The organism is Cellulomonas sp. P4_A2 (assembly GCF_056402515.1).
Genome location: NZ_JBFUHG010000002.1, coordinates 170826 through 228496, shown reverse-complemented (window position 1 = coordinate 228496; position 57671 = coordinate 170826). Strand labels below are relative to the sequence as shown.

Below are 57671 nucleotides of genomic sequence, written 5' to 3'. Positions count from 1 at the left end.
CCGTGCCGAACGCATCGAGCGCGACCTCGAGCCAGGGGCGTGCTGCGGATACCAGGTCCTGGTCGTCACGCAGCTCGGGGGGCATCCCTGACAGCTTGACGCTCACCTGGGGCAGGGCGGCGAGCGCGCGGAGGTCTCGCTCCCAGGTTCCGTCATCACCGGTTGCGACCGGCGGCTTGGCGAGGTGATCGAGCACGACGGGCAGCTCCGGAACCTTCGCAAGGAGCGCGGTCAGGGCAGCAAGCTGGTGATGTCGGATGCACGCATCGAACGGCAGTCCCGCCCGCGCGAGCGCGCGCAAGCCCTCGAGCAGGCCGGGATCCTCGAAGAACGACAGCGGCTCATCCTGGAGCAACCGGCGGATGCCGACTGTGCGGCCGGCTTCGCGCAGCGCTGCCAGATCAGTGACGACCCGGCTGCCCTGCTCTAGCGGCGCGTGGGCGACGACGCCCAGCAACTCCGGCCAGCCGAGAGACTCGGCCCAGGCCACCTCGTCCGCCTTGCCCGCTGCGCCCGCCTCGACGAATATGACGCCGGTTGCGGCCGGCGCCGCCGCCTGGAATTCGGCCGGAAGGTAGGGGCGATCGAGCTCACCGTCCAGCCAGGAGTACTCGAGAGCGGTCGGATCCCAGATGTGCACATGGCTGTCGATGAGGCGTGCGCCGTCGTTCTGGTCTGCGGCTCCGGCGGGCACGCGCACAGCACTGGTCGGCGTGTCGACGGCCGTACGCTCGCCCCGGTTCATCGGTCGACCGCACCCGCGGGCGCATCGGCGACGAGACGGAGACCGGTGCGGTGTGACCGCACATGCGGACCCTGTGGCGTTGGCCAGCTCCCCGGCCGTTGGATGGCGACGATCGCATCCTCGTCGATCGCGACGCCGTTGCCGGGAAGGTCGCCGAGCACGACCCCGCCGTCGAAGAACTGCTGGTCGATCGAGATGCCGAACGGAGACCCGAGGTCTTGCACCTCGGATGAGAGGTGATTCGGAACGGCGGCCGCTGCGTGCGCGACGGCAGGGTTCGCCGTCAGGCCGACCGGGCTGATGGGGAGGTCGCGGGAGTGCGCGGCATAGGCCACTCGCAGGAAGTGCGTCACACCCCACACGCATCCGACCTGCACGATGTCGACCGCGCCGCGATCGAAGAGCGGGGCGAACTGTTCGAGACCGGTGAGGTTCTCGCCCGTGGCGACTGCGGCGTGGACCGCGGTGCTGAGGCGCGCGTGACCAGCGGCGTCCCATCGCCGCAGCGGCTCCTCGATCCAGGTCAGGTCGCGATGCTCCTCGATGGCGGTGACATATCGCACGGCCTGCTTGAAGTTCCACGATTCGTTCACGTCGAGCATGACCGCCGGAGCGACCGCGTTGCCGCTCAGAGCCTCGGCAACGATCCCCAGGCGTCGGATGTCGGTCCCCAGATCACGACCGCCCTTGAGCTTTCCGCTGGAGAACCCTCGTTCGTTCATCGTGCCGTACCAGGTCGCGAGCTGGTCGTCGTCGAGGGCGATGTCGAGACCGGAGGCATAGCCGCTCACGAAGCGGTCGCGTGCGCCGAGCAGCCGCCACAACGGTTCGCCGGCGAGCTTGGCCTTCAGGTCCCAGAGCGCCATGTCGAGCGTGCCGATCCCCCCGAACGTCGCACCCGAGTGCCCGGCCTTGAACACCCGGGCGAGCATGCGGTCGTAGAGGGCGGTCACGGCTCGAGGGTCTTCGCCTTCGATAGCAGGGAAGAGTCGGTCGATGTCCTGGTGCGACCCCATGCCGACGCCTTCGATGCCCTCGTCCGTCTCGAGGACGACGATCGCCACCTCGCTGATGCCCGGATCGATGAACCCGTTCACGTCTCCGACGGGCCTGCCCCAGTCGTGGAACGTCCGCAGGCAGCGGTAGCCGGTGATCTTCATATGTCGCCCCTCGTAGATCGTCGTGGTGTGCGGGGAGCAGGGAACCGCGGCGTCCTGCCACTACCGGAATGCCAGAGGATGCTGTCGGCGGCGACCCTTGGCCGCGTCGTCGCCGGCCGTTCCGTAGGCTCTTCGTGATGCTTGCTCGTGGACGCGACGAGGGGCATCAGGACACCTGCGTCAAGTGGTCGGGTTTTTCGTAGGGTCGCGGTCAAGGAGTCCTCCTCCCAAGACGAAGAGTGCGGTAGCCCGCGGCAGGGAGCATCACGAAGCGCCGCCACGGTCAGGGGGATCCAGCCACGTCGAAGCGGCCGGGACAAGATGTTCCAACTCTTCCCACACAGCGTCAGGGATGTGCGCGCCGGCCGACGCGATGAGACTCAAAATTCTGCTCTGACTCGTGATTCCCACGACTGTTGCGTCGATCCGATCGTCGCGTAGTGAGAACTGGAGTGCCGCCGTGGCCAAGTCGATCCCGGACCTCGTGCAGACCGCGTCCATCGCGGCGATCGTCTCGAGAAGTTCGCGGCCGGCGGTCTTGTACGAGTACGTCGTCGATTCTCGGGGGCGCGCAAGGATTCCGCCGCCATAGACCGCCGCATTCAGAACTCCTACCCCTGATTCCGCGGCGCGAGTAAACAGCTCATCGGCGCTGCGATCGACGAGAGTGAACCGGTTGTGGCTCAGGATCACGTCGAACACACCCAGATCGAGATACTGGTGCAACAGCCTCGTGTCGCCGGTCGCTACGCCGATGGCATCGGCACGCCCTTCGTCACGGATCTGAACCAGTGCGTCGACGGCCCCCCCGGGGGAAGCCATGTACCCGAAGTCGAATGCGTCGGGATCATGCAGAAACAGCAAGGGGACTTTGTGAACCCCTAGCCGTTCCGTACTTTCTCGGAACGACTCGCGCACTCGGGCACCGGAGAAGTCTCCCCCTGCGGCGTCGACCTTCGTTATGACCGAGAAGTCGTCAGGAACTCCCCCGGCCAACGAGATCGCCTTTCCGATTCGACGCTCGCTGGTCCCGTCTCCGTAGTTGTTCGACGTATCGATAGCGCGTATGGGGCTCCGCAGGAGGGCGCGGACGAAATCCACGGCCGCGGATTCGCTGACGTCATAGCCGTAGAGATGGGGCATCGAGCCCAGAGGCGACGCGCCAGCGATGATGGTCGACGTGACGAGCGGGGTCTGACCCATCCGCCTGTGCCAACCCCTAGACATCCGACGCTGCCGCGTTCATCAGCGCACCTCTACGTGCACGGCCTGCGAGTGATGATCGATCGAGAAGCGGTATCGGCCGCGTTGCACGCGCTCCACCGTGCCGGCCGGATCTGTCGCTACGCCTGCGGACGCGAGGACGTCGTCGAGCAACGCGCCGGCGAGCGCCCCGTCGGGCAGGGTCGCGACATACCAGGAGTTCGCCCGCCGCGTGATGGCGGCACCGCCCGCGAGGTCGCCAGAACCGAACATCGAAAGCACGTCCGCATCCGAGACCCGCACGTGTTCGCTCCACAACGCTCCCGTGCCCGCGAGCTCACCCTCGAGCGTGATCGTCGGCGGTGTGCCACGACCGTCCAGTCGGGGGTCCGGTGGCGCGAGCGGCGCGAACTCCTCGACGCGAAGGCCAAGGGTCGCCTGCAGCGATCCGAGGTAGCCGCCAGAGGTGATGTGCATCCTCTCGTCGACGATGCCGGTCTGGAAGGTCACGACGAGATGGCCACCGCCTTCCGCGTAGGCAGCGAGGTTGTCGAGCGCTGCCGGAGTCGCGCAGAAAAGGCTCGGCACAATGACCGTGTCGTACCCCGACAGGTCGGCATCGGCACGCACGAAGTCGGTGGCCACGTTGCGCTCGAAGAGCAGCGCGTACCACGCGAACACGAGCTCGACGTAGCTCAGCCTCGTCGGCACCGCCTGTTGCTCGAGACTCCGCCAGCTGTCCCACTCGAAGACGATCGCAACCCGCGCATCGACTCGGCTGCCCTCGAGGTCCGCGAGGGCGGCGAGGTCGGCACCGAGCTCGGTGATCTCGCGCCACACCCTCGTGTCGGTGCCCGCGTGCGGCAGCATGCCCGAGTGGAACTTCTCAGCGCCGGCCACCGACTGTCGCCATTGGAAGAACAAGATGCCGTCGGCACCGCGCGCGACCGCTTGCTTCGACCACGCCGCCATCTGACCCGGCGCCTTCGGCGCATTCCTCGCCCGCCAGTTCACGGCGCTCGGCGCTTGCTCCATGAGGATCCACGGCTGGCCGTGGCGCAGCGACCGCATGAGGTCGCGGGTCATCGCCGCGTATGCGGGGCTGACCGGATCGGCGGGGTCGGGGTAGGAGTCGTCGGAGACGACATCCACTTCCTGGGCCCAAGCCCAGTAGTCGGCACCCTTGAAGAAGCCCATGAAGTTGGTCGTGACGGGGATGGATGGCGTCGCGTCCCGCAGGATCGCCGCTTCGGCCCGATACAGCTCAAGCAGCTGATCGGCGCTGAATCGGTCGAAGTCCAGCAACTGCCCGGGGTTGCCGAACGACGGCATCGCTCTCGGCGGCTGCACCTCGGCGAACTCCGAATAGCGCTGCGACCAGAACGCGGTGCCCCACGCCGCGTTGAGTGCGTCGACCGTGCCATGGCGATCCTCGAGCCATGCCCGGAACGCCTCGGCGCTCGTCTCGCAGTAGCAGTGGCTCACGTGGCAGCCGTACTCGTTGTTGATGTGCCACATCGCGAGCGCGGGATGGTCGGCGTAGCGCTGAGCGATCTTCGACGCGAGCCGCGCCGCGAGCCGGCGGTACACGGGCGAACTCGGGCAGTACTGCTGGCGGCTACCTGCCGACAGCCGCACGCCATCCTTGGTCACCGGCAGTACTTCGCCATAGCGATGCGTGAGCCACGGCGGCGGTGAGGCGGTCGCCGTGGCGAGGTCGACGCGGACGCCTGCCGCGTGCAGCCCATCCATGACGCGGTCCAGCCACCCGAACTCGAACTCCCCCTCGCGCGGCTCGAGCATCGCCCACGAAAAGATGCCCAGGCTCACCATGGTGACGCCCGCCTCCTGCATGAGTCGCGCGTCCTCGGCCCAGACCTCTTCCGGCCACTGCTCGGGGTTGTAGTCCCCGCCATACCAGATCACGTCAGCCCTTCACGCCGCCGGTCGCGAGACCGGTCTGCCAGAAACGTTGCAGGTACAAGAACACGATGATCAGCGGGATGATCGACAGGAACGCGCCGGCGATCACGGTCGAGAACAGCGCTTGTGCGCCACCGCCAGCCGCCGAGGTCGCCTGCTGCTGCGCGAGTCCGACCGTCAGGGGCAATAGCTTTCCGCTGTTGAGCATGATGAGCGGCAAGAAGTAGTTGTTCCAGGTCGCCACGAATGTGAACAGCATCACGGTGACCATGCCAGGCGCGAGCAGGCGGAGGGAGACCGTCCAGAAGATCCGGTATTCGCCCGCGCCATCCACTCGTGCAGCCTGCATGAGCGAGTCGGGTACGGCGTCGGCCGCGTACACGCGCATGAGGAAAACGCCGAACGGACTCACGAGCGAGGGCAGGATGACGGCCCACGGAGTGTTGGTGAGGTGCGCGGACGAAAACAGCAGATAGGTGGGGATCGCCAGTGCGGTGAGCGGGATCATGATCGCGCCCAAAGTGATGGCGAACAGCAACTTGTCGCCCGGGAACCTGTACTTTGCGAACGCATAGCCCGCCATGGTCGCGAGCGCGGTCGCGCCGACCGCGGCCACGGTCGAGTAGATGGCCGTGTTCAGCGCCCAACGCGCGTAGATGCCGTCCTGGTACGCGAACACGTCCCTGAGGTTCGCGAACAGGTTGAAGTCATGGCCGAACCACAGCCCGAAGCTGGTGAACAGGTCGCTGTTGTCTTTTGTCGCGGACATGAAGAGCCAGATGAGCGGCACCACGAAGTAGAGCACACTGATCCACATCACCAGGGTGAGCAGATTGCTGCGGCGCTTTCCGCGATTGCCCGCCTTGCGGCGCTTGTCGCTCTTGGACGACTTGCCAGGTGGCGCTGCCACGGGAGTCAACTGGGCGGTCACGACCGGAGCTCCCTCTTCTGCATGCTCAGTTGCACGACGTACGAGACGATCATGATGACGAAGCCGAGCAGGAATGCGATCGCCGCAGCGTAATTGATGTCCTGGTTCACGAACGCGACGTTGAAGGCGTAGAAGTTGGGCGTGAACCCCTGCGTGATCGCGGTCGGAGCGATCTCCACCAGCAGTTTCGGTTCGTTGAAGATCTGGAAGCTTCCGATGACCGAGAAGATGACGGTCAGGAAGATGGCGGGCCGAATCATCGGGATCTTCACGCTCCGGGCCAGTCGCCATTGGCTCGCGCCGTCGATCTCGGCGGCCTCGTACAGCTCGGAGGGAATCGACTTGAGCGCCGCATACAGGATGATCATGTTGTAGCCGACGAACGCCCACGTCACGATGTTCATGATCGAGAACAAGACGAGCTGATCCGAGAGAAAGTCCGTGGGTGGCAACCCGAGTGCGCGCGTGACCTGGCCAGTGAGTCCGAAGTCCTGCCCGTAGATGTAGCCCCACATCAGCACGGCGACGACTCCGGGCACCGCGAAGGGCAAGAAGATGAGCAGCCGCACCGCCTTGCTGCCGCGCGCTCGACCGGAGTCGAGCGCGAGCGCGAAGAACAGCGCGAGCCCGAGCATGATGGGCACCTGTATCAGGAGAATGAGTGCGGTGCGCCCGAGTCCGTACAGGAAAGCGGGATCCTGGAACGCGCGCACATAGTTTCCGAAACCGACGAATTTCACGCCGCCGACGAGCTTGTGCGCGAAAAAGCTCAGGTAGCCCGAGTAGGCGAGCGGTGCGATGAACATCGTCGCGAACACGGCAAAGAAGGGCCGCCCGCTTTCTATCCGTTGACCGTGAAGCCCTGCTGCTTTGCATAGTCGACGAGCGCGTCCTGCCAGGCATCCAGGCCCGCAGCGAGGTCGCCCTTGGCCGCGACGGCGGCCCCGAACGTTTCGTTGAAGCTGGAGTAGGCGAACTCCATGAAGGGCAGCCACTGCCAATCAGTGTCTACCGTTGTGGAGATCTCCGCGAAGAGCTTGTTGACCTGCTGTCCACCGTAGAAGTCAGACTTCTGGTCGACGAAGACCGGGTCCTCGAGCACCGAGACCTCGGTCGGGAAGAAGTTCTGCTGGGTCGTGAACAGCAACGCTGGGTCGTGTGCGTTGTTGATCCACTTCGCCAGCTCGTAGGCCGCGATCGGGTTCTTCGTGGTCTTGAGCACCGCGTCGGCTGAACCGCCCTGGTTGCCCGAGGCCGGCTTGCTCGTGTCCCACTGCGGCAGCGGCGCGGCGCGCCACAGGCCCGACGTGTCCTTCGCGGCACCGGAGAGGAAGACCGGAGCCCACGCCGCCGTCAGCCAGCCGGCGTACTTGCCCTGGTTGAGACCCTGGTACCACTCGTCGTTGAAGTCAGGGTCGATAGAGACGAGATCGTTCTGGATCATGTCCTGCCAGTAGGCCATCACCTTCTTGGCCTCAGGGCTGTTCACGTCGATCGTGACATTCTGCCCGCCGTCATAGCCGAACGGCTTGACACCCGCCTGCCACAACAGCCCGAGCCAGCCTGCGCCCTGGCTCGGCGCCATGTTGGAGATGTAGGAGTCCGTGGTCGCGCGCACCTTCTCCGCGGCGGTCTTGTAGTCCGCCCACGTAGCGGGAGGCTCAGTGACACCCGCCGCCGTCATGATGTCCTCGCGGTACAGGTTGCCCATGGGCCCCGAGTCCTGCGGGATCGCGAGCACCTGGTCGTTGGAGACGACCTGCTTCCAGACCCACGGCACGTACTGGTCCGCGAGGTCTGCCGCGCCGTACGGCGTCAGATCGAGCAGCTCGCCGGTCTGCGCGAACGAGGAGATGAACTGGTACTCCAGCTGGACCACGTCGGGGCCGCCGGTACCGGCCTTCGAGGCTGTGCGCACCTTGGAATAGTGATCCAAGCCCTGGCCGACGTTCTCGACCGTCACGTGGATCTGCGGGTACTCCTTCTCGAACATGTCGACCTGGTCCTGAACGTCGGGTACCCAGGTCCAAAAGGTCAGGTCGGTCGGCGTGTTCAGCGCTTCCTCGCGTTGCGCATCCGTGATCGGACCGCTGGCGCCGCCCGTTCCATCCGAGCCTGGGCTGCTGTTGTCGTCCGAACCTGAGCTGGACGTGCAGCCGGTGAGCGTCAATGCCGCCACGGCGGCGATCGAGGTGATCGCGACCGCGGCCTTGCGTGCTCCTTGCCTCATGATTGCTCTACTCTCTCTGGCTCCGGGATGTAAACGGCCCCGGAATCGGGGTCGCGTTGCTCGACGAGGACGGTGACATCCCACGGTTCGAGAACGATGGGTTTCTCGCCGCTCCGCTGCGGCGGGTGAGCGGTGGCGGGCTCAGGTGACCAGTTGCTGATGAACCAGACGCGCTCGCCGCCACTGCTGCCGGAGGTGACCGTGACCGGGGCATCCCGCTGCCATTCGCTCGCGCTCGTGATCGGTACGGCCCAGCGAAGAAGGGATGTCGCAAGCGCAAGGTCGGGCAGCGTGCCCACGTAGGTGACGCGCCCTGCACCGTGCTCGCGCGAGGTCACCGCGGGTCGGCCCGCGTAGATGCCCGAGGAGTACACGGCCACAACATCGGCGCCGTCGGCGACGAGCGCATCGGCCCAACCCTCGGCTCGGCCGCCGCCGAAGGTGGCGCCGTCGATGCCGACCGGAGCGTCGAGCGAGGAGTACTCGTCGTACCAGACCCCCGCCGCGGCGGCGAGACGCCCGGGCGCTCGCTCGGGCCGTGCCCTGGCCAGCTGGTCCCCGTAGCCGGTTCGGATGCCGACCACGAGGTGCCCGCCTGCCTCCGCGTAACGCACGAGGGCGTCGAGCATGCCGTCATCGGCGACGTAGAGGGTCGGCACGACGAGGGTGGGGAACTGGGCCACGACGTCCTCCGCGGCGCGCTCCCGGAACTGGTCTGCGTGCACGATCCGACTCTGGATACCCGCCTCGAAAGCCGCGCGGTAGTAGCGATCGAAGATCCGCAGGTACGACATGCGATCCGGGCCGCCCTCGGCGTCGGCGAGCGGCGGGTAGAACTCGAAACTGTGCTTGGTGTCGATCGAGTAGAGCAGGGCGACATCGGCATCGGGCGTGAACCCCTCGAGCACTGGCCCGAGGTCGCGCAACCGGCGACCGAGCTCCGCGATCTCGCGGTAGATGCGACCGGGTCGGCCACTGTGCGGCAGCACCCCGCCCCAGTAGGTCTCGATGCCGTAGTGGGGTGTCTGCCACTGCCAGTACTCGATCATCCGAGCGCCGCGGGCCACGAGCGCGAGGCCCGCGAGCGCGATCTGGCCCGGGTACGGCGTGTGGTGTTGCCAGTGGGACTGCCCGATGGACTGCGCATTCGTCTCGGTGACCAGGAACGGAGCCTGGGCCGAGCTGAACATGCGGTCACCCTGCTCAAAGAGTGCCCACACTCCCGACGACCACCACTTCGCGGTTCGCGGCACCTCAACCCCGATGCGGAGAGCCTCCTGCATCAGGTAGTAGGGATTGCCGGCCGTGACATCGAGCTGCTGCACGAGCTGGCGGTCGTCGATCGCCGGGCGTTCGTACGAAATGCAGGTCGTCACGAACTGGCCGGGACCCGCGTACTCGCGCACGATGCGGGCCTGCCACGCGATGAACTCGGTGACGAGCTCGGCCTGGTAGCGGCGCCACTCGAGCTGGTACTGCGGCGAGTGGTTGCCATCGGGACGCCAGAGCTCGTCCCAGCTGCGGATGCGCTGCGACCAGAACGTGAGCCCCCATTCGCGGTTGAGCGTCTCGACATCCCCGTACCGGCCTTCGAGCCAGCCCAGGAAGCCATCGAACACGCGCTGGTTGTGCAGGAGGAACGGGCCAGGCTCGTTGTCGACCTGGTAGCCGATGATCGCGGGGTGGCTGGCATACCTCGCGGCGATCGCCCGGATGACGCCCTCCGCGTGCTGCCGGAACAGGGGATGCGTGATGTCGACCTCCTGGCGCCACCCCCAGGGATGGCGCACCCCCGTGGCCTCCTCGCCCGCGAGCTCCGGATCCATGGCGCGCAGCCACGGGGGAACGGCATAGGTTGGCGTACCGAGCACGACCGAGATGCCGCGGGCATGCGCACCGTCGAGCACGGGCTGCAGCCAGTCGAGGTGATACACCCCCGGCTCTGGCTCCCACGTCGCCCACACAGACTCGCCAACGCGAATGACCGAGAACGATGCCTCGGCCATCAGGTCAAGGTCGCGCTCGAGGTCACCGTTGACGCGGTACTCGTCGTAGAAGGCTGCCCCGAAGAGGATGCGGTCAGGTAGCAGGTGCGCGTCGGCCAAGAGCTCACTCCATTGTGGCTGGGCTGCGCCGATGTTATCGGCAACATTCTCTGGGGCACCATGATGTTGCCGGTAACATTGCGGTGTCAAGCCCCAGCGTCGTCCTTTCACGGCGGTGGCGTGCCGGCGACGTGAAAAGCGCTCCTGACCTGGGATGATGTGGCTCGTCGAAGGTCGCGCAGTCGCAGCTCGAGGAGCACGTTCCAGGCGAAAGAAGCGGAGCGGGTTGGATCCGCGGTCGACCGTGGACGCTGACGGCGGGTCGGGCGTCTCCCAGGCCGAGCGTTCTACCCGATGAAAGATCGAGGCCTGCCGGTAACGTTATGGTTACGAGTCCAAGTTGCGGCGGAGGAAAGATGATCGAGGCGCAACCAAGCGTCGAACGGCCAGCCACGATCTATGACGTGGCGCGAGTTGCCGGCGTGTCTCACGCGACCGTGACCAGGTTGCTGAAGGGCTACGTGGGCATCCGCCCCGACACGCGCGACCGCGTCGCCAAGGCCATCCGTGAACTCGACTACAGGCCCAACATGAACGCCCGCTCGCTGACTACGGGCCGCTCGCACAGGATCGCTGCGCTCACCCATGAGATCACGCAGGTCGGTCCGAGCAAGATCCTCGAGGGCGCCAACATGGCCGCCCGGGATGCCGGCTACTTGCTGGACGTCATCACGCTGGATGTGCACAACCCCGCAGCGATTCGCGAGTCCATCGACCTCGCATCGCAGTTCGACCTCGCCGGCGTGCTGGCGCTCTCGTCGACCGACGAGGTGACGAACGTGGTGGAGACGACGACGTTCCGGGTGCCGCTCCACCTGGCCACAGGCAAAGACAAGACGCCGACCGACTCCACGCCCGCCGGAAATGGCCTCTTCGCCGTGCTGCGTCACCTGGCCGATCTCGGTCACCGTGATGTCGTGCACATCGCCGGCCCGCAGGATTGGGTGGGGGCGCGCAACCGCATCCGCGAGTACGAGGCCGCGGTCGTCGAGCTAGGCCTGCGCTCTCGCGGCGTCATTCACGGCGACTGGTCCGCCCGCTCCGGCTATGAGGCAATCGCGTCCTGGCCGGGCGAACTGCCCGCGACGGCGTTCGTCGCAGCGAACGACCAGACTGCGCTCGGTGTCATCCTCGCCCTCAACGAGCGCGGCTACCGTGTACCGGACGACGTGAGCGTGACGGGAGTCGATGACACCCCGGAGGCAGCGTACTTCTCGCCGCCGCTCACGACCCTTCGGCTCGATTTCATTGCCCAGGGCAGGGATGCGGTGCAGCAGCTGCTCGCGCGCATCGACGGCGTAGCGCCCCCGCCACTTCCACCGCGACACTCCGAGCTGATCGTGCGTCGTTCGACCGGCCCGGTCCGGCGACGCGCTTGAACCCAGTGGGAGCAACCCTGTGGCGTCGTACGCCCCCAGGGCCTTGACCCCTGAGGGTGGACACGCTGATACCGGGCCCGGCGCGCGGTTGCCAGCCCGATGCCCGACGCTCGGCCGGTGACCGCGGCGACCAGCCCCGTGAGCTCCGCCATCTCGGACCCCGTCACGCCTGGGCGAACGTGTGCTGCGCGCGTCCGAGCTGATCGGGGCCGATGCACTCGATCTTGCCCTCGACGAAGCGACGAGGCGTCGATCAGTTCGGGCAGGCTGCCCGAGGCGATCGCTCGGCGGGTGCGTCGAACGCCGTCCGACGACACGAAGGACGCGTCCATATCGCGCGTCATCGGGCGCAGGTCGTCCGCGGCATCGTCCGGTGTCTCATGCCCGACGGGCGCTCACCCGCGCTGGGGTGGAACGGAGCCGGAGCACGCGGAACGGACGGATCTGGTCATCGTCCGAGCCATCCACCGTCGACGGGCAGGGTGACACCGTCGACGTAGTCCGACGCGGAGGACGCGAGGAACACGACAGCCCCGCCGAGGTCCGCGGCCGCGCCCCAACGTCCGGCGGGGATCCGTTCGAGGATGGCGCGCGAGCGCGCAGGGTCGTCCTGGAGGGCTTGGGTGTTGTCGGTCGCGATGTAGCCGGGTGCGATCGCGTTGACGTTGACCCCGCGTGGCGCCCACTCGTTGGCGAGCGCCTTCGTCAGTCCCGCAACGGCGGACTTGGAGGCCGTGTACCCGGGAACGTTGATCCCACCCTGAAAGCTCAACAGGCTTGCCGTGAAGATGATCTTGCCCGAGCCGCGCTCGAGCATCGGGCGCGCGATGAGCTGGGTCAGCACGAAGTGGCTGGTGAGGTTGACCTCGAGTACGTGGTCCCACCAGTCGAGGGGGTGGTGCGCGGCCGGCGTGCGTGCGATCGTGCCGGCGTTGTTCACGAGGATGTCGGGCTCGCGCTTCGCGAGGAGCTCCCCGAGCCTGGTGACGGCATCCCGATCGGCGAAGTCCGCGGCGTGGCTCTCGAAGGTGCGGCCGTGCGACTCGACCGCCCGCGCCACCGCGCTGCCTTCGCGCTCGAGGGTCGCACTGACGCCGATCACGTCGGCACCTGCGGCGGCGAGCGCCTCCGCGAAGGCGAAGCCGATGCCGCGCTTCGCGCCGGTGACGACGGCGAGCCGTCCCGTCAGGTCGAACGGGCTCACGTGGCATCCTCCACGCCCGCGACGTCCACGAGGATCTTCATGGCGCGCCCCTGTTCCAGGTCGTCGAACGCGGCCCGGACGTCGGTCAGTGGAACGACGCGCGAGATCAGCAGCTCGCTGGGCACGACGCCGTCGGCCAGCAGTGCGGTCGCGGCGTCGAAGTCGGTCCGCTCGTACACGCGGGCCCCGAGCAGTCGAAGCTCGCGCCAGAAGACCTGCTTGAGGTCGACCTCTCTGGGGACTCCGTGGATCGCGACCACCACGATCGTTCCCCTGACCTTTGCGAGGCCGGTGGACGCAGCGACGGCGGTCGCCGCACCGGAAACCTCGAAGACGACATCCGCACCTGCACCGTCGGTCCAGGTGGCGACCCATGCCGCCTGATCAGTCGTGCGGGGGTCGATCGCCACATGACCGAGCTGTTCTATCTGGGCGCGGCGGCCGGGGTCCGGTTCGACGATGGCGACCGTCGCCCCGGCATGCCGGGCGACCGTCGCGATGAGAACACCGATCGGGCCACCACCGAGCACGACGACGCGGTCGCCGGGGACGACCTCACCTCGGCGGACGTCGTGCACGGCGACGGCCGTCGGTTCGACGAGCGCGGCGACGTCCAGGGCCAAGCCCGAAGGCAGTGTGACGACCGTGTCGGCGGGCACGTTCCACAGCGTCTGCAGGGCGCCGGGGGAGTCGATCCCGATGAAGTCCAGGTTCTGGCAGACGTGCTGGTGACCGGCCAGGCACGCCGGGCAGGTCCCGTCCCAGGCGAGCGGCATCACCGTCACGCGGTCACCGGGCGCCCAGCCGTCCACACCCTCGCCGACCTGCTCGATCGTGCCGCTCATCTCGTGACCGAAGATCAACGGTGTGCTGACGCGTGCGTCCATGGCGCCGTGAAAGATGTGCAGGTCGGTACCGCACAGCCCGACGTAGGCGACGCGGATCTGGACCTCCCCGGCACCGGGCGCGCCAGGCGCGACGTCGAGGATCTCGATGGATGCGTTTCCCACGTAGGCGGCCCCCACTGACCGGGTCGGGCTACCGTGTCGATAAGTCATACCTGCGACAGTACTACGGTGCGACTTGAAGGGGAAAGTAGGCGCGTGCAACGCGCTGTGTGCCATGATTGATCTTACCAATCTGCTTGCCACGAGGAGGATGGAGGTTCGAGCGTGCCGACGAGCAGGCCATGGCACGGGGAGCCGCTGACTCGCCTGGGCATCGGGGCCGCCCAGTTCGGGAACCTCAACCGGATCACCACCGACGACGCCTCCCGAGAGGCGGTGGATGCTGCATGGGATGCGGGCGTCCGATACTTCGACACCGCACCTCACTACGGACTCGGCCTGTCCGAGCGGCGACTCGGCGCTGCACTCCGGGACCGCCCGCGCGACGAGTACGTGCTGTCCACGAAGGTCGGAAGGCTCCTGGTGCCGAGCCCCGAGGGGGCTGGAGATGTCGACGATGCCGGGTTCGTGGTCGCCGCGGCCCATCGACGCGTCTGGGACTTCTCGCGTGACGGCGTCCTACGATCGCTCGAACAGAGCCTGGAGCGTCTGGGTACCGACCGGATCGACGTCGTCTATCTCCACGACCCCGACGACCACTGGGCGCAGGCGAGCACCGCCGGTATCAACACGCTCATCGAGCTCCGCGACCAGGGCGTCGTGCACGCCGTGGGCGCCGGCATGAACCAGTCCGCACTGCTCGCCGACCTCGTTCGACGGTGCGACGTCGACGTCGTCATGGTGGCCGGGCGTTGGACCCTCATCGATCAGTCAGCAGCGAGCGACCTCCTCCCCGTTGCCCACGCGCGCGGCGTGCGGGTGGTCGCGGCCGGCGTCTACAACTCCGGGCTGCTGGCTGCGCCGACCGTTCCCGACGCAGCTCGGTACGACTACGGCGCCGCGCCCGTGACGCTCGTCGAGCGGGCCCGCCGGATCGCAGCCGTGTGCGAGGCGCACGGTGTGACGCTGCCCGATGTCGCCGTCCAGTTTCCCTTCCGACACCCCGCCGTCGCGTCGGTGGTCGTCGGAACCCGAACCGCAGCCCACGTCCGGAGCTTTGTCGCCCGAGCGGGCACCACCGTGCCGGAGGAGCTGTGGACCGCCCTCATCGCGGAGGGCCTCCTGCCGACAACCACCTTCGAGCGAGGACCGCACGCATGACGACGATCACCGGTGTTCGTGTCCACGACGTCCGCTTCCCGACGTCGCGGTCTCAGGACGGTTCGGACGCGATGAACAAGGACGGCGACTACTCCGCCGCTTACGTCGTCCTGGAGACCGACGACCCGACCCTGGCCGGCTACGGGTTCACGTTCACCATCGGGCGCGGGAACGATCTCGCGGTCGAGGCCGCTCGCCAGCGCGCGCAGCCCTTGATCGGCAGGGACGTCAGCGTGCTGGTCGGCGACCTCGGCGAGGTGTACCGAGAGCTGGGCTCGGATTCCCAGCTGAGGTGGCTGGGGCCCGAGAAGGGCGTCGTCCACCTGGCGATGGCCGCCGTCATGAACGCGCTGTGGGACCTCGCGGCCCGTCGCGCCGGCAAACCGCTCTGGCGACTCCTGGTCGAGATGACCCCGGAGGAGCTGGTCGACGCCGCAGACCTGCGCTACCTCTCTGACGTGCTCACCCGCGACGAGGCGATCGCTCTCTTCGCCGAGATGGAGCCCACGCGCCTCGAGCGGATCGCGGAGCTCGAGTCGCGCGGGGGCTACCCCTGCTACACGACGTCCGCGGGATGGCTGGGGTACTCCGACGACAAGCTCCGTCGACTGCTGCAGGAGGCCGTCGACGAGGGCTACCGGCACGTCAAGCTCAAGGTCGGGGCGGACGTCGACGATGACGTGCGCCGGCTGCGCATCGCTCGCGAGGTGATCGGGTGGGAGGCGAAGCTCATGATCGACGCCAACCAGGTCTGGGACGTCCCGGAGGCGATCGAGTGGGTGGGCCGACTCGCCGAGTTCGCGCCCCACTGGATCGAGGAGCCGACGAGCCCGGATGACGTCCTCGGCCACGCGGCCATCCGCAAGGCAGTCGCCCCCATCGGTGTGGCCACGGGCGAGCACGGGATGAACCGTGTGCTGTTCAAGCAGATGTTCCAGGCGGGAGCGATCGACTTCTGTCAGCTCGACGCCGCACGGCTTGCGAGCGTCAACGAGATCCTCTCGGTCTACCTGATGGCCAAGAAGTTCGACGTCCCGGTGTGCCCGCACGCCGGGGGTGTCGGACTGTGCGAGCTGGTGCAGCATCTGTCGATATTCGACTTCGTCGCCGTGTCGGGAACGCTGGAGAACCGGGTCACGGAGTTCGTCGACCACCTGCACGAGCACTTCACCGATCCGTGCGTGGTCAGGGGCGGCAACTATCTCCTGCCGTCGAGGCCGGGATACTCCGCGCAGATGCACGAGGCGTCGGTGGCGGCCCACTCCTACCCGGGCGGTGCCGTCTGGGCCGGCGGGGACGCCTCCTGATGCTCGATCGACTGCTCCACCGCGAGAAGATGAGCGGCCATCTGGATCCTGGCCGCGTCCGCGTCCCCTCGTCGCAGTGCCTCCAGGATGGCCCGGTGCTCAGCCTGCGTCTGTCGGTTGGCGCCCCGCTCGTGGATCGCCCTCCACAGGCGGTACCGAAATGTCCGTCCCACCAGGCTCTCCACCAGCGCGGCGAGGACCGGGTTGCCGCCGGCCCGCGCGATCGTCGAGTGAAACCGGCTGTCGGCGTCGATGGCCGCCTGGAGCACCTGGGCGTCGGCATCGTTGGCGAGGGCACGGTCGAACTCGTCCAAGATGGCGGCGAGTCTGTCCAGGTCCTCGTCGTCGAGCGCCCTGGCGGCATGTCCGACCGCCTCGACCTCCAGCACCCGCCGGACCGCCGACAGGTGTGCCGAGCTCGAGGGCTGGTAGAGATCTCCGAGGAACCCGACCGGGCTCAGCAGCCGAGCGGCGTCCAACGACGTGACGTAGGTGCCGCTGCCTCGGCGCGTTCCGAGCACGCCGAGCAGCACGAGTGCTCGAACTCCTTCTCGGAGGGGCCCCCGGGAGACCCCGAAGGCTGCCGCCAGGTCCTTCTCGACCGGGAGGCGATCGCCAGGTCCCAGTTCCCCACTGATGATCATATCTTTGATGCCCTGGATCACCACGTCGGTGTGCGAGAGCAGCCCTTCACGATCGTCGGTGTTCCATTCGTCATACATCGCGCCAGTGTAGGAGCCCCCGCGGGAGGCGTGAGGTGACCATCGATGCGCACGTCCACGTGTCGTTCTCGTGAAGCCGGTGGGCCAGGTCGCGCCCCAGAGCGGCAACCGCAGAGAGCTGAGTGACGAATGAGCGAGATCCTGCACCGTCTCGCGTGGCACGGAATCATTCCCGTGGTCGTCGTCGACGACGCGCGCGACGCCGACGCTCTCGCCGCTGCGCTGGTGGGCGGAGGCTTGCCGGTGGCCGAGGTGACCTTCAGGACCGACGCCGCTGCCGACGCCATCCGGGCCATCGCGGCGCGGGGCGACGTCCTCGTCGGCGCGGGCACGGTCCTCACGCCCGCTCAGGTGGACGTCGCCGTCGCGGCCGGGGCTTCCTACGTCGTCTCGCCGGGAACGAGTCGAGCGGTGGTCGAACGTTGCCACGAGCATGGCGTGCCCGTCCTGCCGGGCGCCGTCACCGCCACGGAGGTGCAGGCCGCCCTCGAGCTCGGCCTGGGCGCGGTGAAGTTCTTCCCGGCAGCGACCTCGGGCGGAGCGGCGGCAGTGGCAGCGCTCGCGGCACCCTTCCCGGGGGTCGAATTCGTGCCGACCGGCGGGATCGGCCCAGGAAGCGTGGTCGAGTACCTCGCGCTCCCAGCGGTCCTGGCCGTCGGAGGTTCCTGGATGGTGTCTCGTGACCTGGTGCGGAACGGTGACTTCGACGCCATCCGCGACATGACGGCGCGGGCCGTCAGTCTCATCGACGACCGACGACCGAGTGCGGAGGAGTGACGTGATGCCGGACCTGTCGATACGTGACGCAGGTGGAGCGCGGTACGACGCAATCTCGCTCGGTGAGGTCATGCTGCGGCTCGATCCGGGCGAGGGGCGCATCCGAACAGCACGCTCGTTCCGGGTGTGGGAGGGCGGCGGCGAGTACAACGTGGCGCGTGGTCTGAGTCGTGCGTTCGGCCTCCGCACGGCGATCGTGACCGCCCTCGCCGACAACGAGATCGGTCGGCTCGTCGAGGACTGCATCCTCACCGGTGGTGTCGACACCTCGTTCCTGCGATGGCTGCCCTTTGACGGGGTCGGCCGGACGGTGCGAAACGGACTGAACTTTACGGAACGAGGCTTCGGAGTGCGTGGTGCTCTCGGTGTCAGCGACCGTGGGCATACGGCGGCCGCGCAGCTCGCACCGGGGGACGTCGACTGGGAGCACCTGTTCGGGGATCTGGGCGTGCGATGGTTCCACACCGGCGGCATCTTCGCGGCGCTCTCCGACAGCGCCGCCGAGACGGTGATCGAAGCGGTGACGGTGGCGCGCAAGCACGGCACCGTCGTCAGCTATGACCTGAACTACCGCCCGAGCTTGTGGAAGGCCGTCGGCGGCAAGGAGCGTGCACGAGAAGTCAATCGTGCGATCGCCCCGCACATCGACGTCATGATCGGCAACGAGGAAGACTTCACCGCCTCGCTCGGCTTTGACGTCGACGGTGTCGACGAGGATCTCCACACGCTCGCCCTCGACTCGTTCGCCGCCATGATCGACCGCGTCGCCGCGCAGTACCCGTACTTTCGCGTCATCGCGACCACCCTGCGGACGGTGCACTCGGCCAGCGTGAACGACTGGGGCGCCATCGCCTGGTCGAGAGCCACCGGCGTCGTCAGCGCGACGCACCGCGAGCGCCTGGAGATCCTGGATCGTGTCGGTGGTGGCGACTCGTTCGCGTCGGGGCTCATCTACGGTCTGCTCGAAGGTGAGGAGCTGGAGACCGCCGTCGAGTACGGAGCGGCTCACGGCGCGCTCGCGATGACGACGCCCGGTGACACCACGATGGCCCACGCGGCCGAGGTGCTCAAGCTGGCCGCCGGCGGGGGTGCCCGCGTGGACCGCTAGCTCGAAGGCCGGCCGACCAAGGGCGCCAGGGGGTGGGCCTGTTGTGTCAGCCCTGACCCCCGTCAGGCGCGGTCTTGCGCATACGTCATACGTATGATTTTGTAGATCGAGGGCAAAGCGGCCCCGATCAACATCACGGAAGCGAACAGCCATGACATTGATGTCACGCACGCCAGAAGTTTCTGTTCGAAGGAAGGGCCGGTGGCGAGCGACTGCCGGAGCTGCCGGCGCGGCAACCCTGCTCCTGAGCGGTCTGGGCGCATCGGTCGCCCAGGCGGCACCACCGCAGAAGGACAGCGTCTACTACGCATCACCCGACGGTCGCGACCTCGGGCAGTGCCAGGAGCAGCACCCGTGCTCGCTGGAGCAGGTGCAGGGCGTCGTGCGACACGAGGCCGCCAAGGGGAAGGGCGACGTCACCGTCGTGCTCGCCGACGGCACCTATCGCATCGACCACCCGCTCGAGTTCCGTGCGCCGGACGGCGGCCGGAACGGGTACACCGTGCACTGGACGGCTGCTCCGGGCGCGCACCCCGAGATCTCGGGCTCGACCCAGCTCTCGGGCTGGCAGCAGTACGACGAGGCCAAGAACATCTACGTCACGAACACGCCGGCCGGTCTCGACACCCGGCAGCTCTACGTCAACGGCGTCAACGCTCCGCGGGCCTCGACCCCCGTGGCGCTGAGCGACCTGACGCTGACCCCGACGGGGATGACGATCAACAACCCTGCGCTCGCCTACCTGGCGAACCTGCCCACGCAGAACCGGATCGAGTTCGAGTCGCTCGGCGACTTCACCGACCGCTACTCCCCGGTGCAGAGCATCTCGGGCAACACGATCACCATGGCCCAGCCCGCCTGGGACAACAACACGTGGGGCTGGGACACGGCGCAGTACTCGCTGCTCGCCAAGCCGCACTGGTACCTGGACAACTCGCTCAGCTTCCTGGACCAGGCAGGGGAGTGGTACGTCGACCCCGACGCGGGGAAGCTCTACTACAAGCCCGCGGACGGCGTGAACCCACAGGACCTCGACATCGAGCTCCCGCGAGTGCAGGCCCTCATCAGCGTCGGCGGCACCTATGACGCCCCGGTCTCCCACCTGGAGTTCAGCGGTCTCACCTTCACCGGGACATCCTGGCTCGGCCCCTCCTCGCTCGACGGTTACGCCAGCCAGCAGAACGGGGGCTACCTCAAGGGCACGTACGACTACCGCCCCGCCGACGCCTTCACCAGCTGCAGCCGCGGCTGCGAGCAGTACGAGCGGACGCGCAACACCTGGTTCCAGGAGCCTTCCGCCGTGCAGGTTTCCGCCGCCGACCACATCACGTTCACGGGGAACACCTTCCGCAACCTCGGGTCGTCGGGTCTCGGCATCGGCAACGACGACGACGCGACGCTCACGGGTGTCGGGCTCGGCGCCAGCAACATCGACGTGACCGGCAACGTGTTCACCCAGGTCGGTGGCCACGCCCTGTTCGTGGGCGGGGTTCGGGCGGACGCGCATCATCCCAGCGACCCCCGGATGACGAACCAGGACATCCTCATCGACAACAACACCATCAGCCACGTCGCCGTGGAGTACAAGGACAACTCCGGCATCCTCAGCACCTACGTGACCAGGGCGCAGATCGTCCACAACGAGGTCGAGAACCTCGCCTACGCGATCGACACCGGCTACGGCTGGGGGATCAACGACGCCGGCGGCTCCCAGACCTACGTCAACCGCGGGTACTACAAGTACAACCCGCTCTACCAGACGCCGACGACGCTCAAGGACAACCTGGTCGCGGGCAACCTGGTGCACGACATCAAGGCCTCCTTCGCCGACTCCGGCAACATCTACAACCTCTCGGCGAGCCCGGGGACGGTGATCGAGAACAACTACATGTACAACGTCTCCGGCGTCGGCATCTATCTGGACGAGGGCAGCCGCTACACGGTCTCCCGGCACAACGTCCTGAGTGGCCTGAACACGTGGGTGTTCACCAACGCGTACGACGCAGGCAACGGCACGAACGACAACACGCTGCAGGAGAACTGGTACAACTCCGGCGGTGCCCAGATGCCGAACGCCGCGCAGCGCAACAACCAGCTGATCAACAACGTGAAGGTCAGCGGGAGCAACTGGCCCAGCGCTGCGTGGGACGTCATCTGCGCGGCGGGCGTCGCCCCCGAGTACCGCACGGAGCTCAACGCCAACCTCGGCGGTATCGACCCCCGGTGCCAGACCGTCGCCGCGACCGAGACCCCGTAGCGCAGCTGCTGGCCCTGCCTGGCAAGGCGCCCCCGCGACGTACCTGGCGCGGGGGCGCCTTGCCGCCGGCGGAGTCCCGATGCCAGGGCACGCGCCCGTAGCGTGTGTGGCATGTTCGAACCGCTTCGGCGATTCCCGGAGCGAAGAGTGACCACGATCGGCGACGTCGCCGGTCTCGCCTGCCCCTCCAGATGAGGACCTCGTTGCCTTGACAGACATGGACGACCGCGTGCTCTTCGGCGCCGCGTACTACCACGAGTACCAACCCTCCCCCCGGCTCGACCAGGACCTCGACCTCATGCAGGAAGCTGGCTTCACCGTGATCCGGGTGGGCGAGTCCACGTGGGCCACCTGGGAGCCAGAGGATGGAGTGTTCGACCTTGACTGGCTGCAGCCAGTCCTGGACGGCGCGCGTTCGCGAGGGATCGCCGTCGTGCTGGGTACGCCCACCTACGCCGTGCCCCCGTGGTTGACGCGCAAGTATCCCGAGATCGCCGGAGAGCGACGCACGGGAGAGCGCATCGGTTGGGGGGCCCGTCAGGAGATGGACCTGACGCACGCGGCCTACCGCTTCCACGCCGAGCGCGTGATCCGTGCCGTCGTCGGGCGCTACCACGACCATCCCGCCGTGGTCGGGTTCCAGGTGGACAACGAACCCGGTCTCGAGCTGCTGCACAACGAGGGTGTGTTCCAGGCCTTCGTCGACGACCTACGCCGCACGTACGGCGACGTCGAGACCCTGAACCGGGAGTGGGGGCTCGTCTACTGGTCGCATCGGCTCACTACCTGGGCGGATCTCTGGCGACCGGACAGCAACGCCCAACCCCAGTACGACCTCGCCTGGCGGAAGTTCCAGGCCCGGATGGTCACCGAGTTCATCGGTTGGCAGGCCGAGATCGTCCGGGAGATCGCCGGCACCGAGAAGTTCGTGACCACCTGCATCGCCTACGACAGGCCTGGAGTGCAGGACCCGGAGCTGACGGCCGCGCTGGATGTGACCGCGGGCAATCCCTACTACGCGATGCAGGACGGACTCGCTCTCCCCGCCACAGGGCACGTCCCGCTGGGTTGGACTGTGAACGGGGCCTGGGCGATATTCCACAGCGCAGACCGGATGTACTCCTCGAAGCAGGCGCGGTTCTTGGTCACCGAGACGAATGCCGGGGCCATCGGCGGCCCGGCGATGAACGCGCCCGCGTTCGATGGGCAGTGGCGACAGGCCGCCTGGGCGATGATCGTCCGGGGAGCACGAATGGTCGAGTACTGGCACTGGCACACGCTTCATTTCGGTGCCGAGACGTACTGGATCGGAATTCTCCCGCACGACCAGCGGCCCGGGCGGGTCTACGACCAGCTGGCCGCGCTGGGTGCAGAGATCAAGTCTGCCGAGGAACACCTGAGCGGACTCGTCCCGGACGCCGTGGTGGGGCTGCTGTGGTCCAACGAGTCGATGTGGGGCCTCGAAGGTCAGCCGGCGCTCGCCCGGGACGACGGCTCCGCGGACCCCGACAGCTACCAGCGAATCGTGCACGCCTTCTACCGGGGAGCGTTCGACGCCGGCGCGCCGGCGCGAATCGTTCACGACGTCCAGCTGGTCGACAAGGGCGATGGCACGCGGCTCCGCGAACCGGCCGAGGTCGCCGCCGAGCTGCCGGTCCTGCTGGCGCCTGCGCTCTACGTGGCCAGCGACGCGCTGCTCGACTGGTTGCGCGACTACGCCGAGGCGGGCGGACACCTGGTGCTCGGACCGCGCAGCGGATATGCGGACAGAGAGGCCCGAGCTCGCGCGGAGGTCAAGCCGGCGCGGCTCGCCGCCGCCGCTGGCGTCAGCTACCAGGAGTTCAGCAACCTGGCGACACCGGTGCGCGTGACGGGCTCCGACGGCGCACTGGAGCTGCCCGACACCGCAGCCGGCGCAGCATGGGTCGACTACTTGCAGGTCTCGGACAGCTCGGTCCAGGTCCTCGCCCGATATCAGCACCCCGCGTTCGGCCTGTACCCGGCGATCACCACCGCTGAGGCGGGGCTGGGGCGCGTCACCGTCGTCGGCACGGTGCCCAACACCGAGCTGTCGGCTGCGCTGGTGTCCTGGGCGGTACCGGCTGCCCGGGACGTCTGGAGCTCGCTGAACACCGGTTCGGTCACGGCGACCTCAGCGACGACGGCCGCAGGGCGTCGGCTGCGAGTCCTGCACAACTGGTCGTGGGACGCCTGCTCGGTGCGGTTGCCGACCGACGTCACGGATCTGCTCTCGACCCAGCCCCTGGCGGCCGACGGGCTGGTCGAGCTGGGGCCGTGGGACGTCCGCGTCCTTCTGGAGGAGTAGCGGGCGCAACGGCATTCTCGATGACGCGACCCGGTGCTCGACTCGGCGCGGTGAACAAGCGCAGTCACACCTTCCGGAGATGCCCTTTCGTACCTCACCAGTGCGGACAATGTCGCGGATGAGAGCGTGCGTGGCGTGCTGGAGAACCCAGGCACGCCTTCAGCGCCACGCCTTCCTTCGAGATTGCGACAGTGTGGTGCTCCAACCTTCGTCGTGGCGTAAGAAGGACATGCCGGCAGCTCGCCGTCAACGGCGTGGGACGAGAGGAGTGCCGCGGATGGTTGGTCGGGGCGTCACCACCGCGGAGATCGCGGCCGCGGCTGGGGTCTGCGTACCGACGGACTCGACAACGCGAGGGGTGGCGCGGTGAACGTCGCTCGTCTCGCCGCGGATCCCGCCGTCGCGCACCGCGTCCTGCGTTCCGACCTGACCCTGCGCGGCCCGGACGGGAGGGCGCTGGCGGATCGGCGGGTGACGGTGCGCCAGACGCGGCACGCCTTCGCGTTCGGCAACATCGGCTTCGACTTCGTGCCGGTCGCCAACGACGAGGAGGACGACGGCCCTCGCGCCGCGTTCGGCGGTGCGTCTCCGTCGACGGCTCGCAGGGTCGCCGAGCTGTGGTTCGACGTGTTCAACACGGCAACCCTGCCGTTCTACTGGGCGGGCTTCGAGCCCGAGCGCGGCCGTCCCGACACGCAGCGGCTGCACCGGACCGCGCAGTGGTTCGTCGACCGGGGCGTCGCCGTCAAGGGCCACCCGCTGGTCTGGCACACCCTCGCGCCGTCGTGGCTGCTCGACCTCGACGAGCGGGACGTCGAGCGTGTGGTCCAGGCCCGGATCACGCGCGAGGTCGGCGACTTCGCGGACGTCGTCCGGACGTGGGACGCGATCAACGAGGTCGTCATCATGCCGGTGTTCGACAAGGAGGAGAACGCGGTCACCGAGCTCTGCCGCCGGCTCGGCCGCGTCGAGACCGTCCGGCTCGCGTTCGAGACGGCCCGCGCGGCAGATCCCGGGCTGACCCTGCTGCTCAACGACTTCAACATGTCGACGGCCTACGAACAGCTGGTCGAGGAGTGCCTCGGTGCCGGCATCCGGATCGATGCGCTCGGCCTGCAGAGCCACATGCACCAGGGCTACTGGGGCGAGGAGCGCACGCTCGAGGTGCTGGACCGCTTCGCGCGGTTCGGTCTGCCGCTGCACCTGACCGAGACGACGCTGGTCTCCGGCGACCTCATGCCGCCGGAGATCGTCGATCTCAACGACTACCAGGTGCCGTCGTGGCCGACGACGCCCGAGGGCGAGGAGCGGCAGGCCGACGAGCTGGGGCGGCACTACCGGACGCTGCTCGCGCACCCCGCCGTCCAGGCCGCGACGTACTGGGGGTTCACCGACGACGGGTCGTGGCTGGGCGCGCCCTCGGGCCTCGTCCGGGCCGACGGCACACCGAAGCCCGGCTACGAGGCTCTGCGCAGGCTGGTGCGCGAGGAGTGGTGGCTCGCGCCCCAGGACGTCGCCACGGACGGCGACGGCCGGATCGTCGTCGAAGGGTTCGCGGGGGACTACGCGCTCGACGTGGAGGGCGCGACCGTGCCCGTCCCGCTCGACGGGCGTGCCCACGAGGTGGCCGTGCTCACGCCCCGGTGAGGCGGACCTCTCCGACGCGTACGACGTCCACCGTGGCGATGTGGACCCCGTCGGGGATCTCGCGCACGACCGGGTCGACCCAGACCCCGGTGCTGCGCCTCCACGGCAGGAGCTCGAACCGGACGCCGTGACGAGCGACTGCGGCCGCCCAGGGCGTCAGGTCGACGTCCCAGTCGCGTCCGTGCCAGAAGTGGTCGCTGATCAGCTCGTCGCCCACGTAGGCACGACCGATGTCACCGGTCCATCGCAGCCGGACCAGTGTGCGGTCGGGGCCGTCGAACAGCTCGGGGGGGACGTCGACCTGGACGACGGCGGCGCCGGCGAAGTCCGTGGGCGCGCTGAGCCGGTTCAACGGACCGCCTCGCTCGGGACGCGGGGCGCTCGCCTCGGGGTGGAGCCCGGCGAGGAGCGTGCGGCGGCCCGCGTGGTGCGCGCGCATCCGCCACGTCCGCCACGGGCCGTCGGCGAACGGCTCGCCCGGCTCCGCACCCTCGGCCCGGAGGGTGTGGGGTGCCGGGAGGATCGAGATGCTGAGCCGGGGGTCCTCCGTCTTCACCACGAGCCCGCCGTCCAGGGCGTAGACGGGCGCCGTCGACAGCACCAGCCGCTCCCTGCCGTCGACCTCGAGCACATAGAGCTGGTCGACGCTCGCCCGGTCCAGGACGATGATCCGCGCCTCCTGGAGCTCGACGACGCACGTCGGGCCGGCCGGTGCGGTGAGCGAGACGATCGTCGCGCCGCCGCTGTGGACGGCGACACCCGTGCCGCCGACGTCGTGCCTGCCGTCGAGCACGAGCTCGACGGGGATGTCGTCGTAGGCGCCGAGCACGACCACCTCGCGGTCGTCGACCGTCACGCGGGTGATCACCCGGGCGGTCGCACTGCGGAGCGTGACGCCGGGTGCGAGCGGGTACCGGAGCGGCCACACCACCGAGACACCGGCGGGGATCGTGAGCGGCTGGGTGGGGACCGTGACGTCCTCGTCGTCGAACGACACGGTGAGCTGCACGCCGTTCTGCTCGCGCAAGGCTGCCCTCGCGGGCTGGTAGGTCGACGCGAAGAGGTAGCCGCTGTGCCCGTCGGACCGCACCGCCCAACGCAGGACCTCGGGGTCGGCACTGCCGCCTCCGACGGTGGTGGCCATCGCGGCGATCCGGTGGCCGTCCTCCTGGAGCCACAGGTGCTGGGCTCGCAGGTAGTGGTGATGGGCGCGGACCTGCCCGTGCTCGCCGATCGGGGCGGCGAAGTCGTAGGTCACCCGTGGCACGTCGTTCGGGTAGCCCGTGGCGTGGGACTCCTGCTCCGAACCGTGCGCGCCGGTTCGCTGAGATCCGCCTGCGTACATGTAGTAGCCCTGCCAGATCGAACCGCTGCCGACCTTGGCCAGGGCGAGCGCGGCGACGTCGGACGGGGTCACGAGCGGCCTGCGGTGGTAGGCGACGTGCATACCGCCACCCAGCTCGCACGTCGCGAAGGGAACGGCGTCGTCGTTCGTGAGCGGCACGGCACCGGGATCGATGGTGATCCCGTCGAGTGCCTCTCGCAGGTCGGCCCCGACCGAGAGGTCGTCGCGGACCGGGCTGTAGCGGAAGTGGAACGCCGAGAACTCGGGCCACTCGGTCGACTCGTCGTCCCAGAAGCCGTCGGCGTACGCGCTGTACACCGGCAGGAGCGACTCGGGGACCTGTGCGCCACCCCAGCCCGTGGCCGTCCAGATGGGCACGTGAAGTCCGAGCCCTTCGGCGAGCTCGCGGAGCCGGGCCAGGTGCTGGGGCTGGTCGTAGAGCTCGTTCTCGATCTGGACGCCGATCACCGGCCCGCCGTCCGCGTGCGAGAGATCCCGGAGCTGGGCGACGGTCTCGGCGTAGAAGGCGTGCACCAGCGCGAGGTAGTCGGGGTCGTTGGTGCGGGTCGGGAGCTTCCGCTCGACGAGCCAGTCGGGGAAGCCGCCGTACCGTGCTTCGCCATGGGCCCACGGTCCCAGCCGCACGACGACGTCGAGGCCGTGCGTCTGCGCCTCGTCGACGAACGCGCGCAGGTCGAGCTGGCCGTCCCAGCGGAACTGCCCGGGCTCTGGCTCGTGAGCCTGCCAGAACACATACGTCGCGACCGACGTCAGCCCGCCGGCCCGAGCGTGGCCGAGGACGTCACGCCACCGGTTGCGCGGCACGCGCGAGTAGTGGATCTCGCCGGTGACGGGGAACCACGGGTTGCCGGCGCGCTCGATCCACGTGCTGGTCACCTCGATCCGGTCGTCGCCGCTCGGGGACTCACCCACGCGTAGGTGGCCTCGGCGAGGCGCCGTCGGCGTGGTGACCCTCACGTGGTGCGGTGCCACGAGGCCGTTCGAGCGAGCGTCGTCGGTCACGTCTCTCCTTGAGGCGAAGGGTGCAGGCGAAGGCTGGCGCAGGACCTACCAACCGCGTGCCCGCAGGCCCCAGCTGAGGTCCCACGTCTCGTCGGGGGCGAGCCAGCGCAGGCCGAGGCCGGAGTTGAGCGCGTCAGGCGCTGCCGTCATCGGCTCGACGGCGATCGCGCACGTCAGCCCCTGGTCGGAGTCCGGGAACTTGTCCGTAACGTAGACCTGCAGGTACGCGAACGACGTGTCCGTCCAGACCTCGACCGATCGCCCGTCCGCCGCGGTCAGCCGGTGTCGGTACGCGTCGCCTTGTGGACTCAGCGCGTGGTAGCAGGTGTTGACCTCCCGCCCGGCAAGGACCCGACCCTCCCGCAGGTCGACGTCGCCGTCGACCGGGTCGTCGCCCACGGGGATCAGCGTCGCGTCGACGGGGAGGTGGCGCGCAGCGAGCACGGTGAGCTGCAGGTCCTCGGCCGGAGCCGTGCCGACGCGAACGTACGGGTGGGCACCGAGCGCGACCGGCGCCGGTCCCTCCGACAGGTTGCGGATCGTGTGGTCCACGCGCAGGCCGGTCGCCTCGGTGGTGTAGGTCGTGTCGAGCTCGACCTGGAACGGGTAGCCGGGTCTCGGCTCGACCACCGTCGACACCGTGACGCTGTCCGCGCTCGTCGACGTGATGCGGAACGTGGCCGCCCGGACGACGCCATGGATCGCATGTCCCAGCTCCGGCTCGTCGACCTCGAGATGGTGCTCGACGCCGTCGTGCAGCCAGCGTCCGCCGCGCACACGGTTGGGCCAGGGGAACAACAGGGCTCCCGAGCAGCACGGCGCGGGTCCCGCGGCGTCGTAGGTGTGGACGATCGGCTCGCCATCGAGCGTGAGGCTGTGCAGGCCACCGCCGCGCAGGTCGACGGAGGCGCGCGTCCGCCCATCCGATGAGGCCAGGCCGTGCAGCCTTCCGGCCCGGTCGGCCTCCCGCGTGCCGCGCGCGCGGGTCGTCATCGGGCGGACTCCGCTTCCGTCGGTCCGGACAGCTCGCGTCGCAGGTCGAGGGCGCGCAGCCGGCCGGGCTCGCGAACCAGGACCTCGTCGAGGTGCGAGGCGGCGACCCCGCGGTCTCCGCGCAGCGCGGCGACCTGGGCCTCCAGGAGCATCGCTGTCGTGGTCTGGGCCGCCTGCAGGTCGTCCTGGAAGAGGAGGAGCGTCGGCAGTGAGGTAGCGAAGTAGTCGACGGTCGCGGGCGTCGAGCGCAGCCTCTCCGCGTGCTCTGCGAGGTCGTCGACCAGAGCGTCGGCACGGACCGCATCGCCGAGACGGCGCATCGCGAGCACGGCGTAGCAGGTCGTCTCGGAGAGCTCCACCGGCGCCATGCTCCGGAAGTCGCCCGTCGAGCCGGCGGCGCTCGTCCACGCGGCGATCGCGCCGTCGCGGTCGCCTGTGGCGGCGAGCGCGTCCCCGAGCATCAGGTGAAGCTGCGCCGTGTTCGCCAACGGGTGCCTGGCCTCACCGAGGTTCGCGACGGGCTCGAGCGCCGCGCGCACATGCTCCAGCGCGACCTCGGCGTCGCCGTCCTCGAGCGACCGGCGTGCGAGCGCGAGGTGCGCTTCGTCCCAGGCGGAGAGCACTTGTCCCTCGCCGCCCTCCCATGGCTGGAACCACCTGGAGTGGAGGAGCTCGAGAGCGGCGTCTGCACCGCCGGTCGCCGTGTGCAGCTGCGCCAGCTCGACGCTGAGGTCGTCGCGGGCGGCCACGGCGGCACGCTCTCGGGTGAGGAACGCGAGGCGCTGCTCGGGCGTCGCGCCCGAACGCTTGGCCAGCTGGTCGAGCTCGTAGACGAGGCGAGGGTCGCCGGGCGCGACGGCGAGCGCCTGCTCGTAGTGCTCCCGAGCAGCATCCCGGTCCGCGAGGACGTTGAACGCCGCGACGGCGCGGTTCCGCCACACGACGGGGTCGCTCGGGTCGAGCTCGCAGGACGTCCGCCACGCGGCGATCGCGTCGTCGTGGCGGCGCTGGAAGTAGAGCCAGTGGCCGAGGATCGCCCACGCCCGAGCGTCGTGCGGATGGTTCGCCACATGCGCCTGCAGGGTGTCGACGTCGTCGAGGCGCGAGGCCAGGCAGTGCACGGCGGGAACCGTGCGCGCCAGCCCGCGATGCCGCTCGGCAGCATCGCCCTCACCGGCCCGGTCGAGGATCCTGGCGGCGTGCAGGTGCACGAGCGGCCGAACCTCGACCTGCCCCAGCGCGGGCTCGATCCGGGCGGCCTGCTCGAGGAGCCGGACGGCGTCGCTCCAGGAGCCCAACGAGTCGTACTCCAGGGCGACGTCGAGCAGGGTGGGAGCGTCGGTCGCGACGCCCAGTCCCGCCAGGTCGCGGGTCCAGACGTCCAACGGGTCTCGCTCGACAGCGCTCGCAAGCACCGCGGCGGCCTCGGCATCGCGCCCGACGCGGCGCAGCAGGACCGCGAGCGCGCACTGAGCCTGCAGGTTTCCCGGGTCGGCGCCGGCAGCACTGCGGGCGTGGTCGAGCGCAGATCGGTCGCGACCGCGCGCCGCGTCGAGGCGGGCCATCGCCAGGTGTGCTGCGCCCCGCCACGCCTGGTTCCACTGCGCCTTGCCGAACATCTCGTAGGCCTCGTCGAGACGGCCGGTGCGTGCGAGCACCTGGCCGAGGCGGAACGCCGTCTCGCCGTCAGCCGGGTTCGTGTTCAGCCGGGTCTGGCGCGCCAGGGCCGCGCGCAGGTGGTGCTCGGCCTGCGCGTACCGGCCGTCCCGGTACCGTCGCGCGGCCAACGCCGCGTGCGAGCGGTAGTCGCCCTCGTCGCGCCGCAGCGCCTCGAGCCAGTAGGGCTCGGGTGACCTCGTCGCGTGCCGGTACTGCTCCAGGTGGACGCCCGTGAGGTAGAGCTCGTCGACGGAGGGCACGTCCTGCGGTGCCGCGGGCTCCTGCGCAGGCTCGGGCAGGTCGGGTGAGGTGAGGTGCGCACGGGGCCGCCAGGCGATGAGCTCGTCGCCGTCCTGCTCCACGACGACGGTCAGGTCCTCCGGGTTCCACACGGCGGCCAGGTCCACTGCATGCACGATCGGACGATCGGGCGCGGCATCCGTCGTGACGTGCCACAGCGTGTCGCCTCGGGGTCCGACCACACGCACGGTCGTCGCCGCCCGTGCACGGGTCACCGCGGCAGCGACCCGGATGGCCGTGGTCCTCGCGCCCGGGATCACGTCCAGTCGCACGGCGGCCTCGAGGTTGGCCTCGTGGACCGGCCCGGTCTCCTGGATCGGGTACCAGTACTGGCTGAAGGTCTTCGTCTCGCCCGGGGCCAGGAACGTGAAGTCGGGCTGGTTGTCGGTGAAGACTCCGGCCATGAGCTCGACGTAGGGCCCGTCCGTGTCCGTGAGGTTCGCGTCCCAGGCCTTGCCGAACGCGCCGTTGCCCCAGGTCCACTGCTTCTTGCCGGGCGCGACGTGGTGGTCGGCCCAGTGCACGAAGCCCGCGCGGCGGCCGTGGTCGTAGCCCCCGAAGAAGTCGGCCTGCGTGCCCAGCGCCATGTACGAGGTGGGCACCGGGATGTTGCGGTACCAGTCGATCCTGTCGCCGTCCGGGGCGCCTTCGGGGTTCACCGTGTCCTTGCGGGTCGGATAGTCGATCCCGTAGTACGGGCGGTCGGCTGCTGGGAACGCCGTCACTGCGCGCTTGGCGTGGTCGGCCACGGCGTGCACGTCTGTGGGGAAGAACGACTGGTAGTCGTCGTTGACGGCCGCGGCGACGTTCGCCCACCACAGGAAGGTCTGGACCTCGTCGGTGCGGTTGTACAGCCGGGCGCGCAGCTCGATCACCGAGGAGTCCGGGCGCAGGCGGATGCCGTGCATGCCCTTCATCCGGGCGAACGGGTCGTGGTCCGAGCACCACACCGTGACGCCACCGTCGGCCTCGTGCTCGATCGTCGCCTCGACGGGAAGGAATGTCGCAGGGCGGTGGTGCTGCGGCCAGTTGAACTCGACACCGCCCGAGATCCAGGGACCCGCGAGCCCGACGAGCGCCGGCTTGATGACGTTGTTCCGGTAGAAGAAGTCGTACCCGTTGGTCGTGTCCATGCCCACGTGGATGCGCCCGCCGAGCTCCGGCAGGATCATCAGCCGGATCCACGGGTTCTCCAGGTGGATCGCGTCCCACGAGCGGGGCACCTTGGTCGGGCTGATGCGCTCGTGGAACGGCAGCGGGTACACGCGGCCCGACGAGCCCTGGTAGACGCGGTTCTCCAGGAACGCCGGGTACCGGTCCGCGGGATCCGGCAGGTACGTGTCGATCGTGACCGGCTGCCGCCAGGCTGCGACGCCCTGGCCCACGAGGTGGCCGGGCACGGCCGGCAGGACGAGGCGGGACTCTTCTTCGAGCACGTGCAGGACGCTACGTTCCGGCACCGGCGGTGCAGAATGGCAGTTCCTCCGGAAGGTATGGACGAATCGATGAAGTCGTTGCCCGAGCCCCGTGTCCGTCGACCAGAAGGATTCCCCGGTCAGCGGATGCGGGTGCTGCCGCGACCCCTGGTCGCCCGGGCGCTGTCGTCAGCACCGATGTCGCAGCTGCTCGTCACCGACGCCGGCTACTTCCCCCGTGCCTCGTCGCACGGGCGATCCCGCAAGAACGGTGCCGCGCAGCACGTGGTCATCGTCTGCGCGGCAGGTCGGGGGACCTGCACGCTGCCCTCCGGGGTGCACCAGGTTCGGGCAGGTCAGGCGCTGGCCATCCCGGCGGGCCTGCCGCACAGGTACGAGGCGGACGCGGACGACCCATGGACCATCTGGTGGTTGCACCTCGTCGGCCAGCAGGTCCCGCCGCTCCTGGACATGATCGGCGCCACTGCGGACCAGCCGGTCTTCGGCGTCGGCGACCCGGCACGCGTCGTCTCTCTGATCGACACGATCATCCGACGCATGGAGCGCGACGAGACGATGGGCACATTGCTGGCGTCGTCCGGCGCCGCATGGCACGCGATGGCGCTCCTCGCCGCCGACAGGCGCACGATCAGCAGGCAGCAGGCAGACCCGGTCGGGGCGACGATCGAGCACCTGCGCGCGAACGTCTCGACCCGCATCTCGCTCGGTGACCTCGCGGGCATGGCCGGGCTGAGCGTGTCCCACTACTCGGCACTGTTCCGGCGGGCCACGGGCTACGGCGCCCTGGAGTACCAGACCCGCCTGCGCATGGGCGCCGCGCGCGAGCTCCTCGACACCACCGACCGCCCGGTCGCGTCGGTCGCCGCCCAGGTCGGCTTCACCGATCCGCTGTACTTCTCCCGGCAGTTCCGGCGCATCCACGGCATGAGCCCGACCGAGTACCGCTCGCACGACAAGGGCTGAGCCGGCATGGTCACAGTCCGGTAACGACCGGTGTGCAGGCCTTCGCATCGGCGACGTCGATGCCTAGCCTGTGCACGTTCACAGTCTGGCTCGTGCACAGTCGCACGGCCCGGCGCGACGGAGGGTCCTGGACCCCAGCCGGCCCACGGGTGTCGCGATCTCGTTCGGTCGTCGTCACGTCACAGGACCGCTGGACGCACACGCAGCACCGGCTCGACCACGGTCGACGACGACGTACGACCGATGACGCTCGACACGAAGGGACAACGCCGTGTCTTCATTGCCTCGCCGACTCAGGGCCGCCGCCTACCTGGCGTCCTGCTCGCTCGTCCTCGCGGCGGTTCCGGGAGCCGTGCTACCGGCGGCCGCCGACGACCAGGGCCCGGTCGATGCCGGGATCGTCGTGCAGAAGGTCGAGGGGATGCCCGAGGGCTTCATGCGAGGCGTCGACGTCTCCACCGCCCTCTCCCTGGAGGAGAGCGGCGTGACGTTCCGGGACACGGACGGCCAGGTCGCGGACCTGTTCGACGTGCTGGCGGAGTCCGGTGTCACCGACGTGCGGGTGCGCGTGTGGAACGACCCGTGGGACGCGCAGGGCCACGGGTACGGCGCCGGGAACGTCGACGTCGAGCGGGCTGTGGAGATCGGCGAGCGGGCGACTGCTGCAGGCCTCGGCGTGCTCGTCGACTTCCACTACTCCGACTTCTGGGCGGACCCGAGCAAGCAGCAGGCCCCCAAGGCGTGGGCCGACCTCGGGGTCGCCGAGAAGGCAGCTGCTGTCGAGACCTACACGGCTCAGAGCCTGCAGGCGTTCGAGGACGCCGGGGTCGACGTGACGATGGTGCAGGTCGGCAACGAGACGAACAACGGCGTCGCGGGCGTGACCGGCTGGGACGACATGGCGCAGATCTTCTCCGCCGGCAGCGCCGCTGTCCGGGACGTGCTCCCGGACGCGCTCGTCGCCCTGCACTTCACCAACCCGGAGTCGGCGGGCCGGTATGCCGGGTACGCGGCCGAGCTCGACGCGCGGAACGTGGACTACGACGTCTTCGCGTCGTCGTACTACCCGTTCTGGCACGGCACGCTGGACAACCTGACGACGGTGCTGGGCGACGTCGCGACGACCTATGGCAAGAAGGTCATGGTCGCCGAGACGTCGTGGGCTCGGACCCTCGAGGACGGTGACGGACAGCCCAACGTGATCCGCGAGGGCTCGGTCAGCAACCCGGCCTACCCGTACTCGGTGCAGGGCCAGGCGAACGAGGTGCGGGACGTGATGCAGGCCGTCGCGGACGTGCCGGGCGACGCCGGGATCGGCGTCTTCTACTGGGAGCCCGCCTGGCTCCCTGTCGGCCCCCCGAGCGCGCTCGAGGCGAACAAGGTGCTGTGGGAGCGGGACGGCTCCGGCTGGGCGACGAGCTACGTCGGGGAGTACGACCCGGTCGACGCCGGTGCCCGCTACGGCGGTTCCGAGTGGGACAACCAGGCCCTGTTCGACTTCGCGGGGAACCCGCTCGAGTCGCTGCAGGTGTTCCGGTACGTGCTCACCGGTGCGGTCGCCCCGCGGGCGGTCTACTCGATCGAGTCGCCCAGCGTGACGGTCACCGACGGTGACGCCGTGGTTCTCCCCGGCACGGTCTCGGTCACGTACAACGACCTGAGCGCCGTCGACGTCGCCGTGACGTGGAGCGACGCCGTCTCGTGGATCCGCGGACCGGGCGAGTACACGATCGCCGGCGTCACCGCCGACGGCGACGCGGTGAGTGCGACCGTGACGGTGCTGGCGGTCAACGTCGTGCCCAACGGCAGCTTCGAGAACTGGGGCGCCGGCTGGTCGCTCGACTGGAACGTCGCGAACGTCAAGGAGGAGGCGGCGAACGTGCGCAGCGGCGCGATGGCCGTGAACTTCTGGAGCGCCACGGATGCGACCTTCTCCGTGAGCCGTCAGGTCACCGGGGTCGCGCCGGGCGCCTACACGCTCTCGGTGTGGAACCACGGCGCGCCGGAGGTCGCCGGGGTCAGCCTCTCGGCCGCGACGTCGGCGGGTTCCTGGTCCGTGCCGATGCCGCAGACCGGCTGGTCACTCTGGGCGAACCCGACGGTCGACGGCGTGGTCGTCGGGGCCGACGGTGTCGTGACCGTCGCGGTCGGCGGATCCGTCCCTGCGAACGGCTGGGGGTGGTTCGACGACGTCGTGCTGACCCCGAGCACCGGTGCCGTCGCACCCGACACCTCCGCGCTCGACGCCGCGCTCGCGGCTGCGGGTGCCGTCAACCGGGCCTGGTACACGGACGCGTCGCTGGCGGCGCTCGACCACGCGGTGGAGGTCGGGCACGTCGTGCTCGCCGGTAGCTTCGCCGACGACGACGACGTCGCAGCCGCGACGGCGCTGGTGAACGGCGCCATCGCGGGGCTCGAGGTCAGCGATCTCGCAGTCCCGACCGTGACGGCCACGCTGGCAGCGCCCACCGTGAGCACCGTGACGGCTGCGTCGGTCCGGGTGACGGTGGGCGCGGGGGCGTCGGACGCACCGACCGGCCAGGTCACCGTCCACTACGGCTCGCAGTCCGTCGTGGCGACGCTCACGGCGGCGGACGCGGGTCGGCTCACGGTGCCGCTGCCCGTCCTGGCCGCCGGAACCTATGCCGTCTCGGTGGACTACGCCGGTGACGCGGTCGTCGCGCCCGGGACTGCTTCTGCCGGCACGCTCACCGTGGTCAAGCTCGCGTCGACGGTCAAGGCGCACGTGCGCAAGGCCCTCGTCACGACGAGCACCACGGCTGTCGTCGACGTGACGGTCACCTCCGTGCCGGCGGGCACGCTCCCGACGGGGACGGTCAAGGTCACCTACGGCAGTGCCACGAAGGAGGTCGCTCTGACGCAGGCGGACGGAGGTCGGCTCGCGGTCGAGCTGCCGCGTCTGGCGATCGGCCTCTATCCGGTCAAGGTGGCCTACTCCGGCGACGCGGTCGTCGCGGGATCCTCGGCCGCGGCGGGTCTCGTCGTGGTCGTGCGGACACCCCCGGTCGTGAAGGCGCAGCTCGCGAGTGCGAGCGTCACCGGGTCGCAGGCCGCGAAGGTCGACGTCACGGTGCAGGCGGCGGACTTCACGTCGCCGACGGGCACGGTCCTGGTCACGTACGGGTCGAGGTCGACGTCCGTGCCTCTGCGGGCGACCGACGACGGGAGCGTGGCGGTCACGCTCGCGAAGCTGCCCAAGGGCACGTACACCGTGCAGGTCGTCTACGTGAGCAACGACGGCAGGGTCGGCAGTGGTGCCGCGGCGCCGCTGCGGCTGACTGTGCGCTGATCACACGCGCTGGGGTGGTCCGGCGATCCAGGCCACCCCAGCACGTCGCGGCCGGCCCCGAGCACGTCGGGGGCCCGACGGCGGTCCGCTCGTGCCAGCATGAGGCGTGCTGAGCGTGAGCGTGGTCGTCACCGCATTCGACCAGGGTGGACTGGTGGCCGAAGCGGTCGACTCGGTCCTGCGCCAGACCCGCGTCCCGGACGACGTCATCGTGGTCGACGACGGCTCGACCGACGACGAGTCGGTCGAGGTCATCGAGCGGCTCCAGGCGGACGCACGTGTCCGGGTGCTGCGTCAGTCCAACCGCGGCGTCAGCGCGGCCCGGAACGCGGGGATCGCGGCCGCTGGGACCGACCTCGTGGCCGTGCTGGACGGCGACGACCGCCTCGCGCCGACGTTCCTCGAGCGGACGGCCGCGGTCCTGGAGGGCGACCCCGGCGCGCGTGCAGCATCGTCGTGGCTGCGTGCGCACGGCGTGATCGATGCCGTCGTGCGGCCCGGCGGAGGGTCGGCGGTCGACTTCCTGCACCGCAACGCCTGCCCCGCGACCGCGGTCGTCCGCCGCGACGCCTGGCGTGCGTGCGGCGGGTACGACGAGGACATGCGCAGCGGGTTCGAGGACTGGGACTTCTTCCTGTCGCTCGTCGCCGATGGGGGGCACGTCGCCGTCGTGCCGGAGCCGCTCATCGAGTACCGGACGGCGCCCGCCTCCGCGAACCTCCGCTCGATGGACTCACGGCTCGAGCTCTACGGCCGGCTCGTCGACAAGCACCGCGCCGTCTTCGAGCGGCACCTGCGGGAGGTGCTGCTGGCGCTCGAGGCTCGCGCGATGGACGCCGCCGGACGGTGGGAGGACCTGGTGGCCGCGGACCGGTCGCTGCCGGTCGGAGACGTCGAGTACGGCGACGGCGGCATGGCCGCAGCCGTCCGGATCGCGGTCCGCCGGGGGCTGGCGCAACCTACCTAGCGCTCGCGGCCGGGCCGTCGCCCCAGCTCGACCTCACTGCACGAGGGGCCGGTCCACCGTCGCCGAGGTTTCTCTGGTGCCGCGCGGCGCAGGGACGTCGAGGCGGCGCAGCACCAGCAGGGCGATGCCTGCGGACAGGAGCTCGCCGGCGGCCAGGCCGATCCAGGTGCCGGTGGGCCCGGTAGGGCCCAGCACGAGCACGAGAGGGACCTTGACGAGCAGGAGGGTTCCGACGGAGATGACGTAGGACGGTCGTGGTCTGCCCCGGGCCTGGAAGTACGCGGAGACCAGGGGTGTGACGCCGGCGGCGGCGAACCCGATCGCCAGGATGCGCAGGGCGTCGACGGACTCGGAGCGGACGGCGGCGTCGTCGACGAAGGCGGCGATGACGGGCTCGGCGAGGAGCGCGACCGATCCTGCGGCGACGGTGCTGTAGACCAGGGTGGCGCGCAGCGACAGGGTCCGGGCGCGTCGGACGCGTGCGGCGAGCCCGAGACCGACGTTGTACCCGACGATCGGCTGCATCCCCTGGCTGATGCCGAGCTGAGGCATCGCGACGAACGTCTGGATGCGGGAGCAGATCGCGAACGCGGTCAGCGCTGCGGTGGCGGCGGCCACCCGGGACAGGGTGGTGTTGACGACGACGACGAGCAGGGTGGCTCCGAAGCCGGCGAGGAACGAGGGGGCACCGATGCCCACGAGGGTGCGGACCGTGGTGAGGCGCGGACGGAGGTCGGCCCTGCGGATGCGGTAGGGGCGATGCTTCTGGACGAAGAAGAACCACAGGCTCATCGCGGCGGAGACCGCCTGGCCGCCGACCGTCCCCAGGGCTGCACCACGGACGCCGAGGTCCAGGCCGAAGATGAGCAGCGGATCGAGGGTGATCTGGACCGCGACCGGGACGACCCACAGCATCGTGGCGAACCGCATCCGGCCCTCGGCGCGCACCAGGCTGGAGAACCCGGTCGAGACGATCGCGCCGGCCAGGATGACCACGGCGTAGTCGCGTGCGTAGTCGAGTGTGGGGCCGTGGGCGCCGAGCAGGCGCAGGAGCGGCTCGAGCCCGGTCAGCCCGATCACGGTGATCGTGACGGCGGCGGCCCAGAACACGATGAAGGCGTTCCCGGCCGCGCGTGCGGCCGTGCTCGTGTCGCCGGCGCCAAGGTGCCGGGAGACCACCGACGCTGCACCCACCCCGAGGGCGGTCGAGACCGCGCCCAGGGCCAGGAGCAACGGGGCGACGAGGTTGACCGCCGCCATCGCGGTCGTCCCGACGCCGCGGGCGACGAACCAGGCGTTGGTCAGTGCGTAGATCCCGTAGACCCCGACCGCGATGGTGGTCTGGGTGCAGGCGTGCCACAGCAGCCGCCCGACGGGCCGTTCGCCCAGGGCGGCGGCGTCGAGCGTGCGCCGCGTCGGGGCGCCGGGGTCCCGGGGGCTCACGGTTCGGTGAGCTGCCGCATCATCAGGTCGATGTTCTCGCGTGCCTGGTCGTACTGGGTGGTGGTGGTGTGTCCGCGGTAGACGGTCTCGATCGCCATGATCACGACCAGGTGCAGGCAGTACAGCCGCCGGCGAACCTGCTCTCTCGGGGTCAGCTGGTCATGGCCGTAGCCGCGCATGAACGCCGTGGAGTCGCCGAAGTAGGACAGCTGGGTGCCGGCGAAGCCGGCCTCCATCAGCGGGTCCCCGTACAGGGCGCGCTCGTGGTCGATGATCATGACGATCCTGCCGTCGCGGACCATGACGTTGGAGTCCCAGAGGTCCCACTCGACGAACCTCGGCTCGACGACGTCGTCGAGGACGTCGGCGTGCAGAGCGACGACCTTGCGGATCTCGTCGTAGTCCCGGCCGATGTCGACGTTGCGGGCCTCTCCGTCGGCCAGGACATCCTCGACGAGGCCGGTGAACACGACCCGCCACGACGGGTCACCCGGCCCGGCGAGGGGCCCGAACCGGTTCCCTCGGATCGAGTTCAACTCACGGTTGGCAGCGCCGAGCGCCTCGTTGTACGCGTCGCGCTGCTCGGTGCTCAGGTCCTCGACGATGACGCCGAAGTTCTCCGCGTCGACGAACGGCATGAAGAAGTAGTCGGCGTCGACGAGCTCGTGGCTCAGGTCGGCGTGGTCGACCTGCGGGACCGGGACGTCGGTGCGTTCCGCGATCAGCGCCAGCGAGGCGAGCTCGATGCGCATCGCGCCGCGCTCGGCGGTCATCACCGGCACGTCACGCGGCGGTGCGATCTTCAGGGCCACGTTCCGGCCGTCGCGCAGCACGATCCGGTACGCGACGTTGAACCAGCCGTGCCCCAGCTCCTCGAGCCAGGCGTCCGGCTCGCCGGTGGGCACCTGCTCGGCGCCGTAGGCACGCTCGACCATCGCGCTCAGGGTCGCGGGCGTCTGGCGGTTCTTCGTGATGCTCTCCATCGAGTCCTCATCGTCGTGCGGCGGCGTGCGTGGTCCTGGGGCGACCTCGACGTCGAGGTTCAGCGTGGAGGTGGCGGTCCGGTGCTCGCCCGGACGATGAGCTCCGTGGGCACGACGGTCAGGGCCGGCGGGGGCACGGACCGCAACCGGAGCTGACCGAGGACGAGGGTGATGAGTGCGCGGCCGATGGCGTGGAAGTCCTGCCGGACCGTCGTCAGAGGCGGTGACGTCCAGCCGGCGACGGCGATGTCGTCGAAGCCCACCACGGACACGTCGTCGGGCACGCGGCGACCGGCCTCGTTCAGCGCCCGCACCAGGCCGAGCGCCATCTCGTCGTTGGCGCAGAACACGGCGGTGACGTCGGGGTCGGCCGCGAGCCGCAGTCCCGCCTCGTAGCCGTCGTGCGCGCTCCAGTCTCCGTACACCGGCTCGGGCGGACGGATCCCGGCTTCCAGGAGGCATCGGCGCCACGTGCCGCTGCGCACCAGGGCGTGCTCCGAGTCCCGCGGCCCAGCGAGGTGGTGCACGGTGCGGTGTCCCAGGCCGAGCAGGTGTCGCATCGCGTCCTCGCTGCCCTGGACCTGGTCGGCGGTGACGGTGGGGTAGTGGCCCGCGAACTTGGAGAAGGACACCGCAACGGGCATGCCCGCGGGGAGCGCCAGCGTCGCCGGCGACGCCTGCTCGGCCCGCATGATGACGAGCCCGTCGATGGCCTGGTGCGAGATGCGGTGCGCCGCGCTGTCCCAGCTCTCCCGAGCGGGGTTGCGCACGTGCAGGAGCGTGACGGAGTAGTCCTCGAGCGCGGCGGCTTCGACCAGGGCCTCGACGGTGAGGGCCTCGCCGGTGCGCTGGAAGCCGGTCGAGAGCACTCCGATGGCCCCGAACGTGCCGTTCCGCAGCGCCTGTGCCGCCCGGTTCGGCGAGTACCCGAGCTGGTCCATCGCGTGCACGACTTTCGCGCGGGTACTCGGTCGGACCGAGTCGGCGCCGGTCGAGACGCGCGACACCGTCTGCGGCGAGACACCGGCAAGACGGGCGACGTCGCCGATCGAGGGGCCCGAGCGGCGACGGCCGGGCGCAGGCGCAGTTGTCATGGCGCGATGCTAGTGGTACGGAGCGATGGTGACGTCACCATATTGCCCACCACGCCGGAAAATGCATGCCTTTCCGTTACCAAAGCGTCGCCGAACGAGGCGCCAACCGCTGCTATGGTGACGTCACCAAACGCCAGAGAGGGTCGAGTGACGCGGTTGTCGCTCATGGTCGGTGTGGACCGGACCCCTCGGGCGTGGAGCTGATAACCGCCTCACCCAGAGCACGGTGCACGACCTCCAACAGCACAGTCGACCTTTCCCGGTCACTCGCCGCGATGTCGCGGCGGGGCAGCGGGAGCCGGCGGCTCGGCGCGAGCCGGCGGCGGTCCACGGGACGACCAACAGCACGAAGGGACTACCCGATGAAGAAGACACGCACGCTCGGCGCGCTGGGCGCCGTCTTGTCGCTGAGCCTTGCCCTTGCCGCTTGCAGCGGCGGGGACGGCGGCTCCGGCGGGGACGAGACGGCTGCCGCGAGCGGTGGTACCTGCGACGAACTGACGGTGTGGGCCTGGGACCCGGCGTTCAACATCTACGCCCTCCAGGAGGCCGAGAAGGTCTACCAGGCCGATCACCCGGACTTCAAGCTCAACATCGTCGAGACGCCCTGGGACGACCTGCAGACGAAGCTGACCACGCTGGCCCAGTCGGGCGAGACGGACCAGCTGCCGGACATCTTCCTGATGCAGAACAACGCGTTCCAGAAGAACGTCATCAACTACCCGGACATCTTCGCCGACTTCGCCGACTCCACGGTCGACTTCAGCGAGTTCCCCGAGTCCGTCGTGTCGTACTCCACGGTCGACGACACCAACTACGGCGTGCCGTTCGACAACGGCACCGCGATCGGCGCGTACCGGACCGACATCCTGGAGCAGGCCGGCTACACGGTCGACGACTTCACCGACATCACGTGGGACGAGTTCCTCACGATCGGCGAGGACGTGCTGGCCAAGACCGGCAAGCCGATGCTCACGGGTCAGGCCGGCTCCTCCGACACGATCATGATGATGCTGCAGAGTGCGGGCGCCAGCATGTTCGACGACGAGGGCAACCCGACCATCACCGACAACGAGGCCCTGCTGGCCGCCATCGACATGTACCAGAAGCTGGTCAAGTCCGGTGTCTATGTCGAGGTCAACTCCTGGGACGAGTACATCAACACGATCGTGAACTCGAACACGGCCAGCGTCATCAACGGCGTGTGGATCTCCGGCTCGATCCAGTCCGCCGCGGACCAGTCCGGCAAGTGGGCCGTCACCAACGTCCCGAAGCTCGAGGGTGTCAAGGGCGCGACCAACTACACGGCGAACGGCGGCTCGTCCTGGGCCACCAGCGCAGGCCCCAACAGCCAGTGCGCGGACGACTTCCTCGCCGCGACGTTCGCCGGCTCGACCGCCTTCTACGACACGATCCTCCCGGCCTCCGGAGCGCTCGCCAACTGGCTCCCGGCTGGTGACTCGGACGTCTACAGCCAGCCGCAGGAGTTCTTCGGCGGGCAGCCGATCTACGCCGACGTCCTCAAGTTCGCAGCGAAGGTTCCCAGCAACAACACGGGCGCCTACTACTACGAGGGTCGCGACGCCGTGAGCGTCGCCATCACCAACATCATGAACGGGGCCGACCCGAAGACCGCGCTCGCGGAGGCGCAGTCGACCGTCGAGTTCGCCATGGGGTGACCTCAGGGCGGGCGGCGGATGCCACTTCCAGGGCTCCGCCGCCCGCTTTTCCGCCCTGTTCGTCACCTGCGAAGAAGAGGTGAGCTGCTCATGTCCGCTCCCACCGCACCGACCGAAGGTCGCGCGCCGAGCGCGCCGCCCGTCGGGACGAAGAAGTCCCGGCCGTCCAAGCCGCCCAAGGCGCCGCCCCTGTCGGCGATAGCGCGCCGCCGCAGCCTGACGGGCTGGGCGTTCATCCTGCCGGCCGCAGCCATCATCGTGCTGGTCAACTTCTGGCCCATGATCAACGCGTTCTTCCTGTCGCTGAAGACGGGACGCGGGACGAGGCTCACCTGGGCAGACCCGCTCTGGCTGAACTACCAGCGCCTGTTCCAGGACGACAACTTCCGGCTGACGCTGAGCACGACCTTCATCTTCCTGATCGTCCAGGTGCCGATCATGCTTGGCATCGCCATGGTGCTGGCAAACCTGCTCAATGCGCCGTGGCTGAAGTACAAGGCATTCTGGCGCACGGCGATCTTCCTGCCGTGCGCGGTGGGCCTGGTGTCGTACTCGCTGGTGTTTCGGCAGATGTTCGCGACGGACGGACTCGTCAACGACCTGCTCATCAACACCGGGATACTCGACGATCCCGTCAACTGGCTCGGCCAGACGGGCACCGCGCGGCTGGTGATCATCCTCGGGCTGCTGTGGCGCTGGACCGGCTACAACATGATCTTCTTCCTGGCCGCCCTGCAGAACATCGACCGGTCCACCCTGGAGGCCGCCCGCGTCGACGGTGCGAGCGGGTTCAAGACCTTCTGGTACGTGACGATGCCGCAGCTCAAGCCGATCATCCTGCTCTGCGCGATCCTGTCGACCAACGGCACGCTGCAGATGTTCGACGAGTCGTACAACCTGACCAACGGCGGCCCCGGCAACACGACGATGTCGGTGTCGATGTACCTGTACAACGTGTCGTTCCGCAACAGCCCGAACTTCGGGTACGCGGCCGCCATCTCCTACGCGATCCTCATCATCGTGGCCGTCCTGGCCGCCATTCAGCTGAAGGTGGGCGACAAGCGTGACTAAGACAACCCTGCGCCGGATTCCCGCGTACGCATTCCTGTCGGTCGCCGTCATCCTGTCGGTCTTCCCGCTCTACTTCATGACGGTCTCGGCGACGAACACGAGCAACGAGGTCGTGGCGTCCAAGCTGCTGCCGGGCAGCAACCTCGTCGAGAACTTCCAGTCGCTCGTCGACTCCCAGCCTCTGTGGACGGCGGCGTACCACTCGTCGCTCAACGCCATCGTGACCACCGTGCTCGCCCTGGTCCTGTGCTCGATCGCCGGGTACGCGTTCGAGATCTACCACTCGCGAGCCAAGGACGCCGTCATGGCGATCCTGCTCCTGGCGATCATGATCCCGTTCGCGGCCACGATGATCCCGTTGTTCCGCCTCTTCGCGCAGGTGGGCCTGGTCAACTCGACGACCGCGGTCGTCCTGCCCCTGATCGCGACGCCCTTCCTGATCCTGCTGTTCCGGCAGGCCTCGCGGACGTTCCCGCACGAGATCATCGAGGCCGCGCGCCTCGACGGGCTGGGCGAGGTGAGCATCTTCGCGCGCATCTACCTGCCGACGATGAAGCCCACCCTCGCTGCCGCGGGCGTCATCACGTTCCTGTTCTCGTGGAACAACTTCCTGTGGCCGAAGGTGATCCTCGTCGACAACGCCTACCAGACCTTGCCCATGCTCCTGTCGAACATGCGCGCCGGGTACGTCACCGACTACGGGAGCCTCATGCTCGCCGTGCTCATCGTCTCGGTGCCGACGATGGTCGTCTTCCTCGCGCTGCAGCGCCACTTCGCCGAGGGCGTCACGGGGGCCATCAAGTGACCTTCGATCTCGCCCGCATCGCCGACCCCGAATACGTCAAGGAGAACCGGCTCGACCCGCACTCCGACCACCGGTGGTTCGCCTCCTCGCACGAGGCGGTCACCGGGACGAGTTCGTTCGAGCAGTCGCTCAACGGGCTGTGGAAGCTGCACTACGCGAAGAGCCCTGCCCTCGTCGTTCCCGGCTTCGAGCGGGTGGACGTCGACGACTCCGGCTGGGACGACGTGCCGGTGCCCGCCCACGTGCAGCTGCTCGGCTACGACCGCCCGCAGTACACCAACGTGCAGTACCCGTGGGACGGCTACGAGCAGCTCGAGCCGGGGGAGGTACCGCAGCGGTACAACCCCGTGGCGACCTACCGCCGGACCTTCACGCTCGAGCACCCGCTCGAGCCCGGAGAGCGGCTGAGCGTCAGCTTCCACGGCGCCGAGAGCGCCGTCGCCGTGTGGCTGAACGGCTCCTACGTGGGCTACGGGACGGACTCGTTCACCCCGTCGGAGTTCGACCTCACCGACGCACTGGTCGACGGTGAGAACGTCATCGTGGCGCAGGTGGTCCGGTGGAGCGCCGGCTCATGGATCGAGGACCAGGACTTCTTCAGGTTCTCGGGCCTGTTCCGGGACGTCGTCCTGTACCGCCGGCCCACCGTGCACGTCGAAGACGTCACCGTGGTGACCGACGTCGCCGACGACCTCTCCGAGGCGACGGTGCGGGTGCGCGTCGTGCTCGCCGGCGAAGGCAGCGTGGACGCCAGGATCGCCGGTGCCGGACAGCTCGGTGGCGACGACGAGCTCGTGGTCCGCATCGAGAGCCCGCGACTGTGGAGCGCCGAGGACCCGCACCTGTACGACCTCACGCTCGACGTGTACGACGGGTCGGGCCGCCTGACGGAGCACGTCCCCGTGCGGGTGGGGGTGCGCCGGTTCGGCATCGAGGACGGCCTGCTGAAGGTCAACGGGTCCCGCGTGGTCTTCAACGGGGTGAACAGGCACGACTTCGGCCTCCAGGGTCGCGTGATGACCCGTGAGCAGACCGAGGCCGACATCCGGCTCATGAAGCGGCTGAACATCAACGCGGTGCGGACCAGCCACTACCCGAACAACTCGTTCTTCTACGAGCTGTGCGACGAGTACGGCCTGTACGTCATCGACGAGATGAATCTCGAGTCGCACGGCATGTGGGACCGCGTCGCCAGAGGCGGGGTGGGGATCGAGGAGGCGTTGCCCGGGGACCGCCCGGAGTGGCTGCCGACTCTTCTCGACCGCGCCGCGAGCATGCTGGAGCGGGACAAGAACCACGCGAGCATCGTCATGTGGTCGTGCGGGAACGAGTCGTTCGGCGGGACGGGCATCCTGAAGGTCGCGGAGTACTTCCGTGGCGCAGACTCCCGGCCGGTGCACTACGAAGGCGTCCACTGGGACCCCCGGTACCCGCAGACGACCGACGTCGTGTCGCGGATGTACGCGCCGGCCGCCGAGATCGAGGAGTTCCTCGCGACGCACCGTGACAAGCCCTACCTGCTGTGCGAGTACGCCCACGCGATGGGCAACTCGTTCGGGGCGGTCCACAAGTACGTCGACCTCGCCTACCGTGAGCCGCTGTTCCAGGGCGGGTTCATCTGGGACTTCGCGGACCAGGCGCTCCGGCGTACCGACCCGAGCGGCCGTGAGTATTTCGGATACGGCGGGGACTTCGGTGACGCGCCGCACGACTCCGACTTCAGCGGCAACGGCATCGTCTTCGCCGATCGCACCCTCAAGCCGCTCGCGCAGGAGGTGCGCTACCTCTACCAGGGCTACCGGCTCTCGGTGGACGGCGACAAGGTCACGGTCGAGAACCGTCACCTCGCCACCCCGTCGTCGGCGCACGAGTGCGTGGTGACCCTCGCCCGGGAGGGGCGGGTGCTGCAGGAGGAGGTGCTCGAGACGGCCGTCGTCCCGGGGACCTCGCAGATCTACGCGCTCCCCGTCACCGTGCCGACCGCACCCGGGGAGTACACCGTCGACGTGTCCTTCCGACTGCGACGCACCACCCGCTGGGCCCCGGCCGGGCACGAGGTGGCGCACGAGCAGGCGGTCGTGGTCGTGCCCGGTTCCACGCCGACCCGCCGCGCCGCCGCGCCGGAGGTCGTGTACGGCATCCACAACGTGGGCGTGCGGGGGCGGCACTTCACCGCCTTGTTCTCCCGGCTGCACGGTGGGCTGCTCTCGTACCGCTACGGGCTGACCCCGGACGGTGGCCGTGAGCTGCTGCGCTCCGTTCCCCAGCCGTGCTTCTGGCACGCGCCCACGTCCAACGAGAGCGGATGGGGCGCACCGGCGCAGGACGGCGCGTGGCTTCTCGCCAGCCGGTATGCCAAGGCCGTTCGCGGTCCCGACCAGCCCGTCGTCGAGCAGACGGACGCCGGGGTCCGCGTCCGCTTCCGGTACGAGCTGCCCACCTCGCCTGCGGGGGAGTGCGAGCTCTCCTACCTCGTGGACGGTGACGGGCGCGTCGAGGTGACCCTCACGGTGCGACCTGGCGCGGGTCTGTCAGACATGCCGGAGCTCGGGCTCCTCCTGGTGACCGACCCCGCGTTCCGCAACCTGCGCTGGTACGGGGACGGGCCCGAAGAGTCCTACGTCGACCGTCGAGCGGGCGCACGCCTGGGTGTCTGGGAGGCCGACGTCCGTACCTCGCTCACGCCCTACCTGCGTCCGCAGGAGGCGGGCAGCCGGACCGGCGTGCGCTGGGCGACCGTGACGGACGAGCAAGGTGCGGGCCTGCGGCTGGAGTCGGACCAGGGCATGGAGCTGTCGGCCCTGCCGTGGACGCCGTTCGAGATCGAGAACGCCGCGCACCACACGGAGCTGCCGCCGATCTATCAGACGGTGCTGCGTCCAGCGCTCCAGCGGCGTGGGGTCGGTGGCGACGACTCCTGGGGAGCGCAGACCCATGCCGAGTACCGACTTCCTACGGAGACCGAGCTGACGTTCCGGTTTGCGTTCCGCGGGCTCCTCTAGGCCTGGACCGGGACGTTGCCGACGGGGGTGCATGCACTCCCGTCGGCAACCGGTACACCGCCGCCGGCGACCGTAGCCACGCCACCTCCCCTGACCTCGGGGCGGACCCGCCCGGCGAGCGGGGGAGGAGGACAGGCGCAGATTCCACCACCACGGAGAGAGAGCATGCTGTGCAGCACGACCGAGTGCGCTTCGGCGCGGCGTACTACTACGAGTACGCGGGTCCGGGGCAGGACCCGAAGCCGGAGACGCTGGAGCGGGACCTCGACCTGATGAAGGACGCGGCCTTCTCGGTGATCCGGGTGGGGGAGTCGGTCTGGTCCACGTGGGAGCCCGACGAGGGCAGGTTCGAGCTGGACTGGCTCGAGCCCGTCCTCGACGCAGCACTGGCCCGGGGGATCGACGTGGTCATCGGCACGCCGACGTACGCGCTGCCCATGTGGATGGTCCGGCGCTACCCCGAGGTCGCCGGCGAGGACCGCACGGGCAGCCCGATGGGCTGGGGAGCGCGGCAGGAGGCGGACTTCACGCACCCGGTGTTCCGGCTCTACGCGATGCGGATCCTGCGCAAGATCGTCGAGCGCTACCGGGACCACCCGGCCGTGATCGGCTTCCAGGTGGACAACGAGCCCGGGGGACACCTCCTGCACAACCACGGGGTGTTCCAGCGGTTCGTCGACCACCTACGGCACACGTACGGCGACGTCGAGACCCTGAACCGGGAGTGGGGGCTGGTGTATTGGTCGCACCGGCTGTCGTCGTGGGCGGACCTGTGGACCCCGGACGGCAACGCCCAGCCGCAGTACGACCTCGCCTGGCGCGAGTTCCAGGCGAGGTTGACCACCGAGATGATCGACTGGCAGGCCCGAGCGGTCCGCGAGCTCGCCCGCTCCGACCAGTTCGTCACCACCTGCATCTCCTACGACCGCCCGGCCCTGGAGGACGCGGATCTCGCCTCCGTCCTCGACGTCACCAGTGGGAACCCCTACTACCGCATGGCTGACGGGCTCGCGCACCCCAGCGCAGCGGTCGTGCCGCAGTACTGGACGACCAACGGCACCTGGACCCTGTTCCAGTCGGGCGACGCGATGTTCTCGAGTCGCGGCGAGCCGTTCCTGGTGACCGAGACGGATGCCCAGGCGATCGGTGGACCGAGCACCAACTACCCGGCCTACCCGGGCCAGTGGCGCCAGGCAGCCTGGGCGCTCGTCGCGCGGGGTGCGCGGATGGTCGAGTACTGGCACTGGCACACGCTGCACTACGGCACGGAGACGTACTGGGGCGGGATCCTGCCGCACAGCGGGCGCCCGGGTCGGGCCTACGACGAGATCGCCCGGCTGGGTGCTGAGCTCGCCCGCGCGGGTGGCGCGATCGCCGATGCGACGCCCGACGCCGACATCGCGATCCTGAGCTCGACGAAGGCGCGGTTCGCGCTGGCGGCGCAGCCGCCGCTGCAGCTCGGCGACGGCACCGAGGACGCCAACAGCTACCCGCGGATCGTCGCGGCGTTCTACCGGGGCGCGTTCGACGCCGGGCTGCAGGTGCGCGTGGTGCGCCCGCGCTACCTCTTCGACGACGAGCCGGCGGAGGCGGCCCGCGCGCACCCGGTCCTGGTGGCGGCGGGCTACTACCCGGCCTCCGACCGCGACCTCGACTGGCTGCGCCGGTACGCCGAGGCAGGCGGGCACCTCGTCGTCGGGCCACGGACGGGGTATGCGGACGGTGAGGCACGCGCGCGGGCCGAGACCCAGCCCGCTCGCCTGTCCGAGCCCGCCGGGGCCTGGTACGACGAGTTCTGCAACCTCGACGAGCCGGTCCCGGTGCGTGGGTCCGCCGCCTTCCCGCTCGCCGAGGGCGCGGCGGCGACGGCCTGGGCGGAGTGCCTCGTGCCGGACGGCGCGGACGTCCTGGCCACCTACGACCACCCGCACCTGGGCACCTGGGCCGCGGTCACCACGCGGGCGTACGGCGCCGGCCGGGTGACGGTCGTCGGCACGGTGCCGGACCTGACCCTTGCCCGCAGCCTCGCGCACTGGCTGGTCCCGACACCGCTCGCGGGCTGGTCCGACCTGCCACCGAGCGTCACCGTCCACAGCTCGTCCCGTTCCGACGACGCGCGCGTGCACGTCGTCCACAACTGGTCCTGGGAGGCCACCGTGGTAACCGTTCCGACCGACCTGGACGTCATCGCGGCGCCGCACGGGTCCTCCCCGACCCCGACCCGGTTCGCCGCGGGCGACACCGTCACGCTCGGCGCGTGGGACGTGCTCGTGGCGGTGACCCGGTGAGCGCGCGCTGGACCGGCCCCTGGCCCACCGAGGGCATCGCGTTCGGGGCGGACTACAACCCGGAGCAGTGGCCCGAGGAGGTCTGGGCGGAGGACATCGCGCTCATGCGCGAGGCGGGCGTGAACCTGGTGAGCGTCGGCATCTTCTCCTGGGGCGAGCTCGAGCCCGAGGAGGGTCGGTTCGAGTTCGGCTGGCTGGACCGGGTCCTGGACCTGCTGCACGAGGCCGGGATCGGGGTGGACCTGGCGACGCCGAGCGCGGCGCCGCCGGTGTGGCTGCACCTCATGCACCCGGAGATGCTGCCGGTGGACGCCGACGGCCTGCGGTTCACGCACGGCAGCCGCGAGTCGTGGTGCGTGAGCTCGCCGGTCATCCGGCACCACGCCACGCGGATCGCCCGGGTGGTCGCCGAGCGGTACGGCCACCATCCCGCGGTGAAGATGTGGCACGTCTCCAACGAGCTCGCCTGCCACAACGGGCGCTGCTACTGCGACGTGTCCGCAGCCGCGTTCCGCGACTGGCTGGGCAAGGAGTATGCGGACGTCGACGCGCTCAACCTGGCGTGGGGGACTACGTTCTGGGGGCAGCGCTACTCGTCCTTCGAGCAGATCCTGCCGCCCCGACGCACCACCACGATCCCGAACCCCGGGCACCGGCTCGCGTTCGAGCGGTTCTCCTCCGACGCGTTCGTCGCGCACCTCGAGGCCGAGGCGGCGGTGCTGCGCGAGGTGACACCGCACCTGCCGGTCACCACCAACTACATGGTCATGGGCGACTTCCACCAGATCGACTACACGCAGACCACGCCGTTGGTCGACATCGTGTCCAACGACCACTACCTCTGGGGCGAGGACCCGCGTGGGTGGGCGGAGCTCGCCTTCAGCGCCGACCGGACGCGCGGGCTGGACGGGGGCCACCCCTGGATCCTCATGGAGCACTCCACGAGCGCCGTCAACTGGCAGCCGCGCAACATCGCCAAGGAGCCCGGGCAGATGCTGCGCAACGCGCTGCAGCATGTCGCCCGCGGCTCGGACGGGGTGCTCTTCTTCCAGTGGCGGCAGTCGCGCGCCGGTGCGGAGAAGTACCACTCCGGGCTGGTGCCGCACGCCGGACGCGACTCTGCGCTGTTCCGGGACGTCGTCGAGCTGGGGGCCACCCTGGGCCGGCTCGCCGAGGTGCGGGGGAGCGAGGTCGAGCGGGCCCGCGTGGCGCTCCTGTGGGACACGCAGGCGTGGTGGGCGGCCGAGCTCGAGGCTCACCCCACCGTCGACCTTCGCTACCTCGACCTGGCCCGGCGCATGCACGGCGCGCTGCTCGACGCGGGCGTCGCGGTGGACGTCCTGCCGGCCGGGTCGACGCTCGACGCCTACGACGTCGTCCTGGTGCCCACGCTGTATCTCGCACCGGAGGACCTCTCGGACCGGCTGACCGAGGTCGTGGCTCGGGGCGGGCAGGTGCTCGTCTCGTACTTCTCGGGCATCGTCGACGCCTCGGACCGGGTCATCCTGGGCGGGTACCCCGGGGCGTTCCGGGACCTGCTGGGGGTGCGTGTGGAGGAGTTCGCGCCGCTGGCGGCCGAGGGGACCACGACGTTGAGCGACGGGAGCACCGGAGAGGTCTGGACCGAGCGCATGACGTTGACGGGCGCCGAGGCCCTGGCGAGCTACGTCGACGGACCGTCGGCGGGCGGTCCTGCGGTCACGCGCCGGAGCACGCGGTCGGGCGGTGCCGCGTGGTACCTGTCGACCCGCCTCGACGACCGGTCCCTCGCCGATCTGCTCGGACGCGTGCTCGCGGCCTCCGGCGTCTCGTCCCTCGTCCCGTCGCCGGATGGCCTGGAGGTCGTCCGTCGGACGAGCGCTTCCGGCAGCTGGCTGTTCGCGCTCAACCACACCAGCACGGTCATGCCTCTGCACGCCTCCGGGCACGACCTCGTGGCTGACCGACGTCACGAGTCTGGGGAGGGCGTCCCAGCGCTGGGCGTCGTCGTCGTCCGAGAAGATTGAGCACGCTCGAGGACGTCCGCGACGGTACGTCCGCGATCAGGCGCTGTCGGTGATCCCGTTCCCCTAGAGTCTCGTGCGATGGGACCGACGACCGCGCCGCGCAGACGCCCGACGATCCGCGACGTGGCGGCTGCGGCGGGCGTGTCCCGGGGGACGGTCTCGCGCGTCATCAACGGGGGGCACTGGGTGTCCCCGGACTCGCTCGCGGCCGTCCAGGAGGCGATCCGCACCACGGGGTACTCGGCCAACCAGCACGCGCGGAGCCTGGTCACCGGACGGTCGAACTCGGTGGCGTTCCTGCTCACGGAGCCGCAGCACCTGCTGTTCGAGGACCCCACGTTCTCGATCCTGCTGCGGGGGGCCGCCCAGGCGCTGGCCGCCCGCAGCATGCCGCTCCTGCTCATGGTCGCGGGCACCCCCGAGGAGCAGAAGCAGGTGTCGTCCTACGTCGGCGCCGGGCACGTCGACGGGGTGCTCGCGATCTCCTCGCACAGCGGCAACCAGCTGCTCGACGCGCTCGTGCAGCAGGGCATCCCGATGATCGCCTGCGGCATCCCGCTCGGCTTCGAGGGCAGCCTCGGCTACGTGGCCGCCGACGACGTGGGCGGCGGGCGGCGCATGACCCGGCACCTGCTGGACCTCGGGCGCACCAGGATCGCGACGATCACCGGACCGCTGGACACCCCCGGGGGCCGCCTGAGGCTCGAGGGGTACCGGGAGGAGCTCGGTCCGCTCTACGACGAGGCGCTGGTGGTCCACGGTGACTACACGCGCGACGGCGGTGCCGTCGGCATGCGCACGCTCCTGGAGCGGCGACCGGACCTGGATGCGGTGTTCGTGGGCTCCGACCTGATGGCCGCCGGCGCCCTGCAGGTGCTCCGCGAGGCCGGCAGACGCGTCCCGCAGGACGTCGCCGTCGGAGGGTTCGACGACTCCGGGCTGGCCGCCACGCTCGACCCGCCGCTGACCACGATGCGGCAGCCGCTCGAGCGCATCGCCGGCGAGATGGTGCGACTGCTCATCGAGCTGGTCGAGGGCGGGGAGCCCGCGGCCGTCACGCTGCCGACCTCGCTCGTCGTGCGCGCCAGCACCGGACCGGTCCCCCCGACGGATTCCTGACCAGCATCACGCCTCGATGCGCAGCTCCACCCAGGCGATGGGCGGGACGGTCATCACGAGGGTGCGGCCCTCTCGCACGACGTCGAGGTCGTGGAGCCGTACCCGGTCGGGGTCTGCGAGGGTGTTCGCGGCGAGAGGGTCGTCGTCGGTGAGCACCTGCGCCCGGATCGTCGCGGTCTCGAGCGCGTCGCCGATCGCGCTGACGTCGATCCGGATCTGGGTGGCCTGGTCGACAGAGCGGTTGACAGCGTGGACCGTGTAGCGCCCGGCGGTCTCGTCGTACGAGCCGACGCCGTCGACGACCGGCACGTCGCCGAGGCCGGGCGACGGGTAGGTGGGGGACCGCACGGCGAGGTCGAGGGCGGTGCCGCGCGCGTGCGCGGAGGTTGCCGCGAACGGGAAGAACGTGGTCTGGCGCCAGGCGGGGCCGCCGGGCTCGGTCATGATCGGGGCGATGACGTTGACGAGCTGTGCCAGCGACGCGCTCGTGACGCGATCGGCGTGCCGGAGCAACGTGATGAGCAGGCTGCCGAAGACGACGGCATCGGTGACGGTGTAGACGTCTTCGAGCAGGCGGGGCGCCTGGGGCCAGTTGTCGACGCCTTCGATGCGGTCGACGTTCTCGAAGCGGCTGTTGTACCAGATGTTCCACTCGTCGAAGGAGATGTTGATCGTCCGGTCGCTGCCGCGCACCTCCTTGACGTGGTCGGCTGTCGCGACGACCGTGCGGATGAAGCGGTCCATGTCGACGCCCGAGGCAAGGAAGGCGGCGCGGTCCCCCTTGTCCTCGTAGTACGCGTGGCAGGAGATGTAGTCGACCGCGTCGTACGCGTGGCCGAGAACGACCCGCTCCCACTCCCCGAACGTGGGCATCGAGGAGCTGGACGATCCGCAGACGACCAGCTCCAGGTCCGGGTCGAACTGCTTCATCGCCTGGGCTGTCTGCGCGGCAAGCTTTCCGTAGTCGTCGGCGGAGCGGTGCCCGATCTGCCAGGGTCCGTCCATCTCGTTGCCCAGGCACCAGATCCGCACGTCGAACGGCTCGGAGCGTCCGTTCGCGATCCGTTGGTCGGCGAGCGCGCTGCCCTTTCTCAGGTTGGCGTACTCGAGCAGCTGCAGGGCCTCGGCGGTGCCGCGCGTGCCGAGGTTGACCGCGAGCATCAGCTCGCTGCCGACCGCGTCCAGCCAGGCAGCGAACTCGTGCAGGCCGATCTCGTTGGTCTCGGTGGAGTGCCAGGCCAGGTCGAGGCGGCGCGGGCGCTGCTCGCGAGGTCCGACGCTGTCCTCCCATCGGAACGCCGAGACGAAGTTGCCGCCCGGGTAGCGGATCGCGGACACGCCGAGCTCGCGGACCAGCTCGATCACGTCCTTGCGGAACCCGTCCTGGTCCGCCAGGGGGTGGCCGGGCTCGTAGATGCCGTTGTAGACGGCGCGGCCCAGGTGCTCGACGAACGAGCCGTAGAGCCGGGGGTTGATGCGGCCGATCGTGGCGTCGGGCCTGAGGGTGAGGTGAGCGATGTGCATGGGGCTATTCCCTCGGTCGGGTCGTCGTGCGGTTCTGGGAGGCGTGCTGGCGGTAGCGGGAGGCGACGGGGTTGGCGACCCGCAGCAGCCCGTCGGGGCTCTCGACGAGGTCGTGCAGCCCCATGGGCAGGAGGTGGTCGGCCCGGGGCCGGTCGCTGTGCCGCCAGGTCCACTCGTACATGTCGAAGAGCGGCCACCACGTGTAGCCGACGAGGTCGGCACCTTCGGCCCGCATGGCGTGGGCGAGAGCGACGGAGTCGTCGAGCCAGCGCAGGCGCTCGGCCACGGTGCCGGTCACGCAGGTCTCGGTGATCATGACCGGCGCGCCGTACCGGGACGCGAACGTGGTGATCGCCTCTCGGAGCCCGTCCGTGCCGCGGTCGACGCTCGGGCGCGGGTCGACGAATCCGCCGGCGTGCTGCACGCCCGGCTCGAACAGCTCCGTGGAGTGCCGGGGGTAGTAGTTCACGCCCATGACGTCGGGTTGCACCGCGTGAGCGGCGAACCAGGCCAGGGTGTCGTCCCCGGCCGCCTCGGCGATGACTTCGCGCAGGGGGTGGTCACGATCGACGCGGCCCGTGACCAGGTCTTCGATGAGGTGGACCTGGTGGCGCAGACGGGTCGCCTCGACCCGGTGCTCCGGTGCCGTGTCGTCCCCGACGAAGCCCATGGCGGCGTCGACGTGCACGAACGTGGCGGCGGCGCCGACGGCGTCGAGGATCGCCCGCTGGGTGCTCACGAAACCTTGCGCGAGGTTGATCGCGATCCGCGTGAACCCGTCGGCTCCCTGCAGGTAGGGGGGCCAGTACCCGTACTCGCCGCAGAACAGGGCGTGCACGACCGGCTCGTTGACCGGGGTGTAGTCGCTGACCCGGTCGGCGAACCGCTCGGCGAGACGGTGGGCGTACTCGGCCACGTGCTGCGGGTAGTCGGGGTGGGCGAACTGGTCCTCGAGCCACAGCGGTGTGCCGTAGTGCAGCACGTCGATGATCGGGCGGAGTCCTTGCTCGAGCAGCGCGTCGACGGCGCGGTCGGTCCACGACCAGTCCCAACGGCCCTGTTCCGGGCTGACGCGGTACCAGGGGACTCCCCAGCGGATGAGCTCGGCGCCGACCCCTGCGGCCAGCGCGAAGTCCGCCGCATAGCGCGTCGTGTGCTCGGTGAGGTCGTACTCGTCGATCGCACGTTCTCCGGTCCGCGACTGGGGGACGAACGTGTCCTCGATACCCAGGGCGAAGTGCAGTCGCCCGTCGGCGAACCAGCGGGGCGCGGTCACTTGAGCCCCGTCGTCGCGACCGACTCGATGAACCGGCGCTGCATCAGCAGGAAGAGGATCGCCAGGGGCAGCACCGCGATCAGGGAGCCGGCCATCATCGTGCCGTAGGGCACGATGCCGCTCGGCCCGGTGAGCAGGGTCAGGCCCGAGGTGATCGTGCCCATGTCGGGCGTCGTCGTGAACACCAACGGCCACAGCAGGTCGTTCCAGTTGTTGACGAAGGTGAATATCGCGAGCGTCATGAGCGCCGGGACGGCGTTCGGCAGCACGATCGACCGGAAGATGCGCAGCTCGCTGGCGCCGTCGATCCGGGCGGCGTTGTCCAGGTCCCGTGGCAGCGAGATGAAGAACTGCCGCAGGAAGAAGATGCCGAAGGCGTCGGCCGCCCGGGGCGCGATCATGCCGGGAAAGGTGTTGACGAGGCCCAGGTGGGCGACGAGCTGGTAGACGGGGATCAGGGTGGCCTGGAACGGGATCATCAGGCTCGCGACGATCGCCGTGAGCAGCAGCCGGTTGCCGCGGAAGTCGAGCCGGGCCAACGCGTAGGCGGCCAGGGAGTCGAACAACAGGGCGAACGCCGTGACGCCACCGGCGAAGACAAAGCTGTTCAGCAGCAGCCGGGCGAACGGCAGGTCGGTGAAGATGCGGCTGAAGTTCGCGAACGTCCAGGAGCTGGGCACCAGGGTCGGCGGGAAGGCGTTGACCTCCGCGGTCGGTTTGAACGCGGTGAAGACGATGACGAGCACCGGCAGCAGCATGATCAGGGTCAGCACGGTGACCACGACCACCAACAGCCAGCGCGAGACCAGCGGTCCGGATCGGGCTCGGGGGACGGCGATGGTGCTCATGCGGCGGTGTCCTTCTCACGCTTGCCGAAGAATCGGAACTGGATCAGGGAGAGCACCAGGGTGGCCAGCAGGAGCACGTAGGACAGCGCCGCTGCGAGGCCGAGGTCGAGCTTCTTGAAGCCCTCTTCGTAGATCTCCATCACCACGGTCTGGGTGGTCCGGTAGGGGCCGCCGCCGGTCATCACGTAGATCTGGTCGAACGCCTGCAGAGCCGCGATCATCGCGAAGATCACCACGAAGGTCAGCGTGCTGGACAGCTGAGGAACGGTGACGTGCACGAAGCGCCGCCACGCGCCGGCACCGTCGAGCTTGGCCGCCTCGTACAGCGAGGCGGGGATCTGCTGCAGCCCGGCGATGAAGATGACCATGTAGAAGCCGAGGCTCTTCCAGATCGCGACGAGCACGACGGTCGGCATGGCCCAGGTGGGGTCCTGCAGGACGTTGCCGACGTGGATGCCGAGCGCGCGCAGCCAGTAGGTGAGCAGGCCGATCTGGGGATCGAGCAGATAGCTCCAGGCGAAGGCCGCGACGGCCAGCGAGACGATGAACGGGACGAAGAGCGCGGTACGGAACACGTCGCGCCCGAGCAGCGCGCGATTGGTCAGCAGCACGGCCAGACCGAGCGCCACGAGCAGTGCGGTCGGGGTGAACAGCGCGGTGTACAGCGCAGTGTTGCCGAGCGTGGTGCGGATCTTCGGGTCGGTGAAGACCTGAACGTAGTTGTCCAGGCCCACCCAGCTGGGGACGCCGAACCCGCTGGCGTCCGTGAAGGAGAGCCGCAGTGCCGAGATCATCGGCCAGGCGACGAAGGCGAGCAGGATGAGCAGCGCCGGTGCCATGAAGAGGGCAGCGATCCGTGCCTGCTGGCGGGCCGCTACCGGCCGGCCGCCCAGAGGCGCCGGTGCCCGATAGGGCTTCTTCGCACGAGGTGCGCGCAAGGTCGTGGCCATCAGGTTCCTTCGTCGAGACGACCGGCCGCCGCTGCAGGCGTGTGCGCCGGCGGCCGGTCGTCGGTCCGGTGGGCTCAGTCGTCCAGCGACTGCTGGGCAGAGGCCGACGCTGTCTTGAGCAGATCCGCCGGGTCACCGCCGGCGAGCGCCTTCTGCGTCGCCTCGTCGACCGCCTTGAGCACATCGGTGCTGTTGGCGACGCCGGGCAGGAGTGGACGTGCCGTCCCGGACATCGCCGTCAGCGCGGCGACGATCGGGTTCGAGGCGACGTCTGCGGCCGGGATGTCGGTGCGCAACGGGGGCCAGCCGGAGCCGAGCGACCACTGCGTGGCCACGTCCTTGGTGTAGAAGTAGTCGAAGAACTTCTCCGCGGCGGCCTTCTTGGCCTCCCCGGC

Annotated in this window: 40 protein-coding genes (2 of these 40 cut by a window edge); 18 read left to right on the top strand and 22 right to left on the bottom strand. The window is 69.4% G+C overall.

What is annotated here, in order from left to right; genetic code table 11:
- From AC1DUE_RS03795 to AC1DUE_RS03760, 8 genes are all read right to left on the bottom strand, one after another.
- Nucleotides 1-745: the 5' portion of an amidohydrolase family protein gene (locus AC1DUE_RS03795; protein ID WP_477038058.1), read on the bottom strand. The gene continues 161 nt to the left of window position 1, outside the view; only the first 745 of its 906 coding nucleotides appear in the window; the start codon lies at nucleotides 743-745; the stop codon falls past the left edge of the window.
- A complete protein-coding gene (locus AC1DUE_RS03790; RefSeq protein WP_477038057.1) occupies nucleotides 742-1905 on the bottom strand; it encodes a mandelate racemase/muconate lactonizing enzyme family protein in 1164 nt (387 codons plus the stop codon). The genes AC1DUE_RS03795 and AC1DUE_RS03790 overlap by 4 nt, the downstream gene beginning before the upstream one ends.
- A gap of 264 nt (nucleotides 1906-2169) precedes the next feature.
- Entirely contained in the window at nucleotides 2170-3108 is a 939-nt protein-coding gene (locus AC1DUE_RS03785; RefSeq protein WP_477038056.1) for an aldo/keto reductase, read from the bottom strand.
- 42 nt (nucleotides 3109-3150) lie between these two features.
- Nucleotides 3151-5034, bottom strand: a complete 1884-nt coding sequence (locus AC1DUE_RS03780) for a beta-galactosidase (RefSeq protein WP_477038055.1) — start codon at nucleotides 5032-5034, stop codon at nucleotides 3151-3153.
- A 1-nt stretch (nucleotide 5035) separates the two neighbouring features.
- Nucleotides 5036-5848, bottom strand: a complete 813-nt coding sequence (locus AC1DUE_RS03775) for a carbohydrate ABC transporter permease (RefSeq protein ID WP_477038099.1) — start codon at nucleotides 5846-5848, stop codon at nucleotides 5036-5038.
- 110 nt (nucleotides 5849-5958) lie between these two features.
- On the bottom strand, nucleotides 5959-6780 hold the full coding sequence (locus AC1DUE_RS03770; protein WP_477038054.1) for a carbohydrate ABC transporter permease: 822 nt from the start codon (nucleotides 6778-6780) through the stop codon (nucleotides 5959-5961).
- 23 nt (nucleotides 6781-6803) lie between these two features.
- The gene (locus tag AC1DUE_RS03765; RefSeq protein WP_477038053.1) at nucleotides 6804-8141 is read right to left on the bottom strand and encodes an ABC transporter substrate-binding protein; all 1338 of its coding nucleotides are present in this window, start codon (nucleotides 8139-8141) and stop codon (nucleotides 6804-6806) included.
- A gap of 47 nt (nucleotides 8142-8188) precedes the next feature.
- Nucleotides 8189-10297, bottom strand: coding sequence for a beta-galactosidase (locus AC1DUE_RS03760; RefSeq protein WP_477038052.1), 2109 nt, complete (start codon nucleotides 10295-10297; stop codon nucleotides 8189-8191).
- A 356-nt stretch (nucleotides 10298-10653) separates the two neighbouring features.
- Here AC1DUE_RS03760 and AC1DUE_RS03755 point away from each other — a divergent pair, with 356 nt between their 5' ends.
- Nucleotides 10654-11676: a LacI family DNA-binding transcriptional regulator gene (locus tag AC1DUE_RS03755; RefSeq protein ID WP_477038051.1), complete on the top strand. Its 1023-nt coding sequence runs from the start codon at nucleotides 10654-10656 to the stop codon at nucleotides 11674-11676.
- A gap of 448 nt (nucleotides 11677-12124) precedes the next feature.
- Here the strand turns inward: AC1DUE_RS03755 and AC1DUE_RS03750 are convergent, their stop codons facing one another.
- Together AC1DUE_RS03750 and AC1DUE_RS03745 are read right to left on the bottom strand one after the other, a co-directional pair.
- A complete protein-coding gene (locus AC1DUE_RS03750) occupies nucleotides 12125-12880 on the bottom strand; it encodes an SDR family oxidoreductase (RefSeq protein WP_477038050.1) in 756 nt (251 codons plus the stop codon).
- Nucleotides 12877-13890, bottom strand: a complete 1014-nt coding sequence (locus AC1DUE_RS03745) for a zinc-dependent alcohol dehydrogenase (RefSeq protein ID WP_477038049.1) — start codon at nucleotides 13888-13890, stop codon at nucleotides 12877-12879. Before AC1DUE_RS03745 ends, AC1DUE_RS03750 begins: the two co-directional genes overlap by 4 nt.
- A gap of 162 nt (nucleotides 13891-14052) precedes the next feature.
- Here AC1DUE_RS03745 and AC1DUE_RS03740 point away from each other — a divergent pair, with 162 nt between their 5' ends.
- Together AC1DUE_RS03740 and AC1DUE_RS03735 are read left to right on the top strand one after the other, a co-directional pair.
- Nucleotides 14053-15048 carry an aldo/keto reductase gene (locus tag AC1DUE_RS03740; RefSeq protein ID WP_477038048.1) on the top strand — a complete coding sequence of 332 codons (996 nt, stop codon included), beginning with the start codon at nucleotides 14053-14055 and terminating at the stop codon, nucleotides 15046-15048.
- Nucleotides 15045-16355, top strand: coding sequence for an L-fuconate dehydratase (locus AC1DUE_RS03735; protein WP_477038047.1), 1311 nt, complete (start codon nucleotides 15045-15047; stop codon nucleotides 16353-16355). Before AC1DUE_RS03740 ends, AC1DUE_RS03735 begins: the two co-directional genes overlap by 4 nt.
- On the opposite strand, the gene AC1DUE_RS03730 is transcribed toward AC1DUE_RS03735, so the two are convergent.
- Entirely contained in the window at nucleotides 16313-17077 is a 765-nt protein-coding gene (locus AC1DUE_RS03730) for a FadR/GntR family transcriptional regulator (RefSeq protein ID WP_477038046.1), read from the bottom strand. The genes AC1DUE_RS03735 and AC1DUE_RS03730 overlap by 43 nt on opposite strands.
- A 129-nt stretch (nucleotides 17078-17206) precedes the next feature.
- Between AC1DUE_RS03730 and AC1DUE_RS03725 the strand changes: the two genes are divergently transcribed.
- The 5 genes from AC1DUE_RS03725 (at nucleotide 17207) to AC1DUE_RS03705 (ending at nucleotide 25192) form a co-directional block, all read left to right on the top strand.
- Nucleotides 17207-17854, top strand: a complete 648-nt coding sequence (locus AC1DUE_RS03725) for a bifunctional 4-hydroxy-2-oxoglutarate aldolase/2-dehydro-3-deoxy-phosphogluconate aldolase (RefSeq protein WP_477038045.1) — start codon at nucleotides 17207-17209, stop codon at nucleotides 17852-17854.
- A 4-nt stretch (nucleotides 17855-17858) separates the two neighbouring features.
- The gene (locus tag AC1DUE_RS03720; protein WP_477038044.1) at nucleotides 17859-18962 is read left to right on the top strand and encodes a PfkB family carbohydrate kinase; all 1104 of its coding nucleotides are present in this window, start codon (nucleotides 17859-17861) and stop codon (nucleotides 18960-18962) included.
- Between the two features lie 151 nt (nucleotides 18963-19113).
- Entirely contained in the window at nucleotides 19114-21219 is a 2106-nt protein-coding gene (locus AC1DUE_RS03715; protein WP_477038043.1) for a right-handed parallel beta-helix repeat-containing protein, read from the top strand.
- Nucleotides 21220-21436: 217 nt separating this feature from the next.
- Nucleotides 21437-23545 carry a beta-galactosidase gene (locus AC1DUE_RS03710; protein ID WP_477038042.1) on the top strand — a complete coding sequence of 703 codons (2109 nt, stop codon included), beginning with the start codon at nucleotides 21437-21439 and terminating at the stop codon, nucleotides 23543-23545.
- A 366-nt stretch (nucleotides 23546-23911) separates the two neighbouring features.
- Nucleotides 23912-25192 (top strand): endo-1,4-beta-xylanase, encoded by a 1281-nt coding sequence (locus AC1DUE_RS03705; protein WP_477038041.1) that lies wholly within the window; start codon nucleotides 23912-23914, stop codon nucleotides 25190-25192.
- On the opposite strand, the gene AC1DUE_RS03700 is transcribed toward AC1DUE_RS03705, so the two are convergent.
- From AC1DUE_RS03700 to AC1DUE_RS03690, 3 genes are read right to left on the bottom strand one after another with little or no spacing between them, the layout of a single operon-like run.
- A complete protein-coding gene (locus AC1DUE_RS03700) occupies nucleotides 25179-27560 on the bottom strand; it encodes a beta-galactosidase (RefSeq protein ID WP_477038040.1) in 2382 nt (793 codons plus the stop codon). The genes AC1DUE_RS03705 and AC1DUE_RS03700 overlap by 14 nt on opposite strands.
- A 45-nt stretch (nucleotides 27561-27605) precedes the next feature.
- A complete protein-coding gene (locus AC1DUE_RS03695) occupies nucleotides 27606-28553 on the bottom strand; it encodes an aldose epimerase family protein (RefSeq protein ID WP_477038039.1) in 948 nt (315 codons plus the stop codon).
- Nucleotides 28550-31948 carry a DUF5107 domain-containing protein gene (locus AC1DUE_RS03690; protein ID WP_477038038.1) on the bottom strand — a complete coding sequence of 1133 codons (3399 nt, stop codon included), beginning with the start codon at nucleotides 31946-31948 and terminating at the stop codon, nucleotides 28550-28552. Before AC1DUE_RS03690 ends, AC1DUE_RS03695 begins: the two co-directional genes overlap by 4 nt.
- A 177-nt stretch (nucleotides 31949-32125) precedes the next feature.
- Here AC1DUE_RS03690 and AC1DUE_RS03685 point away from each other — a divergent pair, with 177 nt between their 5' ends.
- The 3 genes from AC1DUE_RS03685 to AC1DUE_RS03675 all read left to right on the top strand — a co-directional run bounded on the left by AC1DUE_RS03685 (nucleotide 32126) and on the right by AC1DUE_RS03675 (nucleotide 37188).
- Nucleotides 32126-32911: a helix-turn-helix transcriptional regulator gene (locus AC1DUE_RS03685; RefSeq protein WP_477038037.1), complete on the top strand. Its 786-nt coding sequence runs from the start codon at nucleotides 32126-32128 to the stop codon at nucleotides 32909-32911.
- A 271-nt stretch (nucleotides 32912-33182) separates the two neighbouring features.
- A complete protein-coding gene (locus AC1DUE_RS03680; protein WP_477038036.1) occupies nucleotides 33183-36221 on the top strand; it encodes a glycosyl hydrolase 53 family protein in 3039 nt (1012 codons plus the stop codon).
- A 106-nt stretch (nucleotides 36222-36327) separates the two neighbouring features.
- Entirely contained in the window at nucleotides 36328-37188 is an 861-nt protein-coding gene (locus AC1DUE_RS03675; protein ID WP_477038035.1) for a glycosyltransferase family 2 protein, read from the top strand.
- A gap of 33 nt (nucleotides 37189-37221) precedes the next feature.
- On the opposite strand, the gene AC1DUE_RS03670 is transcribed toward AC1DUE_RS03675, so the two are convergent.
- From AC1DUE_RS03670 to AC1DUE_RS03660, 3 genes are read right to left on the bottom strand one after another with little or no spacing between them, the layout of a single operon-like run.
- On the bottom strand, nucleotides 37222-38631 hold the full coding sequence (locus tag AC1DUE_RS03670) for an MATE family efflux transporter (RefSeq protein WP_477038034.1): 1410 nt from the start codon (nucleotides 38629-38631) through the stop codon (nucleotides 37222-37224).
- Entirely contained in the window at nucleotides 38628-39614 is a 987-nt protein-coding gene (locus tag AC1DUE_RS03665) for a phosphotransferase family protein (protein ID WP_477038033.1), read from the bottom strand. Before AC1DUE_RS03665 ends, AC1DUE_RS03670 begins: the two co-directional genes overlap by 4 nt.
- A 59-nt stretch (nucleotides 39615-39673) precedes the next feature.
- Nucleotides 39674-40708: a LacI family DNA-binding transcriptional regulator gene (locus AC1DUE_RS03660; RefSeq protein WP_477038032.1), complete on the bottom strand. Its 1035-nt coding sequence runs from the start codon at nucleotides 40706-40708 to the stop codon at nucleotides 39674-39676.
- 362 nt (nucleotides 40709-41070) lie between these two features.
- Between AC1DUE_RS03660 and AC1DUE_RS03655 the strand changes: the two genes are divergently transcribed.
- From AC1DUE_RS03655 to AC1DUE_RS03625, 7 genes are all read left to right on the top strand, one after another.
- Nucleotides 41071-42387: an ABC transporter substrate-binding protein gene (locus tag AC1DUE_RS03655; protein ID WP_477038031.1), complete on the top strand. Its 1317-nt coding sequence runs from the start codon at nucleotides 41071-41073 to the stop codon at nucleotides 42385-42387.
- 90 nt (nucleotides 42388-42477) lie between these two features.
- Entirely contained in the window at nucleotides 42478-43458 is a 981-nt protein-coding gene (locus AC1DUE_RS03650; RefSeq protein ID WP_477038030.1) for a carbohydrate ABC transporter permease, read from the top strand.
- Nucleotides 43451-44263 (top strand): carbohydrate ABC transporter permease, encoded by an 813-nt coding sequence (locus AC1DUE_RS03645; RefSeq protein ID WP_477038029.1) that lies wholly within the window; start codon nucleotides 43451-43453, stop codon nucleotides 44261-44263. The genes AC1DUE_RS03650 and AC1DUE_RS03645 overlap by 8 nt, the downstream gene beginning before the upstream one ends.
- Entirely contained in the window at nucleotides 44260-47265 is a 3006-nt protein-coding gene (gene lacZ / locus AC1DUE_RS03640; protein WP_477038028.1) for a beta-galactosidase, LacZ type, read from the top strand. Before AC1DUE_RS03645 ends, lacZ begins: the two co-directional genes overlap by 4 nt.
- Before the next feature lie 170 nt (nucleotides 47266-47435).
- Nucleotides 47436-49553 (top strand): beta-galactosidase, encoded by a 2118-nt coding sequence (locus AC1DUE_RS03635; RefSeq protein ID WP_477038027.1) that lies wholly within the window; start codon nucleotides 47436-47438, stop codon nucleotides 49551-49553.
- The gene (locus AC1DUE_RS03630; protein ID WP_477038026.1) at nucleotides 49550-51559 is read left to right on the top strand and encodes a beta-galactosidase; all 2010 of its coding nucleotides are present in this window, start codon (nucleotides 49550-49552) and stop codon (nucleotides 51557-51559) included. Before AC1DUE_RS03635 ends, AC1DUE_RS03630 begins: the two co-directional genes overlap by 4 nt.
- Before the next feature lie 78 nt (nucleotides 51560-51637).
- On the top strand, nucleotides 51638-52678 hold the full coding sequence (locus AC1DUE_RS03625) for a LacI family DNA-binding transcriptional regulator (protein WP_477038025.1): 1041 nt from the start codon (nucleotides 51638-51640) through the stop codon (nucleotides 52676-52678).
- Nucleotides 52679-52684: 6 nt separating this feature from the next.
- Here AC1DUE_RS03625 and arfA read toward each other — a convergent pair whose 3' ends face one another.
- The 5 genes from arfA to AC1DUE_RS03600 form a co-directional block, all read right to left on the bottom strand.
- Nucleotides 52685-54202, bottom strand: a complete 1518-nt coding sequence (gene arfA / locus AC1DUE_RS03620) for an arabinosylfuranosidase ArfA (protein WP_477038024.1) — start codon at nucleotides 54200-54202, stop codon at nucleotides 52685-52687.
- A 4-nt stretch (nucleotides 54203-54206) separates the two neighbouring features.
- The gene (locus tag AC1DUE_RS03615) at nucleotides 54207-55478 is read right to left on the bottom strand and encodes a family 1 glycosylhydrolase (RefSeq protein WP_477038023.1); all 1272 of its coding nucleotides are present in this window, start codon (nucleotides 55476-55478) and stop codon (nucleotides 54207-54209) included.
- Nucleotides 55475-56326, bottom strand: coding sequence for a carbohydrate ABC transporter permease (locus AC1DUE_RS03610; protein ID WP_477038022.1), 852 nt, complete (start codon nucleotides 56324-56326; stop codon nucleotides 55475-55477). The genes AC1DUE_RS03615 and AC1DUE_RS03610 overlap by 4 nt, the downstream gene beginning before the upstream one ends.
- Nucleotides 56323-57276, bottom strand: a complete 954-nt coding sequence (locus AC1DUE_RS03605; protein ID WP_477038021.1) for a carbohydrate ABC transporter permease — start codon at nucleotides 57274-57276, stop codon at nucleotides 56323-56325. The genes AC1DUE_RS03610 and AC1DUE_RS03605 overlap by 4 nt, the downstream gene beginning before the upstream one ends.
- 74 nt (nucleotides 57277-57350) lie before the next feature.
- On the bottom strand, nucleotides 57351-57671 hold the 3' portion of the coding sequence (locus tag AC1DUE_RS03600; protein ID WP_477038020.1) for an ABC transporter substrate-binding protein. It continues 951 nt past the right edge of the window; the window shows 321 of its 1272 coding nt (coding positions 952-1272); its start codon lies off the right edge, out of view; the stop codon is at nucleotides 57351-57353.

Coding starts and splice junctions, on each gene's coding strand:
- AC1DUE_RS03790 (WP_477038057.1), bottom strand. CDS start 1,905: ATGAAGATCACCGGCTACCGCTGCCTGCGGACGTTCCACGACTGGGGC.
- AC1DUE_RS03785 (WP_477038056.1), bottom strand. CDS start 3,108: ATGGGTCAGACCCCGCTCGTCACGTCGACCATCATCGCTGGCGCGTCG.
- AC1DUE_RS03775 (WP_477038099.1), bottom strand. CDS start 5,848: ATGTGGATCAGTGTGCTCTACTTCGTGGTGCCGCTCATCTGGCTCTTC.
- AC1DUE_RS03755 (WP_477038051.1), top strand. CDS start 10,654: ATGATCGAGGCGCAACCAAGCGTCGAACGGCCAGCCACGATCTATGAC.
- AC1DUE_RS03735 (WP_477038047.1), top strand. CDS start 15,045: ATGACGACGATCACCGGTGTTCGTGTCCACGACGTCCGCTTCCCGACG.
- AC1DUE_RS03730 (WP_477038046.1), bottom strand. CDS start 17,077: ATGTATGACGAATGGAACACCGACGATCGTGAAGGGCTGCTCTCGCAC.
- AC1DUE_RS03725 (WP_477038045.1), top strand. CDS start 17,207: ATGAGCGAGATCCTGCACCGTCTCGCGTGGCACGGAATCATTCCCGTG.
- AC1DUE_RS03720 (WP_477038044.1), top strand. CDS start 17,859: ATGCCGGACCTGTCGATACGTGACGCAGGTGGAGCGCGGTACGACGCA.
- AC1DUE_RS03715 (WP_477038043.1), top strand. CDS start 19,114: ATGACATTGATGTCACGCACGCCAGAAGTTTCTGTTCGAAGGAAGGGC.
- AC1DUE_RS03710 (WP_477038042.1), top strand. CDS start 21,437: ATGGACGACCGCGTGCTCTTCGGCGCCGCGTACTACCACGAGTACCAA.
- AC1DUE_RS03695 (WP_477038039.1), bottom strand. CDS start 28,553: ATGACGACCCGCGCGCGCGGCACGCGGGAGGCCGACCGGGCCGGAAGG.
- AC1DUE_RS03685 (WP_477038037.1), top strand. CDS start 32,126: ATGTCGCAGCTGCTCGTCACCGACGCCGGCTACTTCCCCCGTGCCTCG.
- AC1DUE_RS03665 (WP_477038033.1), bottom strand. CDS start 39,614: ATGGAGAGCATCACGAAGAACCGCCAGACGCCCGCGACCCTGAGCGCG.
- AC1DUE_RS03660 (WP_477038032.1), bottom strand. CDS start 40,708: ATGACAACTGCGCCTGCGCCCGGCCGTCGCCGCTCGGGCCCCTCGATC.
- AC1DUE_RS03655 (WP_477038031.1), top strand. CDS start 41,071: ATGAAGAAGACACGCACGCTCGGCGCGCTGGGCGCCGTCTTGTCGCTG.
- AC1DUE_RS03650 (WP_477038030.1), top strand. CDS start 42,478: ATGTCCGCTCCCACCGCACCGACCGAAGGTCGCGCGCCGAGCGCGCCG.
- AC1DUE_RS03625 (WP_477038025.1), top strand. CDS start 51,638: ATGGGACCGACGACCGCGCCGCGCAGACGCCCGACGATCCGCGACGTG.
- arfA (WP_477038024.1), bottom strand. CDS start 54,202: ATGCACATCGCTCACCTCACCCTCAGGCCCGACGCCACGATCGGCCGC.
- AC1DUE_RS03610 (WP_477038022.1), bottom strand. CDS start 56,326: ATGAGCACCATCGCCGTCCCCCGAGCCCGATCCGGACCGCTGGTCTCG.
- AC1DUE_RS03605 (WP_477038021.1), bottom strand. CDS start 57,276: ATGGCCACGACCTTGCGCGCACCTCGTGCGAAGAAGCCCTATCGGGCA.